We start from the raw sequence: 56,703 nt of genomic DNA on the forward strand, positions 1-56,703 counted from the left end.
GCCCGTGGTGGCGCGCAATGATCGCTCGACGGTATGGGTGGGGGGCTCGTACGGCATGGCGCCAGCAAGGTTACGCCTATTCGGCGCGGCCGTCCGCACCGGATCCGCACCGCGTACCAAAAGCCGCCGGCGACCGCGTGCGCAACGCCGGCCGGCGGGGCTACCGGAAGGTAGCCGGACGGGTGCGCGGCTGCAGCGACAGCGCGGCGGGCAGCGTGGCGCGCGCCGCGCCGGCACGGCATTACACGGATGAAGTCGGCGTTTGACGCTGCCCGTTGGGGCGGGCGGCGCGGTCAGTCGGTGAGGACCGGGGCCCAGGACGGGAGGGGCTCGGTGCCGTCCAGCCAGGCCCGGGGCGGGGCGCCGTCGGTGCTCGATGCGACGATGCCGCCGACGATGGCGCATGTGGTGTCCACATCGCCGCCGGCCTGCGCGGTCGTCCAGAACGCGTTCTCGTAGTCGCCGAGATGGCGTGCCGCGGCCCAGAGCGTGAAGGGGACGGTGTCGTGGGCGCTGGTGCGCCGTCCGCAGCCGAGGACGGCGGCGACGGTGCCGGAGTCGGCGTAGTCGAGCATGTCCCTGGCCCGGCGCAGACCGGCCTGTACGGCGCTGCGCGGGATCAGGGCCAGCACGCCGTCGAGCAGCTCGGTGGGGCCGATACGGCGTGCCGGGTCGGCCGCCAGGGCGGCCGCGGCGGCGACGGCCATGGCGCCGACGACGGCCTCACGGTGCTGGTGGGTGGTGTAGGCGGAGATCTCCGCCTGGTGCGTGGCCTGCTCGGGGTCGTCGGCGTACCAGGCGCCCAGCGGGGCGATGCGCATGGCGGCGCCGTTGCCCCACGAGCCCTGGCCGTTGAAGAGTCCGGACGCCAGCTCGCGCCAGTCGCCGCCCTCGCGGATCAGCCGGAGCATGCGGTTGACGGCCGGGCCGTAGCCGCGGTCGAAGTCGTGGTGGTCGGCGAAGGAGTGGGCGAGTGCGTCCTGGTCGATCCGGGCGTGGGCGGTGAGCACGGAGAGGACGGAGCAGGCCATCTCGGTGTCGTCGGTCCACTGCCAGGGAGTGGGGGGCAGCTCGCGGCGCTTGAGGGCGGGGTAGTGGGTCGGGACGAAGAACTGGGATCCGAGGGCATCGCCCACGGCGAGTCCGCGCAGGCTGGCCAGGGCCCGCTCATAGCGGTCTGCGTCACGGTGGTCGGGCGTCATCGGTGTGCACTCTAACCGGTGATGCCATAAGGCTCGGGTTTACACCAGTGCTCAAACGGCCGATCGAGCGAGTAGCGCCCGTCCGGGCCGAGGAGCAGGGTGCGCCACTCCGCGTTGCCGGGGTTGGACAGTGACTCGAATTCGGCCACCGACCAGTGGAACCACCGCATACAGAACAGACGCATGGTGAGTCCGTGCGTGACGATCAGGACGTTCGGCGGGTGGTCCGGGGCCTCGAAGCTGCGCCACAGGCTCTCCAGGAACGCCCCGACCCGGTCGTAGACGTCCGCCCCGGACTCGCCCTGGGCGAAGCGGTAGAAGAAGTGGCCGTAGGCATCGCGGTAGGCCTTCTGCAGGCGTACGTCGTCGCGGTCCTGCCAGTTTCCCCAGTCCTGCTCGCGCAGCCGGGGCTCCTCGCGGACCCGGACCCGGTCCGGGTCCAGGGCGAGCGCGCGGAACGTCTGATGGGTGCGGCGGTACGGCGACACGTAGGCGGAGACGCTTTCGTCGCCGAATATCTCCCGCAGGGTGTGGCCGGCCTCCTCAGCCTGCCGCAGCCCGGTCTTCGTGAGGCTGAGCGCATGGTCGGGCTCCCGCTCGTACACGGTGTCGTCGACATTCCCCTCCGACTCTCCGTGGCGGATGAGGACGATGCGTCGGGGCCGGGCCATGCCGCCACCCTAAAACGCCTGCCCTGTACATGCCGCCCGCTGCTACGGTCGCGGCCGTGACCGCGCTGCATGTTCCTCCGTTCTTCGCCCGCCTGCGGTCCGCGCGTCGGGTGCTCGTCGCGGGCGCGGGCGGTGGCTTCGACATCTACGCGGGGCTGCCGCTCGCGCTGTCCCTGATGGACCAGGGCAAGGACGTGCATCTCGCCAATCTCTCCTTCAGCCACCTCCATGGGTTGGATCCTGGGGTCTGGGTCGCCGAGGACGTCGCCGCTCTCACGCCCCGGACCGTCGGGCACGATCCGTACGCTCCCGAGCTGACCCTGGCCCGCTGGCTCGACGGACAGGGGTTGCCGTCGACGGTCCATGCCTTCCCGTTGACCGGGGTACGGCCGCTGCGCGCGGCGTATCGCGCCCTGATCGAGCACCTCGGCGGGGTGGACGCCGTGGTGCTGGTGGACGGCGGGACCGACATCCTGCTGCGCGGTGACGAATCGGGGCTGGGCACGCCCGAGGAGGACATGGCCTCCCTGGCGGCCGTGTCCGGTCTCGAGGTGCCGGTCAGGCTTGTCGCGTCGATCGGCTTCGGGGTGGACGCCCACCACGGCGTACGGCACGCGCATGTGCTGGAGAACATGGCCGCGCTGGAGGCGGACGGGGCCGCCCTCGGCTGTTTCTCGGTGCCGCGTACGAGCCGGGAGGGCGAACTGTTCCTGGATGCCGTGGCGCACGCCCAGGCGGCGACCCCGGCCCGGCCCAGCATCGTCAACGGCTCGATCGCCGCCGCCATGCGCGGGGAGTTCGGCGACGTCCACTTCACGGAGCGGACGCGGGACAGTGAACTGTTCATCAACCCCCTGATGTCGGTGTACTTCGCCTTCGAGCTGGACGGCCTGGTGCGCCGCTCGCTCTATCTGGACCAGATCGAGGACACCTACCTGATGCGGCAGATCAGCAGCCGGATCGAGGAGTTCCGCGAGCGGCTGCCCCGGCAGCGGCCGCCCCGCTCGATTCCGCACTGAGCCGGTCCGTTGCCCGGCGGCCGTTCAGCGGTCTGCGGGGACCGGGCGGCCGTCGCGTATCTCGTACGGGCGGCCGCCGAAGCGCCGTCGCAGCAGGCGGTCGTGGGAGACGATGACCAGGGCGCCGGGCCAGGCCGCCAGTGCCTCCTCCAGGTCTTCGACCAGGCCGAGGGCCAGATGGTTGGTCGGCTCGTCGAGCAGCAGCAGGTCCGCGGGGCGGGCCAGCAGACGGGCCAGCGCCAGCCGGCGCCGCTGACCGGCCGACAACGAGCCGACCGGCACCCGCAGATCGCGCTCCCGGAACAGCCCGAAGGACATCAGAAGGGCGGACAGCTCTTCCGGGTCCCCGGTCAGGCCCCGGCAGAACGCGGCCAGCAGGGGCTCGGCGGGCCGGGAGACCGGTATTTCCTGGGCGAGGAAGCCGGTGCGCCCGATGCGGCCGACCGTGCCGGCGTCGGGCTCGGTGACGCCCGCCAGGACCCGCAGCAGGGTGCTCTTGCCGGCGCCGTTGGGGCCGTGGACGAGGAGTCGTTCACCGGCGGCGATGGTGAGGGAGTCCACGGCCAGGCGGTCGCCGACCCGCACCCCGTCGAGCCGGACGAGGGTGCCCTCGGCGTCGCCCATGCCCGGGGCCACCCGGAACCGCAGCGGGTCCGGCGGCTTCGGGACCGGCTCGGCCCGCAGTCTGCGCAGCCGCTCCTGGGCATTGCGCACCCTGCTGGACACGGATGCCTGGACGCGGCCCCGGTCCCGGTCGTACGCCATCTTGTTGCCGTCCTTCATCGGCCGGCCCCGGGCGACGCCGTGTGCCGTGCTCGACGCGAAGTCGGTGAGCTGCGCTATCTGCTCGCACCACTGGTGGTGGTCCTGCTCCCAGCGCCGACGGGCGGCGGCCTTGGCGGCCACGAAGGTGCCGTAACCGCCGCCGTAGCGCACAACGGCCCGGCGGTCGGCGTCGACCTCGACCAGCGCGGTGGCGATCCGCTGCAGGAAGAGCCTGTCGTGGGAGACCGCGAGGACCGTGCCGCGGTGGGCGATCAGGGCGTCTTCCAGCCAGTCGAGGGCGGCGGCGTCGAGATGGTTGGTCGGCTCGTCGAGCAGCATCACCTCGGGCGAGGCGGCGATCAGGCAGGCGAGCCCCAGCCTGGCCTGTTCGCCTCCGGAGAGGCTGCCGAGCGGGCGGTCGCGGCCGATCCGCTCCAGGCCCAGGGAGTGCAGTGCCTTGTCGACTCGCGCATCGGCCTCATAGCCGCCGCGCAGCTCGAAGAGGGTGAGCAGCTCGCCGTACTCGTCCAACTCCCGGGCCGTGGCGCGGTCCAGACCGGCCTCCAGCGATCTCAGTCGGCGTTGCATGTCTCTGAGATCCGCCAGGGCGGCGTCGATCGCGTCCTGGACCGTGTGGTCCGGGGGAAGGTCGGGGGTCTGGCCCAGATAGCCGATGCCGCCGTCGGCGCGGAGCACCACGTCGCCTTCGTCGGGCCGCTCGGCGCCCGCTATGAGGCGCAGCAGCGTCGACTTCCCGGCGCCGTTCTCCCCCACGATCCCGATGCGGTCACCGGGGCGTATCGACAGTGAGACGCCGTCGAGCAGTGGTCGGTCGGGGTGGGACTTGGTGACATCGCGCAACGAGATCTGGGTGGGCAATCATTCCTCCGGTCCGGTCGCGGGCAAGCGACCTCTCAGCGAGCAAACGCTACTGAAGTTGCATTACGATGATGGCACACCGAAACCCGCTAACGCAACAGGAGTTGCAATTGTCTGGTGAATCCGCCTCCGCTCGGGAGAACGAGGCCCGCGCCGCCGCCACACCCGGCACCCGGCGCCCCGGCGGGCGCACCGCCCGTACGCGGGCGGCCGTCCGCGACGCCGTGCTGACCGGCCTGACCGAGCACGGCTATCCAGGCCTGACCGTCGAATACGTCGCCGAGCATTCCGGCGTCCACAAGACGACGCTCTACCGCCGCTGGGGAGACGTCGAGGGCCTGGTGGCCGACGCGCTGGATCTGGCGGGCGAGGACAGCTGGGTCCCGCCGGACACCGGCTCCCTGGAGGGTGATCTGCGGGCGCTCGCCCGGGAGGTCGTCGGATCCTTCACCGACCCGGCGGTGGCCAGTTCGGTCTCCGCGATGATCGCGGCCGCCTTCCAGTCCGAGCGGGCCGCCACCGCCCTGCGCGCCTATTACACCGAGCGGTTCACGCGCTGCGAGGCGATCGTGGAGCGCGCCGTCGGGCGCGGAGAGTTGCCGGCCGGCGCAGCTGTGACGGCCACCGCGGACGACGCGGACCGGACCGACGGAGCGGACGGCGCGGACAGCGCCACGCACGTCATGGGCGTCATGGGCGCCATCGACGCCGGGGCGCTCGTCCGGTCGGTGTCCGCGCCACTCTTCTTCCGTCTGTTCATCACCCGGGAGCCGGTCGACGACGCACTCGCCGACCAGGCGGCGGCGGCAGCGCTGGCCGCCGTCCACGCCGGGGCGTTCACCACCGGTCGCGCAGGCGCGGCGCCCGCTTCCGGCACCGCCACCTGATCCCGCCGCTCACACCGTCCACGACGGTTCGAGCTGCACCACATCCCCCGCGATCGCCCGTACATCCGCCGCTATCTGGGCCCGCAGCGCCAGCCGCTCCACCCGCTCCGGCCGGTACTTCCCCCGCTCGGCCGCCGACTGCCACAACGACAACACCAGGAACTCCTCCCCCGGTGCTCGCCCGAGCATCCCCCGCAGCATGCCCGGCGACCCCGCCATCGCCGGGTTCCAGACCTTCTCCTGCATCAGCATGAAGTGATCCACCCGGTCCTGCTGCACCTGGCAGTGCGCCAGCCGCAGCACATCCGCGTCACTGAAGACCGGCCGGAATCCGACCTTCACGTCGAATTCATGCTCAAAAAGCCGTACTTGCTGGTCCTTGTAGGTGCCGACCTGGGCGGCCCCCAGCCGGTCGTGCGAGCGGGCCATGAAGGAGTCGTAGAACGCCCGGCTCTCCCAGAAGCCCACCAGATGCGCGACCCCCGGACGGGTCCGGCTCCACCCGCCGCACTGCCCCCGAAACCCCGGCTCACCCAGCAGCCCCGCCCATTTCCGCTGCCCCCGCTCGAAACCCCGACGGTCCACAACGGTGAGGCGAATCCACTTGACCAGCACCGCGCCATCGTACGGCCCCAGGGCGCCAGGGCGTTACTGCGCGTCACACCGCACCCGCCCCGAACTCCCTTACGGGCGGGGGCCGGTACCTGTTACCGGCGGGTCGGCACGACCTTACGCACGAGGGTCGATGGGCGTGAGCACCCCGAGTCGCCGCTCCACCGCTTCCGCCGCCTCCAGACACAGGTCCTCCCGATAGGAGCGCCCGATCAGCTGCACGCCATACGGGAGCCCGTCCACCACCCCGGTGGGCACGGCGACCGAGGGCACTCCCACGAAGCTTGTCGCGGTGCACAGCCGCATCGCCGTCTGCACCCGCTGATGGCTGTTCGCGTCGCGCGCCTCCTCCCCCGGAGGGAACGGCGGCTCGGTGAACACCGGCCCCAGGACCAGCGGGTACTCGTCCAGGAAAGCCGCCCAATCACGGCGGATGCCCAGTCGTACGCCGGTCAGCCGCAGATACTCCGCCAGCTCCACGGGACCGCGCTTCGCCATCCCCAGTTCGATATAGCGATGGCCGCCCTCTCCCAGCAGCGGCTTGACCAGCGGCCAGGAAGCGGCGAATTCCGTCTGCGTCATCCGCCCGTAGACCTCAAGGGCGTCATCCAGCCGCGGCACGTCGGCCACTTCGCACACCTCGTATCCGGCGTCCCGCAGCGCGTCCGCGGCGCTCTCGACGGCTTTGCGCACTGCCGGGTGCACGCCCTGACCACCCGGGTCGGTGACCATCGCCACCTTGAGGGGACGCGCGAGCGGCTCGCCATACGGGGGCACCGGCACCGCCCTCGGGTCGCGCGGATCGGCCCCGGCGAGCACCTCGTAGGCGAGCCGGAGATCGTCGACCGTTCGCGCCAGAGGCCCGTCGACCACCAGCACCTGGGCGGCGAGGGCGGGGTCATCCGGTCCCAGGCGGTGGTCCGCCGCGAACCGCCCGTAGGTCGGCTTCACTCCCGCGACGCCACAGAAGGAAGCGGGAATGCGCACCGATCCCCCGGAGTCGTTGCCGAGCCCGAGGGGTGCCATACCGCTCGCCACGGCCGCGCCGTCCCCGCCGCTGGTGCCGCCAGGGGTGACGGCACGGCTCCACGGGTTGGCCGTGTCGCCGAACAGCTCGCTGCGTGTGTGGATACCGGCGAGGATCAGCGTCGGCATGTTGGAATGCCCGATCGGGATGCCGCCGGCCGCGCGTAGCCGCGAAACCGGGGGCGCATCGGTGCGCGCCACACTGCCGCGAAAGCGCTCCGCGCCGTACGTCGTCGGGACGCCCTCGATGGCGGTGCTCTCCTTGACGGTGAACGGGACGCCCGCCAGCGGGCCCAGTTCCCGGCCCGCGGCACGCCGCCGGTCGATCCGTGCCGCGTCCTCGCGCGCCCGGTCGGCGAGCAGCTGGGTCACGGCATTGACCGCCGGATTGACCTGGGCGATGCGCTCCACATGGGCGTCGACCAGCTCGACCGCCGTCACCTCACCGTCCCGTACCGCCGCCGCTTGGGCGCGGGCCGACATCTTCCACAGTGCGTCCTGCATGACCTGACCTCACCATCGTGTGTGCCACTCAATTGCGATCCCACGCGCGGGTTACTCGCTTGCGGGCCTGCTTTTGGGCCTCGTCCGCGGGTCCCGCTCGCGGGTTCTCGCCTGTTGCTCCCGCGCGCCGTGGTTGGCGGCATGCGAGCCCCGCGATGTGTCCGGAGGCGCGCAGCGCACTGAGGCGCGCACGTTCCGATACGCTCGCATCGCTTCGGGCATCGTAGCCTTGCCATCGATACGTACGCATCGAATAAACCGGAGGGCGCGGCATGCCCAAGCAGGTGGACCACGAGAGCCGGCGCCGGCAGATCGCCGAGGCCGTGTGCCGGCTCGCCGACGAGAGCGGTCTGGAGGGCGTCACGCTGCGGGATGTGGCGGCCCGCGCGGAGGTGTCCATGGGGGCGGTACAGCGCTGCTTCCGCACCAAGGAGGAGATGCTGGTCTTCGCCCTCACGTACATCGGCGAACGGATCGCGGCGCGGGTGACGACGCGGCTCGTCGAATCACCGGCCCAGTCGGCCCGTACGGCGCTGGGGCACGCCACGACCGAGATCGCGCTCCTCAGGGAGGAACATCGCGCCGAGGCGCGCGTCTGGCTGGCGTTCCTGGCCCAGGCCGCGGTCAGTCCGCCACTGGCCGAAATCCTCAGGTCGAATTACGCCAGTCTGCAGACGGTGTTCACCCGGCTCATCGCAGAAGCCGGCGGGGACACCGGCGGCACCGAGGGGGCCGACGGCACCGGAGCCGCTCGCGGCAAGGGATCCCACGACCCGGAGTGCGCGGCCCGCACCCTCCTCGCCCTTGCCGACGGGCTGACCGCGCACGTACTCATCGGGCATCTCTCACCCGACACGGCGCTGGCCGTCCTCGACGCCCATCTCGGCGGCCTCTGGGGCGAGTAGCCGGCCTGAGCGGGCAGGGCGAACGACCACCTGGGCGGCCCGGCGGATCGAGTCGGGTCGGTGGCTGCGGGTACGGGGCGCGGGGCGCGGGTGCAGGCTTCCGGAACCAGCCCCGGACCGCCGCAACAGCCGCCGCCCAACAGGACGGATGGGCGTGTTCCAGCCACCGGCCCGCACCAACCCGGCTTCCCATAACCGCACTTCACCCCACCCCGCCAAGCCCCCGGCGTGGCACGATGGTCAACCAACGGGGTGTTCTGGGGGTTGTCCGCGTGCCCACATGGGCGAGCCGCGTTTCCCCGGGAGCTCGGCGGCTGCCTGCCGGCCATCGGGAGCGTATGTCCCGCCCTCGGCAGCAGGCGTGACCGGCAGCGGACCAAACGCGGAGCCGCTGCGCACGCCCCGGTTCGACGCATTCGAAGGAAGGGAAGCCCGGTGAGCACGTTCAGCAAAGGGATCGGGAAGGTCGAGGTCACGCTCAAGTGGGACCCCAGCCCCATGGGCGAGCCGGATCATGACCTCGACATCATCGCGGCGACATACACGGTGGACGCGCCGCACGGCGATCCGTCCTACCTGGTGCACTTCGACAGCCGGTCACCCGACGGCACCATCATCCTCAACCGGGACAGCCGGACCGGCCAGGGATTCGGCCCGGACGAGATCATGACGCTGGAGCTGGAGCGGCTGTCCGAGACGTACTCGCGCGTCGTCGTCGGGGTCGCCATTCAGCAGGGCGAGGGCAGGAAGACCTTCGGCGACATAGAGAACACCGAGGTCCAGATCCGCGAGGGGTACACCGACCTGGCGGAGAACGACTTCGCCGAGGTCGCGGGCGCCACCGCAGCGACCGTCGCCGAGTTCGCCCGGGACGCGTCGGGCGAATGGCGGTTCCGTGCAATGGTCCGTGGCTTCGACGCCGACCCGGACGCGTTCACCAGGCTGATGGGTCAGTGAAAGGCTGCTGACGGCTGCGCATGGTGCCTGCCGACTGAACGGCTGCGCATCATGCCTGCCGAAGCCGACCGAGGGGCCATTGACGGTCCACGGGCCGGTCGCTGACGGACAGACGGCCAGACGGACGGACAGACGGCCAGACCGACGGACGGCGTGGCGGGGAGGTGGCTGACCGCCGCCTCCCCGGAACCGTCGCGGCTACCCGCTCGCCCGCTTGCGGCGGCGATGGGCCGCCACCCGCTCCCGTGAGGCGCAGGCGGCCGAGCAGTAACGGCGGGCGCTGCCGGGACCGGTGCCGAGGTAGAGCGTGGCGCAGCCGGCGGCGGCACATTCGCCCCAGGGGACGCGCCCGTATTCGGTGAGGATCTGCGCCAGCGCCAGGGCACTGGACGCGAGGAACCAGTCGGCCCAGCTCGCGTCTTCGCCCCGGTCGACATGCAGATGCCAGGCATGGCCACCGTGGCGGGACAGATGCGGGCGGGCACCGCATTCGGCCAGCAGCGCGTTGATGGCGTGCGCGGCCCGGTCGGTGTCGGCCTCGGCGAGGATGCCGGTGACGCGGCGGACGGCGTCCCGCAGGCCGTCCGCATCGCCCTCCGAGAACGCACGCCCGGTCAGATCATCCGGGCTCTCCCCGTGGCGCGCGAGCAGTTCGGCCAGCGCGGCCCTCGGCAGTTCGGGAGACGCCAGGACCGCGTTCGCGAGATCGATCAGGCGCTCGGCGGGCCGGAAGCCCCGTTGGATCGCTACGTCACCACTCACGACGGGCCCCGCTCCTCTCCTGGCCGGCGACAGGTCGAATCCTCCCGGCCTTGCTCACCCACTCCGCTCCACCTCACCCTGTAACGACTTAGTCGAAGAAGACGTTACTTAGGAGCCCCTATGCGCGTGAGGCCCCCCACAGCACCCTTACGGCTCTATCTGGCGACCGCGTTCCTGGCCCGCCTGGCGGAGGAGGGCATGGCCGTGGCGGTGGTGATGCTCGCGCTGCATCGCACCGGCGGCGCGGCCGGGGGCGCCTTCGTCCTCACCGCCTGGATGGCGCCGCATGTGCTCGCCGCGCCCCTGGTGGGCGCCTTGGCGGCGCGGGTGCAGCGCCCCCGGCTCTTCTATCTCTGCGCGCTGGGCGGGTTCGCCGCGGCCATCGCGGCGCTGGCAGGGCTCATCGGCCGGGCTCCCGCGCCGGTGGCGCTGGCCGTCGCCCTGGCCGGCGGCAGTTGCGGTCCGGCGGTCTACGGCGGCCTGTCCAGCCTGATAGCCGGGCTGGTCCCGGAGGGCGCGCCGCGGGACCGTGCCTACGCGCTGGACGCGGCGGTCTACAGCGCCGCGTCGGTGGCCGGACCCGCCGCCGTCAGCATCGTCGCGGGCGTGGCGTCGCCCGGTCCGGCGATGGCACTCCTCGGCGTGGCGGCGGCCGGTGCGGCGGCGCTGGCCACCGGACTGCGCTACGGGGTGTCCGGACGGGCGTCCAAGGGCACCGCATCCTCGTCCAAGGGAGCCGGATCATCATCCAAGAGCGCCGCACCGTCACCCAAAGGCGCCGGACCGTCGTACGCAACCCGTCCCGGCCGGCCGGCATCCGAGCCGGCCACGCTGCGCGCCGACCTGGTGGCCGGGCTGACGGCCATCCGGCGCATCCGCGAACTGCGTGCGATCACCGCCGCGACCTGCCTGGCGTACTGCGGAATCGGCGGCCTGGCCACCACCACGGTGCTGCTCGCCGACCAACGGGGCGGCCCGGGATACGCGGGCATCCTGATGACGGCCTTCGCCGTCGGGACGCTCGCCGGCTCGCTGGCCGTGGCGCGGTGGCACCCCCCGGTCACGGCCCAACTTCTCGCGGCCGGCACCCTGTTCGGCACCGGCGCCGCGTTGGCCGCGGCCGCGCTGATCCCCTCGACGGCCGCCGGCCTGGCGCTGTTCGCCCTCGCGGGGCTGTGCGAAGGGCCTCTGCTGACCGCCACCCTGCGCATACGGGCCGACCATGCGCCGCCGCGCGCACGGGCCCAGGTCTTCACCCTCGGGGCCGGGCTGAAGATCTCGGCGGCGGCCTGCGGAGCCGCCCTGGTCGGGGCGGCCGCGGCGCTGCCGCCACCGCTGTTGCTGCTCGGGATCGCGGCCCTCCAGCTCATCGCCGGGCTTCTCTACACGCTGACCCGGCCCCGCACGGACCGCGCCGTCCCCGCCCGACAAGCGGCGGACCGCACTCCGGAAACGCACCGTCCGACGAAACTCTGACCCCTGCCGCCACAACAGAGCGCGTAACAACAGTCAGCATCAGACCTCAGCATCAGACGTCAACAACTGGCCTGCATCAGCCCACAATCCAGCCGCCCCGACCCAGTGCACCCGATCCAGCCGTCCCGCCCCGGCCACCCCAGCCCCCGCACGTCACACCGCCACCCCGACCGCCGTCAACGTCCCCTTGGTCACCAGCAGGACCTCCCCCGCCCCCAGATCACGCAGCCCGTCGATCCTGCGGGCCTGCGAGGACCTCCCGACGACCCGCCCGTCGGCACCCAAGCGGTAGAGCAGTCCGTCCCCGCTCGCGACCGCGAAACCCTCGCCCGCCCGCGCCACGCCCTCGACGAGCGGCTGTCCGACGTCCACCGTCCAGAGCTTCGATCCGTCGGCGGGGTCGACGGCATGGGAGCCGGCACGCCGGTCCCGCAACCACACCGCACCGCCGGTGAATTCGGCAGCCGTGGGCGAGAGATCGCTGTCATGGGTGGCGAACCGGTCGACGGCCCCGGACGACCGGCGGAGGACCACCAGGGACCGTGGCCCGCAGCGCGCGAGGCAGTGGTCGGGGCCGATCGCGGTGAACACCGGGCGGTGATCGGCGTCCGCAAGGGGCTCGGGCAGCCGCCAGTGAGCCAGTTCGCCGCCGTCGCGCGGATCGATCAGCCGCGCGTCCTGGCCGCTGCCCAGGAGGACGGCCCCGGCCCAGGGCAGCGGCCGCACCGTGTGCGCCGGCGCGTCCGTCCGCCAGAGGGCACGGCCGTCCCGCAGATCGAACGCCGCCAACGGCCTGTAGCCGCGCCAGCCGCCGACAAGAACGGTGTCCGTAGTAGCCACGACATGCCCCGACAGGCTGTCCAGTGCGGCGCACCACACCACGGATCCCGTCGCCAGGTCGATGCAGGACAGCCGGTCGGTGTTCTGCGGCAGGACCAGACAGCGGTCCCCCGCGATGACGACGCCGCGCGGCCACTTTCCGGTGGCGATGTCCCAGCGGACCGAACCGTCCCGGCGGTCCAGGCAGACCAGGCGGGTGTACCGCTCGTGTACGACGATGTGGTCCCCCGCCACCGCCAGCGCCGAAGCCCGCCCCCGCTGATGAAGCCGCCGCTCCCAACGCCGTTCCCACAACGTCCTGCCGATCATCCGCAGACTCCATCAGGCCGGGGCCGATACGGCAACACCGATACGGCAACACCGATACGGCAACACCGATACGGCAACGCCGATACGGCGGCGCGGGGCCACACACGCCGAAGCGGGGACCGGCATACCGCCGATCCCCGCTTCACCTGGCCTCTCAGCCAGGCACGGCGCTTACGCGCTTACCTCAGCTGCAGCCGCTGGTCGAGCCGCAGCCCTCGCACAGGTAGCAGCTGCCGGCCCGCTGCATCTTCGTGCCGCAGGAGAAGCAGAGCGGCGCGTCGGCGTTGATGCCCAGCTGCATCTCGACCAGTTCGGCGTTGGTGTGCGCCTGCTTCGGGGCCGGAGCGGCGGTCTCCTCGACCACCTTGGCCGCCGGAGCGGACTTCGGCGCCTCCAGCTGGCGCGGCGCCGACTGGGCCAGGCCCTCCACGTCGACCTCGTCGTCGGTCGGCTCGTACGAACCGGTCTCCAGGTGGCGCTGGCGCTCCTCGACGGAGTGGATGCCGAGCGCGGAGCGGGTCTCGAAGGGCAGGAAGTCCAGCGCCAGGCGACGGAAGATGTAGTCGACGATCGACTGCGCCATCCGCACGTCGGGGTCGTCCGTCATACCCGCCGGCTCGAAGCGCATGTTGGTGAACTTCGAGACGTAGGTCTCCAGCGGCACGCCGTACTGGAGGCCCACCGACACCGCGATGGAGAAGGCGTCCATCATGCCCGCGAGGGTCGAGCCCTGCTTGGACATCTTGAGGAAGACCTCACCGAGACCGTCGTCCGGGTAGGAGTTGGCGGTCATGTAGCCCTCGGCGCCGCCGACCGTGAAGGAGGTGGTGATGCCGGGACGGCCCTTGGGGAGGCGCTTGCGCACCGGGCGGTACTCGACGACCTTCTCGACCGGCGCCTCGACCTCGACCTTCTCCTCCTCCTTCTTCTTGGCGGAGAGGGGCTGGCCGACCTTGCAGTTGTCGCGGTAGATCGCGAGCGCCTTCAGGCCGAGCTTCCAGCCCTGGAAGTAGACGTCCTCGATCTCCTCGACGGTGGCCGTCTCCGGGACGTTGACCGTCTTGGAGATCGCACCGGAGAGGAAGGGCTGCGCCGCGGCCATCATGCGGACGTGGCCCATCGGGGAGATGGAGCGCTCGCCCATGGCGCAGTCGAAGACCTCGTAGTGCGCCGGCTTGAGGCCGGGGGCGTCGACGACGTTGCCGTGGTCGGCGATGTGGGCGACGATCGCCTCGACCTGCTCGGGCTGGTAGCCGAGCCGCTTGAGCGCCTTGGGGACCGTGTTGTTCACGATCTGCATGGAGCCGCCGCCGACGAGCTTCTTGAACTTGACCAGGGCCAGGTCCGGCTCGACGCCCGTGGTGTCGCAGTCCATCATCAGGCCGATGGTGCCGGTGGGGGCCAGCACCGACGCCTGGGCGTTGCGGAACCCGTTCTTCTCGCCGAGGCGGATGACGTCCTGCCACGCCTCCGTCGCCGCGGCCCAGACCGGGGTGTCCAGGTCGTCCATGCGCTTGGCGGTGCCGTTGGCGTCGGCGTGCTGCTTCATGACGCGCTTGTGGGCGTCCGCGTTACGGGCGTAGCCGTCGTACGGGCCGACGACCGCGGCCAGTTCGGCGGAGCGCTTGTACGAGGTGCCGGTCATCAGGGAGGTGATGGCACCGGCCAGCGCGCGGCCGCCGTCGGAGTCGTAGGCGTGCCCGGTGGCCATCAGCAGGGCGCCGAGGTTGGCGTAGCCGATGCCCAGCTGGCGGAAGGCGCGGGTGGTCTCGCCGATCTTCTCGGTGGGGAAGTCGGCGAAGCAGATGGAGATGTCCATCGCGGTGATGACCAGCTCGACGACCTTGGCGAAGCGCGCCGCGTCGAACGACTGGTTGCCCTGGTCGTCGTCGCGCAGGAACTTCAGGAGGTTGAGCGAGGCGAGGTTGCACGAGGAGTTGTCCAGGTGCATGTACTCGCTGCAGGGGTTGGACGCGGTGATCCGGCCCGACTCCGGCGAGGTGTGCCAGTGGTTGATGGTGTCGTCGTACTGGATGCCGGGGTCGGCGCACGCCCACGCGGCCTCCGCCATCTTGCGGAACAGCCCCTTGGCGTCGACCTCCTCGATGACCTCACCGGTCATCCGGCCGCGCAGCCCGAACTTCGAGCCGGCCTCGACGGCCTTCATGAACTCGTCGTTGACCCGGACCGAGTTGTTGGCGTTCTGGTACTGGACGGACGTGATGTCGTCGCCGCCCAGGTCCATGTCGAAGCCCGCGTCACGCAGCGCGCGGATCTTCTCCTCCTCCTTCACCTTGGTCTCGATGAAGGCCTCGACGTCCGGGTGGTCGACGTCCAGGACGACCATCTTGGCCGCGCGGCGGGTGGCGCCGCCCGACTTGATGGTGCCGGCCGACGCGTCGGCGCCGCGCATGAAGGAGACCGGTCCCGAGGCGTTGCCGCCGGAGGAGAGCAGTTCCTTGGAGGAGCGGATACGGGAGAGGTTCAGGCCGGCGCCGGAGCCGCCCTTGAAGATCATCCCCTCTTCCTTGTACCAGTCCAGGATCGACTCCATCGAGTCGTCCACGGAGAGGATGAAGCAGGCGCTGACCTGCTGCGGCTGCGCGGTCCCGACGTTGAACCACACCGGGGAGTTGAAGCTGAAGACCTGGTGCAGCAGCGCGTACGCCAGCTCGTGCTCGAAGATCTCGGCGTCCGCCGGGGAGGCGAAGTACGCGTGGTCCTCGCCGGCCTTGCGGTACGTCTTGACCACACGATCGATGAGCTGCTTGAGGCTCGCCTCACGGGTCGGCGAACCCACCGCGCCGCGGAAGTACTTGCTCGTGACGATGTTGACCGCGTTCACCGACCAGAAGTCGGGGAACTCGACGCCACGCTGCTCGAAGTTGACCGAGCCGTCGCGCCAGTTGGTCATGACGACGTCACGGCGCGCCCACTCCACCTCGTCGTACGGGTGCACGCCGGGGGTGGTGTGGATGCGCTCGATACGCAGACCCTTGCTCGCCTTGCTGCCCTTGGCGCGGGAGCCTCGTGCCGGGCCGCTCGTCGTCTCTGTCATTCCGCCTCCCTGTATACGGGCAAACGCCCATATGTGCGCACGCATTCCGTGGCACGGTGTATGTCTTTCTGAAGCCGGGGCGCCTGCTCTAGCCCCGGCCAGGTCCTGGACGCGCGCCGACTCAGTCGGCGGCCGTGGCGGGCACGGGGACGGGGGCGGCCGGACCGCCGGCTTCCCCCTCGGTGCCGCTGCCCTGCGCGGACTGCCCTTGCTCGCGCCGGCCCCGCTCACGCTGCTCCCGCAGCTCGGCGATGGCCGCCTCGAAGTCCTCGAGCGAGTCGAAGGCCCGGTACACGGACGCGAAACGCAGGTACGCGACGAGGTCGAGCTCCTGCAGCGGGCCCAGTATGGCGAGCCCGACGTCATGGGTGGACAACTCGGCGCTGCCGGTGGCGCGCACCGCCTCCTCGACCCGCTGGCCGAGCTTGGCGAGGGCGTCCTCGGTGACCGGGCGGCCCTGGCACGCCTTGCGCACTCCGGCGATGACCTTGTTGCGGCTGAAGGGCTCGGTGACCCCGCTCCGCTTGATCACCATCAGCGACGCCGTCTCGATGGTCGTGAAACGGCGGGCGCAGTCGGGACACTGGCGGCGCCGGCGGATCGCCGTCCCGTCGTCGGTCGTACGGCTGTCGACGACCCGGCTGTCTGGGTGCCTGCAGAAGGGGCAGTGCATGGCTCCACCCTCCTCACCCTCGCTATACGGACGTACGTACGCCACCGTTCCCGGCGTACGACGAATAACCTCCGCCGGTCCGTATGGGCCCTTCGGAGCAGCCACAAGCATAGGCGATCCCGGGGGCCTTGAAGGACCAGGCACCACAACTTGTAGGTGGCCGAACGCATCTAAGCACTAGATATGGTGTCGGGCCGCTTACATCCGCCTACCGCGTGTCGCGGCGGAGGCGGGCCGGGAGGTCGCCCAAGAGAGTACGGGACGCCACCCGGGCGGCCGGGCGCAGGGGCGGTGATGACAGAATCGACCACGGTGCGGCGACCGGCCACCGTGACCGGTTCCCATCGGGCGGCGCGGTCGACGATCCGGCCGGCGCTCCGGCGGGGAAACGCGGCGGGAAACGCGGCGGGAAGCGCTGCGGGCGACACTGCGGGGAGAACTCGGGCGAAAGCGTACCGCGAAGCTCGAATGGCCATTCGCTATACACCCACCCACTTGATCGGGTCAGCCAATCAGCGAATTTTTCACTCGAACGTGTGTTTGGCGCAACCTTTCGAAAGCAACTACCGTTGGCTAACTAGGGAGAACATTTCGAGAGGGGCCGACGTGACCACCACCGCAGACAGCGCGACCATCACCGCACAAAGCCACTCCCCGAGCCGATTCGAGCAACCTCAAACGGCACGGAGCACGCCGATGGACGATGCCACGTTGGACTCCGAAGAGCAGAAGCCCGCACGCGCCCTGCCAGGCCGGCCGCCAGGAATCCGGGCCGACAGCTCGGGGCTCACCGACCGCCAGCGCAGGGTGATCGAAGTGATCCGGGATTCGGTCCAGCGGCGTGGCTACCCGCCGTCGATGCGGGAGATCGGCCAGGCCGTCGGGCTGTCCAGCACCTCCTCCGTCGCCCACCAGCTCATGGCTCTGGAACGCAAGGGCTTCCTGCGGCGCGACCCGCACCGCCCCCGCGCCTACGAGGTCCGCGGCTCCGACCAGACCAGCAGCGTGACCACGGAGACCGCCGGCAAGCCCGCCGCCTCCTACGTCCCGCTCGTCGGCCGGATCGCCGCCGGCGGCCCGATCCTCGCCGAGGAATCCGTCGAGGACGTCTTCCCGCTCCCCCGCCAGCTCGTCGGCGACGGTGAGCTGTTCGTGCTGAAGGTCGTCGGCGACTCCATGATCGAAGCCGCGATCTGCGACGGCGACTGGGTCACCGTCCGCCGCCAGCCCGTCGCCGAGAACGGCGACATCGTCGCCGCCATGCTCGACGGCGAGGCCACCGTCAAGCGCTTCAAGCGCGAGGACGGCCATGTGTGGCTGCTGCCGCACAACGCGTCGTACCAGCCGATCCCCGGCGACGAGGCGACCATCCTCGGCAAGGTGGTCGCGGTACTGCGCAGGGTCTGAACCGGCCCGCAAAGACCGAGCCCCGGAACCACTGCGCCGGTTCCGGGGCTCTGTGCTGTGCGACGAAGCCGCACGGCACAGAGCCCCCGCCTATGCCTCAGCCGCTTTCGCTGCCGCGTCGATCGCTGCCAGCGACTTGCGGACCTGGTTGCGGTCCGTCGTGTACCAGAAGTCCGGCATCGACTTGCGCAGGAAAGAGCCGTAGCGGGCGCGCTCCACCCTCGGGTCCAGGACCGCGACCACGCCGCGGTCACCGGTGGCACGCACCAGACGGCCCGCCCCCTGGGCCATCAGCAGGGCCGCATGCGTCGCGGCGACCGCCATGAAGCCATTGCCGCCGGCCTCCTCCACGGCCTTCTGCCGGGCGCTCATCAGTGGATCGTCCGGACGCGGGAACGGCACCCGGTCCATCACCACCAGCTGGCAGTTCACGCCCGGGACATCGACGCCCTGCCAGAGCGACAGGGTGCCGAAGAGGCATGTCCGGGCGTCCTCCGCGAAAGTGCGGATCAGCTCGCCCAGCGTCTCCTCGCCCTGGAGGAGGATCGGCATGTCCAGGCGGCCGCGCAGCTGCTCGGCGGCGGCCTGGGCGGCGCGCATGGAGGAGAACAGGCCGAGGGTGCGGCCGCCCGCCGCCTCGATCAGCTCGGCGAGTTCGTCGAGCATGTCGGTACGGCTGCCCTCACGCCCCGGCTGCGCGAGGTGCTTGGCGACGTAGAGGATCCCCTGCTTCGAGTAGTCGAAGGGCGAGCCGACATCGAGGCCCTTCCAAGGGGGACTCGTGACCCCACCGGCCTCGCTTTCGGTGCCCTCGGGAGCCAGACCCAGCGAAGCCCCCACGCCGTTGAAGTCGCCGCCGAGCTTGAGGGTGGCGGAGGTGAGGACCACGGAGCGGTCCTCGAACAGCTTCTCCCGGAGGAGGCCGGAGACCGAGAGCGGGGCCACCCGGAGCGAGGCGCCGAAGCGGTCGTGCCGCTCGTACCAGACCACGTCGAACTCGGAGCCGTTGGCGATGCGCTCGGCGACGGCATGGACGTTCTCCACCGAGGCGAGGGCCTGCTTGCGGACGGCGTCCTCGTCCTGGACGGACTTGTCGCGGGTCGAGCCGAGCGCGGAGATGACCGTACGGGCCGCGTCGCGCAGCGCCATCAGGCAGTAGCCGAGGTCCTCGGGGATCTCTTCCAGGCGGCCCGGCAGCGCCAGCTCCATCAGTCGCTCGAAGGTCTCGGCGGCGGTCTGGAGCTGGTCAGCGGCCTTTTCGTTGACGAGCTTGGCGGCCCGGCGCACGGCACGGTTGACCTGGCCGGGGGTGAGCTCACCCGTGGCGACGCCGGTGACCCGGGAGACCAGCTCATGGGCCTCGTCGATGATCAGGACCTCATGCTGCGGCAGCACCGGTGCGCCCTCGATGGCGTCGATCGCCAGCAGCGCGTGGTTGGTGACGACGACATCGGCGAGTTTGGCGCGCTCCCTGGCGGCCTCGGCGAAGCACTCCGCCCCGTAGGCGCACTTCGACGCGCCCAGGCACTCCCGCGAGGAGACCGAGACCTGGCCCCAGGCGCGGTCGGAGACACCGGGGGTGAGCGCGTCACGGTCGCCGGTCTCCGTCTCGTCCGCCCAGTCGCGCAGCCGCAGCAGGTCCTTGCCGAGCTTGCTGGTGGGCGTCGCCTGCTCGAACGGGTCGAAGAGCCCGTCCTCCTCTTCCTGCGGGACGCCTTCGTGCAGGCGGTGCAGGCAGAGGTAATTGGAGCGGCCCTTGAGCATGGCGAACTCGGGGCGGCGGCGCAGCAGCGGGTGCAGCGCCTCGACCGTGCGGGGCAGGTCGCGCTCGACGAGCTGGCGCTGCAGCGCCAGGGTGGCCGTGGCGACGACGACTCTCTCGCCGTGGGCCAGCGCGGGCACCAGATAGCCGAGGGACTTTCCGGTGCCGGTGCCGGCCTGCACGAGCAGATGGGACTGGTCGTCCACGGCCTCGGCGACGGCCTCGGCCATCGCCACCTGGCCGGGGCGCTCGGTGCCGCCGACGGCGGTGACGGCGGCATGGAGCAGATCGGGGAGGGAGGGCTTTGTCATAGCGCTGCAAGCCTACGCGGGACCACTGACAGCCGGGCCGGATCACAGGGCGTGCAGCGGATTGGCCACGGTGCCGTGCACCGCCGCGTGCGGGCGGTCGCGGCGGTCCCGGTAGCCGTCGACATGCAGACGGTTACGGTTCAGACACAGCCGCTCGATACGCGGGGTGAGCAGGTCGAAGGTCTCGTGGCGTTCCTTGAGGCCCGGGAAGCGCTCGTGGTTGCGCACGATCTCCGCGCGGACGAGTGACCAGAACTCGCTCTCGGGAATGCCGAGTTGGTCCTCGCACAGCGGCGCGAGATAGCGGAAGACGCCGACGAACAGCCCGGAGTGGATGAACTGGGTGAGGAACGCGGGCGGTTCGGTCAGCAGCACCGCCCGGACGTCGTCCGGCATGGAGTCGTGTTCCGGCAGCGGCTGCGAGGTGGTGTTGACGTCGTCGACGAAGTCCTTGACCGCGAGGCGGGTGGGGATGTCGTGCTCGTCGAAGACGACGATGGCGTTCTCGCCGTGCGGGGAGAAGACCGTGCCGTACTGGTAGAGGAAGTGCAGCAGGGGCGGAAGCAGGGCGGCGAAGAGACGGCGGAGCCAGGCCTGGGGCGCCAGGCCGGAGCGGTGCACCAGCTCCGCGGTGAGGGCGCGGCCGTGGGGGTCGGTCTGGAGCAGCGAGGCGAGGGTGCGGGCGCGTTCGCCGGGGTCCAGATGGCGGCTGACCGGCTCCCGCCAGATGCAGCCGAGGAGTTCCTTGAACTGGTACGGGACGCCGGGCAGCCGGTCGTAGAGGGGGTGCTCGACGGTGACGGAGGCGGTCTCGCCGAGCAGGATCACCCGGGTCTCGTCGCGCAGAAACGTGTCGTCGTCGCGTAGGCCGTGCACCCAGCGGGTGACAGCGGGGGCGGCGAGGGTGCGCTCGGTGGGCAGGCCGCGCCAGACCAGGGTGTTGAGGATGGACAGCGGCAGCTTGACCGTACGGGCCTGCGGGCGGCTGATGTTGAGGAAGGTGCGGATCGACTGCTGCGGCAGCCTGAGGTCGTTGTCAGTGGGCAGCGCGATGATGGATCTGTCGGCGAGCTGCGGCGCGAAGAGCGGGGCGATGGTCTCGTCCCACTGCCAGGGGTGCACGGGGAGGTAGAGGTAGTCGGCGGGGTCGCGGCCCTCGTCGGAGATGGCGCGGTCGAAGGCGGCGCGGGTGGCGGGGGTGAGTTCCTCGCCGTAGAGGCGATCGGGGGTGGCGAGGCTGGGGACGCCGCGATAGTGGGCGAGCGCGTGGTGTGCGGCGAGCCAGGGCAGCCGCTGGGGTGTGCGGGCTTCCGGGGCCCAGTGCGCCGCGTCGGTGGCGGAGAAGCCGAGCCGGCCCTTGTTCGCGACGAGCCAGGGGTGGCCGGTCTGGTGGCCTTCCAGGTCGGCGTAGTCCAGGTCGGCGAGGTCGGCCGCGCTGACGGCGGTGGCGTCGAGGCGGGTGTCGGCGGCGAGGGTGGCGGTCAGCTCGCGGATGAGGTGTCCGGTGGTGTCGCCCGACAGGCCCAGCACGGTGTCGTGGGCATGGGTGAGGAAGCGCAGGGGGTCGCTGTCGGGGGTGATGGACTCGGGGTCGACACGCCAGTGCCCGTAGGCGCCTCGGCGGGCGTGGAAGCGGTAGACGAGGGCGTCGCCGACGGGCAGGCGGTAGCGCGGGGTGCCGTCGGGGGCGGTGCCATCGGGCTCGGGGGTGAGGATTTCCTCGTACGCGAACTCCGCCAGGGTCTTGGCGAACAGTCGGCGCGCGGCGTGCTGCCAGGCGCTGTGCGGGAGCTGGGGCGCTGGAGACAAGGCGGGACTCCTCGGAGCGGACGGGCCCGGCACATGCGGGGGACAACCGGGACGACGGGATGGGTGGTTTGTCGGGGGTGGGGCGGGGGTGGGGGCGGAGGCCCCGGGGGGGGAAGCACTGGGGATGCGGGCCACAACGCCGCCGGGGCCGTCGTCGGACGGCCCCGGGGTCAGAGCAGGTGGCGGTGCGCGCGGTCGCGGATCATCAGGGCCGCGCGTTTGTCCGGCAGCTCGATCTCGTCGGCGTAGCGGAACCCCGCGCCCAGGAACGCGGCGACGGAGGGGGTGTTGCGCAGATCGGGCTCGGCGACGACGCGTCCGCAGCCGGGCCGGTGGTCCAGCACGAGATCGGCGGTGGCGCGCAGCAGCGCCGTGCCCAGGCCGCGCCCGCGGTCGCCGGCGCCGCCGATCAGGAGGTGCACACCGGTGTCCTGGGGCCGCGCCCTGTAGTAAGAGCCCACGGGGTCCAGGTCGGCGCGGTAGATCTCCCAGTAGCTCATCGGGACGCCGGCCAGCACCCCGAGGCAGGGCACGCTGCGCCCGTCACCGTCGAGCTGGGTGCGCAGATGGGCGGCGGTGGTCTCGGGCGGCCCCGCCAGCTCCCAGAAGGCCGCGACCGCCGGATCGTTCATCCAGCGGGCGATTCGCGCCAGATCGCGGTCCAGCCGGACGGGCACGAGCGCGAACGGCCCGGCGGAGGTGTCGGCGGGCGGCCAGTCCGCCGGGTCGCCGAGCAGCGGGCCCTCGGCCGGAGCGCGATCGGGCCACGGAGCGCGATCGGGCCCCGAGGCGCGGTCGGGTGCCGGGGCCTGCCCCGTCTCCCGACCCTCCCCGGCGGACAACATCGCTGATTCCCAAGGGAGTTGCCGTTCGAGGGTGGATTCCGAGCTGGGGCCGAGGTCGGAGTCGGTGGATGGCACGGCGACGCTCTCCTCTCGTGGCCGCATGACGCGTGGCCTTGTGGGTCGCGGGGCTGCGGGGTCGGGAGCCGGCTGGGGGTGAGGGCGGATGCGGGGCGGGAACCGGGGCGGCGAACGGCGCCCGCCGCCCCGGTCCGGACGGGCCTACGTGGCGAGCGGATTGGCCACGGTGACGTACACGGACTGGGTGTCGACCGGGCCGACGAGTTCGTCGAGGCCGTGCAGCCGGGTCGCGAGATTGGCCTTGCAGCGCAGCGTGCGGGCGGCCAGCAGCTGCTCCGGCAGGTTCGAGCGATGGGCGGCGGGGGCGGTGGCGGCGTCGGCCAGGAAGCGCCGGAAGGCGGCGAGCAGGATCTCCTCGCGGACCAGCCGCTGCGCGCCGAAGGCACCGATCAGGCCGAGGACGTTGTTGATACCCAGGTAGTACGCCAGCCGCTCGTCGGTGACGTCGTCGGCGACGAAGGTGTCGCTGGTCGCGCCGATGCCGGGCAGCCGCCGCTCCAGTTCGGCGCGCCGGGACGCGCGGAAGTAGTAGCCCTGGTTGTCGCGGTAGCGGCCGCCGGCCGGCCAGCCGTCCAGGTCCAGCAGCACGAGGGTGTTCTGCTGGTGGGCTTCCAGGGCGACGCCCGCGGTGCCGTCCAGCCAGAGGACGGGCCGTACGACGGCTTCGAGATAGCGCAGGAACCACTCGGTGGCGACGGCACCGGCCGAGCGCCCCGTACGGGCGCTGAGCGCGGCGACGAGCCGGGCGAGCCGGGAGCTCATCCCCGTCTGGCCGGGCCAGGGCCGTGGCGAGGTCAGCCCGGCGATGCAGACGGCGTCGTCGGCGGGCCCGAAGGGGTTGTGGCGGATGACGACGTCGAGCCCCTGGACGGGCGCGCCGTCGGCGTCGTCGACGGCGAGATAGGCCGGGTCGCGGACGATGTCGAAGCCCGGCTGCCCCGGGAAGGCGGCCTGCCACTGCTCGGCGAGGCCGGTGCGCAGCAGCCGGTGGACCTCGACGCCGCGCTCCAGTTCCTTGCGGAGGTTCTCCCGGCGGGAGTTGGTGATGCGCAGGCCGAGGGAGAGTTTGAGCATGGCTTCCGCGTCGGGGCGGTAGACCGTGCGGACGGAGGAGGTGGGGTGCCACAGGGGGCCGCGGGGGCCGAGGTCGTGCAGCAGACCGGCGTCGCGGAGCGCGGCGACGTCCGGGCGGTCGGCGAGTTCCCTGGCCTGCCAGGGGTGCAGCGGCAACGGCACGGTCTCGTCGGGGAGTCGGAGGGTGCCCCCGGCGAGTTCGGCGGCGAGCTGCTCGGCGGGAACGGGCTTGCCGCGTTCGGTCCAGGCGGAGTCGGTGGCGAGGGCGGAGCGGTGCACGGCCATCCAGTGGAGCGGGAAGGCGCCGCGCAGTTCGGGCGAGTAGGCGTGGGTCTCGGCGTCGGTGAGGCCCTGGCGGCTCTTGGGGGTGGGGTGCAGGGGGTGGCCCAGGAGGAGGGACTGTTCGGCTTCGAGGAAAAGCGCGCCCTGGTTGTCGGCGGGGTGGGCGCGCCGGTCGGCGATGAAGAGGGAGGTGCTGCGGACGGAGTCGGCGACCCGGCCGACCATCCAGGCTCCGTCGGCGTCCGATGCCGGACGGGGCGTGTCCTGCGGTGCCCGGCGCTCGGCTCCGTGTGCGGCCTCCCGGCGCAGCAGCGCGGCCAGGGTGACGGCGTCCAGCGGGGCGGCGCCCACCGGGGTGCCCTCCAGGGTGGGGGCGCCGAAGCGGTGCCAGCCGGTGGGCGACCAGTAGCGGACGGGGATGTGCAGGGCGCTCGCGCTGGCGTGGAGCGGGATGCGCAGCCGGCCGCCGGCCGGGCGGTGGGTGCCGCTTTCGCGGATCCAGCAGCGCAGCAGGTTCTCGACGCCCGCGGCGTCGGCGGCGGCCGCCGGATCCGGGTGGTCCAGGGGGTCGCCGTCGTCGGGTTGGGGGCGGTCGAACGGGGCGGGCGCGGCCGGGGCCGTGGCCGCCGGGGGCTGGCGCCTGTCGTCGGGGGCGCGCCGCTGCTGGCGCGGTACGGCTGGCTCGATCGTCTCCGCGCCCTGGTGGGCGGGGAGTCGCTCGGCGGCCTGGGTCCCGTCGGAGCCGGGGCGTTCGTTCATGGGGAGGTGCCTCGCATGGTCGTTGGGGACGAGCCCGTCGGGCCGGGGGTGGTGCGGACCGCCGCGGCGATGGCGTCGGCAAGGCGGTCGAGGACCGCGTCCGCCTGTTCGTCGGTGATGGTCAGGGGTGGCAGCAGGCGGACGACGGCGGCGTGCCGGCCACCAAGTTCGACGATCAGTCCGCGGTCCAGGCAGGCGCGCTGGACGGCGGCGGCGAGTGCGGGGGCGGCGGGCCGGGCGCCGGTGGCGTCGGCGTCGGCCTCCGGGTCGACCAGTTCGAGCCCGAGCATCAGTCCGCGGCCCCGGACGTCGCCGATGCAGTCGTGGGCGGTGGCGAGTCCGCTGAGCCGGGCGAGCATCCGGGCGCCGAGCTCCCCGGCCCGCTGCGCCAGCCCGTTCTCCCGTACGTAGGCGAGGGTGGCCCGGCCGGCGGCCATGGCGAGCTGGTTGCCGCGGAAGGTGCCGGCGTGCGCGCCGGGCCGCCAGGCGTCCAGCTCCTCGTGGTAGACGATCACCGCGAGCGGCAGGCTGCCGCCGATCGCCTTCGACAGCACGATGACATCGGGCACGATCCCGCTGTGCTCGACCGCCCAGAAGGTGCCGGTGCGGCCGACGCCGGTCTGCACCTCGTCCACGATCAGCGGGATCCGCCGGGCGGCGGTGATCTCCCGCATGCGCCGCAGCCAGTCGTCCGGGGCGGGGATCACGCCGCCCTCCCCCTGGACCGGTTCGAGAATCATCCCGGCGGGCCGCGGCACCCCGCTCTTCTCGTCGTCGAGCAGGTTCTCCGTCCAGCGGGCGGCGAGTTCGGCACCGCGCTCGCCGCCGGTCCCGAACGGGCAGCGGTAGTCGTACGGGTAGGGCAGCCGGGTCACACCGCTGTGCCGGGCTCCTCCGGATGCGGCGAGCGCGTCCGCCGTCATGCCGTGGTACGCGCCGGAGAAGGCCATCAGGCCGTCCCGTCCGGTCGCGGTGCGGACGAGTTTGAACGCGGCCTCGACCGCGTCCGTGCCGGCCGGTCCGCAGAACTGGACGCGCGCGTTTTCCGCCAACTTTCCGGGCAGTGTGGCGAAGAGCTCGGTGGTGAAGGCGTCCTTGACGGGCGTCGCGAGGTCGAGGATGTGCAGTGGCGCGCCGGAGTCCAGGACGGTCCGGATCGCTTCGAGCACCACGGGGTGGTTGTGCCCGAGCGCCAACGTGCCCGCGCCGGAAAGGCAGTCGAGATAGCGCCGGCCGTCGGCGCCCTCGATGGTCAGCCCGCGGGCGCGCACCGGGACGATGGGCAGCGAGCGCGCGTACGTACGGGCGGCGGACTCACGCAGGGACTGCCGCCGCAGGATCCCCTCGTGGGCCGACGGCACGGCCGCCGGCACGGTATCGGTCAACGCCACGGCAGTTGTGTCCTCCTGCTGGTGTGAATACCGGGCCGGCCGCTGCGGCGGGCCGGCTGTCCCCCGTACGTACCAACGACGCCGCCGACGGAGGATCACGGTTGCCGGCAAGATCCCTGCGGGCGTGGGAACCGGGGACCCGAGTACCGCCGTCCCCACCGGCACCGGCATAGTGGGGTCTTGCGCTTCGGATCTTGGCGTTCATGACAAGTGTCAGAGCGCGCAGGTACGCCCGAGCCACACAAGCTCAGATCGAATTAACCAGGGGGAGCTCACCCATGCGATCCATACGTCGGCCAGTCGTGGCCGCGGCCGCCCTCACCGCGGTGCTGTCGCTGACACTCACCGCGTGCGGGCCGGACAGCGGCGACGCGGACGCCAAGCCGACCCAGGCGGCCGACACCACGGGCGGGGGTGACATCCAGATCCCCAAGGACATCCAGGACAAGCTCAAGGAACACGGCTTCGACCTGGACAAGTGGAAGAACGGCGAGTGGAAGAACTGGTCCAAGGACAAGTGGCTCCGCGAGGCCGGGGAGTTCATCAACCCGATCATCAAGGACTTCTGGAACCCGGACAAGATCGACAAGATCAAGCCGCCGAAGGACCCCAGCAAGCCTGAGGACATCTCCCAGGACCAGGGCAAGACCGACCCGGAGCCCGCGGCCGTCGCGGCCCAGCCGGTCAAGACGCCCTACACCTCGACCGCTCCCGGCGTCGGGCTGCTGGCGTTCAGCACCCCCGAGGGCGAATCGCGCTGTTCCGCCACGGTCGTCAAGGACCCGGCGCACCCCGGCAAGTCCAACCTCGTGTGGACCGCCGCGCACTGTGTGCACGCCGGCAAGAACGGCGGCTGGTACCGCAACATGATGTTCGTGCCGAACTTCAACCGGACCGGTCAGCCCGCCAGCAAGATGAAGACCACGCCGTTCGAGGACCGGGTGCCGTCCGGCAAGTGGTGGGCGGACGACATGGCCACCTCCAGCGAGTGGATCAAGGACGGCGGCGCCGTTCCCGGCGTGCCGATGGCTCCGTACGACTTCGCGCTGATGCACGTCAAGCCGGAGACGGACAACGGCGGTAAGTCGCTGGAGGAGATCGCCGGCGGTGCGTACGAGGTCGAGTTCAACGCTCCGGCGATGAACAAGATCCCGAGCCTGACCGCTCAGGGCTACCCGGCGGAGGCGCCGTTCGACGGTGCCATCCAGAACCAGTGCACCGACAAGCCGACCCGTCTGACGACGAACGCCAAGATGCCGACCATGTACCGGATCGGCTGCACCATGACCGGTGGCTCCTCCGGTGGCCCCTGGTTCGCCAAGGGCGAGGACGGCAAGCCGGTGCTGGTCTCGAACATGTCGATGGGGCCGCGTCCGGCCAAGTGGGCGGCCGGCCCGCACCTGGGCGCCGAGGCCAAGTCGATCTTCGACAACATGAGCAAGAAGTGGGCGGCCAAGGGCTGACGCCGCGCCGCGGGCGGTGCCGTACGCCGGTGCCGCTCGCATCGCCCACCTGCGCGATATGACGCGCAAGACATGACGTGGGCCCGCCCCCGGGAGACCGGGAGCGGGCCCACGTCTTTGCCTGGAACCGCAACCATCAATCGAGCAACCCCCGCGGCGGACAACCCCGTCCGCGAGAGCGGCGCCGGTTCAGGCGCAAAGATGCGCCTGGAACTCGGCGGCCAGCTCGGCGTGCACCCGCGCCTTGAGGACCGTGCCGTCCGCGGTGTGCTCCTCGGAGATGACCTCGCCCTCGGCATGCGCCCGCGAGACCAGGGCGCCCTGGGTGTAGGGCACCAGTGCCTCGATCTCCACCTGGGGGCGCGGCAGTTCCGCGTCGAGCAGTTCGAGCAGCTCCGCCATGCCCTGCCCGGTACGGGCCGAGACGGCGAGGGCGTGCTTCTCCTGGCGCAGCAGGCGCTGGAGCACCAGCGGATCGGCGGCGTCGGCCTTGTTGACGACCACGATCTCGGGCACGTCCGTCGCGCCCACGTCGCGGATCACCTCGCGCACCGCGGCCAACTGCTCCTCCGGCACCGGATGCGAGCCGTCGACCACATGCAGGATGAGATCGGAGTCGCCGACCTCCTCCATCGTGGAGCGGAACGCCTCGACGAGGTGGTGCGGCAGATGCCGGACGAATCCGACGGTGTCGGCGAGGGTGTAGAGCCGCCCGCTGGGCGTCTCGGCCCGCCGGACGGTCGGGTCCAGGGTGGCGAACAGGGCGTTCTCCACCAGGACACCGGCTCCGGTGAGCCGGTTGAGCAGGGAGGACTTGCCGGCGTTGGTGTAGCCGGCGATGGCGACCGAGGGGACCTTGTTGCGCCGGCGTTCCTGGCGCTTGATGTCCCGGCCGGTTTTCATCTCCGCGATCTCCCGGCGCATCTTCGCCATCTTCTCGCGGATCCGCCGCCGGTCCGTCTCGATCTTGGTCTCACCGGGGCCACGGGTGGCCATACCGCCGCCCGCGGAGCCGGAGCCACCGCCACCCATCTGCCGGGACAGCGACTGGCCCCAGCCTCGGAGCCTGGGCAGCATGTACTGCATCTGCGCCAGGGAGACCTGCGCCTTGCCCTCCCGGGACTTGGCGTGCTGGGCGAAGATGTCGAGGATCAGAGCGGTCCGGTCGACCACCTTGACCTTGACGACGTCCTCCAGGTGGATCAGCTGGCCCGGGGAGAGCTCACCGTCGCACACCACGGTGTCCGCCCCGGACTCCAGCACGACGTCGCGCAGCTCCAGGGCCTTGCCGGAGCCGATGTAGGTGGCCGGGTCGGGCTTGTCGCGGCGCTGGATGACGCCGTCGAGCACCATGGCGCCGGCGGTCTCGGCCAGCGCGGCGAGCTCGGCGAGGGAGTTCTCCGCGTCGAGCACCGTCCCGGTGGTCCAGACGCCGACGAGCACCACCCGCTCCAGGCGGAGCTGCCGGTACTCGACCTCGGTGACGTCTTCGAGCTCGGTGGACAGGCCCGCGACACGGCGCAGCGCCGCCCGCTCCGAGCGGTCGTACTGGTCGCCGTCACGCTCCCCGTCGATCTCGTGGCTCCAGGCGACGTCCTCTTCCATCAGGGCGTTGGCCCGAAAGCCTTCGGGGAGGCGCTGCCGGTCCTGCGAAAGGGAACGGTCCTGCGGAAGGGAAGAAGAGGAGGTCATTTGATCCTTTGTCTCGTCGGGAAGTCCGCGGGGCCGAGGGCCCCGCCGGGACTGTCGGTGGTGCCGCGGCTTTCGGTGATGTCAACGTCCGAGCCGCGCCGGAGATTCCCGGGGCGTCCGTCGGCGTCGACCTGTCGATGGTCGCACGGCCCGTCAACGGGCGTCACGCGGGTTTTCCTGGGGCTGCGGCTCGGCGCCCCCCTTGGGCTCGGCGCTCCCCTTGGGCTTCCCGCCGCCCTTCGGCTTCGCCTCTCCCTTCGGCTTCGCCCCCTCCTTGGACTTTCCGCCCTCCTTCGGCTTCGCTTCCCCCTTCGGCTTCGCTTCCCCCTTCGGTGTAGCGGCTCCCTTCGGTGTACCGGCTCCCTTGGCCTTCCATTCGGGGTGGCCCGGCATCGGCGGGGTCTTCGCCCCGTACAGCCAGCCGTGCAGGAAGCCGGACAGGTCCTGGTCGGCTTCCTGCGAGGCCATCGCGATGAAGTCGCGGGTGCCGGCCACACCGTCGCGGTGCCGGGTCACCCAGGCCCGTTCCAGTCGGTCGAAGGCGCCCTTGCCGATCTTCTGCCGCAGGGCGTACAGGACCAGCGCGCCGCCGTCGTAGACGATCGGCCGGAAGATGCTGATCTTCTTGCCGGGGCTGGGCTGCTGGGGCGTCGCGGGCGGGCCGCCGTCCGCGCGCCAGCGGTCCGACGACTCGTACGCCTGGCGCAGCCGCGCCTCCAGGCTGGTCTGGCCGCCGCTCTTCTCCTGGGAGTAGAGGGCCTCGTACCAGGTGGCGTGGGCCTCGTTCAGCCAGAGGTCGGACCAGCGGCGCGGGCTGACGCTGTCGCCGAACCACTGGTGGGCCAGTTCGTGCACCATCACGGACTCGATGTACCAGGAGGGCAGCCGGTTGGTGGTGAACAGGCCCTTCTCGAAGAGCGAGAGGGTCTGTGTCTCCAGCTCGAAGCCGGTGTTGGCGTCCGCGATCAGCGCCCCGTACGTCTCGAAGGGGAAGCGGCCGATCTTGCGCTCCAGCCAGGCCATCTGGCCCGGCGTCTTGGCGAGCCAGGGCTCCAGGACCTTGCGGTCGGCGGTCGGGACGACGTCGCGCAGCGGCAGCCCGTGCGGCCCGCGGCGGCGCACCACACTGGACTTCCCGATGGACACCTGCGCCAGCTCGGTGGCCATGGGGTGCGCGGTCCGGTACGTCCAGACGCGCCGCGCGCCCTCCTCGCGGCGCCCCACGAGCATGCCGTTGGCGACCGCCGTCAGTGCCCGGGGCGCGCTGACACGGAAGGTGAAGAACGCCTTGTCGGAGGGGTGGTCGCTACAGGGGAAGACGCGGTGCGCGGCATCGGCCTGGTTGGCCATCGCCAGCCCGTCGACGGTACGGATCCAGCCGCCGTCGCCCTTGGCGTCCGGGTCGCTGGTGTGCCGGATGACGATCTGGAGCTGCTGCCCCGCCAGGATCGGGAGCATCGGGGTGACCACCAGGTCCTCGCCGTGCTGGGCGTGCTCGGCCGGCAGGCCGCCGACCTCCACGGACTGGACGGTGCCGCGGGCGAAGTCGAGGTTGAGGTGGTCGAGGAGGCTGGTGGCCTCGGCGTTGATCTCGGTGACGGCGCTCATCGGCCGGTCGTTGCGGCCGCCGTAGTCCAGGGACACGTCGTAGGACAGGACGTCGTAGCCGGGGTTGCCGAGGGCCGGGAAGAGGCGGTCGCCGATGCCGAGCGGCCCCGGGGACGGAGGCGCGGCCGCGCCGAGCGTGGTGAGGGCCGCGAGCCCCAGGGCGACGGCGCGGCGGGCTGCCCGCGACGGGGTCCGGCGGGGTGGGTCGCCGGGCAGGGCGCGGGTGGCGCGGTCGGGTTCGCGGGACGGGCGGCGCAAGGGAAGCGACATGGGTTACCGCTATCAGCGCGGCCCGCTCCCCCGCGGGTGGCGCGGCATTACGGCACTCGAACGGGCGGTGGTTCGTACGTCCGGCTTACAGGCCGGGGACCAGCGCCCGCGCCGTCCTCCCAGGGCCCGTCCGACGGGTCGGGGCGCGGGTCCGGCCATGCCCCTTGGGACAGGCCCTAGGGGCGCAGCGCCGCGGCCTGTCTCGCCCGGCCGGCCCGCAACACGTCGAAGACGCCCGGAACTTGGCGCATCGCGCGCATCAAGGACGGCAGCCCGCCGGCATCGGGCAGTTGCAGCGTGTAGGTGTGCCGCACCCGCTGCTCGTGCGGGGGCTCGACGGCGGCCGACACCACGGCGGCGCCCTGGGTGGCGATCACCTCGGTGAGGTCGGCCAGCAGATGGGGCCTGCTGAAGGCCTCGGCGAGCAGCGTCACCCGGCAGCCGTGGCCGCTTCTGCCGGTGCCCCGCCAGCGCACCCCGACCGGCTGCCGGCCGGTCGCCGCCATCCGCGCGACCACGGGGCACAGGGCGCGGTGCACGGTGACCGTGCCGCCCCTCACGGCGAAGCCGGTGACGCTGTCCGGCGGCACCGGAGTGCAGCAGCCCGCCAGCCGGACCGCGGCGCCCGGCAGATCCGCCACCGCGAGGACGGAGGCCGGGGTGACCTGCGGCGGGTCGGGCTCGGTCGCGGCGGCGGGCGGTCCGGCCGGTGCCTCCCCGTGCCCGGCGGGCGGACCGCCGGCCGCCGGCTGCTCCGAGAGCCGACGGGAGATGGCGAGCCGGGCGGCCGGCGTGCGGGCGTGGTCGAGCCACTCCGGGGAGGGCCCGGTCGCCGGGTCCGGGGACATCAGCAGATGCAGGCTGTCACCGTCGTGCAGGACGGTGGAGAGCGTCGCGAGGCGGCCGTTGACCCGGGCGCCGATGCAGCAGTGCGCCGCCTCGCCGTGCCGCGCGTACGCGGCGTCCACACAACTCGCCCCTTCCGGCAGCCCGATGGTGCCCCCGGTGGCGCCGGCCGAGCCGCCGGTGACGGCTCCGGACCGGCCGTCGGGACCGTCCGGCAGCCCGTCGGCACAGAACACGGTGATCTCCCGGTCCTGCGCGAGATCGTCCCGCAGCGACGTCCAGAACGTGTCCGGATCGGGGGTCGTCCGCTGCCACTCCAGCAGCCGCGAGAGCCATCCGGGACGGGTCGGGTCGGCCCGCTCCCCTTCGGGTGCGTCGGATTCTTGGGGGCTCGACGCCCCGGTGCACGGTGCGTACGGATTGCCCAGCGCGATCACCCCGGCCTCCGCGACCCGGTGCATCTGGTGCGTACGGATCAGCGTCTCGGCGATCTCCCCGGACTCGCCGGTGACCGCGGTGTGCAGCGACTGGTACAGGTTGAACTTGGGCGACGCGATGAAGTCCTTGAACTCGGAGATCACCGGGGTGAAGCAGGTGTGCAGCTCGCCGAGGACCGCGTAGCAGTCGGCGTCCTCCGCGACGAGGATCAGCAGCCGCCCCAGGTCCGCGCCGGTCACCTCACCGCGCCCCAGCAGGACCCGGTGCACGGACACCAAGTGCCGTGGGACGACCCGCACTTCGGCGTCGATGCCGGCTTCGTGGAGGGTGCCGCGCACCCGGTCGGCGATGGCCGCCAGCGGATCGGGCTGCGGCCTGCCGGTGCCGGCGTGCTCCCGTACGAGGCGGCTGGTGGTGGCGTACTCGTCCGGGTGCAGGATCGCGAAGACCAGGTCCTCCAGTTCGCTCTTCAGCGCCTGGACGCCGAGGCGTTCGGCGAGCGGGATCAGCACGTCCCGGGTCACCTTGGCGATCCGGGCCTGTTTCTCGGGGCGCATCACGCCCAGGGTGCGCATGTTGTGCAGCCGGTCGGCGAGCTTGATGGACATCACCCGGACGTCGTTGCCGGTGGCGACCAGCATCTTGCGGAAGGTCTCCGGCTCGGCGGCCGCGCCGTAGTCGACCTTCTCCAGCTTCGTCACGCCGTCGACGAGATAGCAGACCTCGGCGCCGAACTCGGCCCGGACCTGATCGAGCGTCACCTCCGTGTCCTCGACCGTGTCGTGCAGCAGGGAGGCGGTCAACGTCGTGGTCTCCGCGCCCAGTTCGGCGAGGATCAGGGTCACCGCGAGCGGATGCGTGATGTACGGCTCGCCGCTCTTGCGCATCTGGCCGCGGTGCGAGGACTCCGCCAGGACGTAGGCCTTGCTCAGGATGTCCAGATCGGCGTCGGGATGGTGGCCGCGATGCACCTTGGCGACGTGTTCCAGGGCGTCCGGGAGGCCGTCGCGGGGGGCCGGGCCGAGCAGCGCGGCGCGCCCGATCCGACGCAGCCCCCGGAGCTCCAGTCGGGGGCGGCCGCGCTTGCGGCCCGCTGCTTCAGGGTTACCAGGGTTTGTGGCCTCTGCGCTCATGGGCACCTCCGGCAGCGTCGACCGGCGGTGGGACGCCGTCAGTCGGACGTCCCGGCCGGTGCTTGATGCTATCGAGCCCATCACGCAGCGCTGTCCTGCTCTCGCCCAGCGTGAAACGGATCACCCATTCGAGCGAATCTCGGGGTTGGACCCGTTTCCCGTGGCGGTGTACCTGTCAGGCGAGCGCCGCCGTCAGCCATTCGGGGTCGAAGGTGCCCTCGGCGACGATCACGGCAGGACCGGTCATCTCCACCGTCCCGTCGGGCAGCTCGGTGATCGACAGGCTGCCGCCGAGCACATCGACGGTGTAGGTCACCGGGGTGCCGGTGACGGCCGGGTCAGCGCCGTCCCGGCGCGCGGTGGCCACGGCGACCGCGCAGGCGCCGGTGCCGCAGGACCGGGTCTCGCCGGAGCCCCGCTCGTGCACCCGCATCGCCACATGGCGCGGGCCGCGGTCGGCGACGAACTCGATGTTGACGCCCGCCGGATAGACCTCCGCCGGGCTGAACGGCGGCACGGTGCGCAGCTCGCCGGCGTGGTCCAGATCCTCGACGAACGCGACGGCGTGCGGATTGCCCATGTTCACGTTGCGGGCCGGCCAGCTGCGCCCGCCGACGGTGACGACGACGCTCTCCTCGGGGAGTTCGGCGCGCCCCATCGAGACGGTGACATGCCCGGTCTTGGCGACGTGGACCCGCCGTACGCCGGCGCGGGTGGCGATGGTGACCTCGCCCGCCTCGACCAGCCCGGCGTGCAGCAGATAGCGGGCGAAGACCCGTACGCCGTTGCCGCACATCTCGGCGATCGAACCGTCGCCGTTGCGGTAGTCCATGAACCACTCGGCCTCGTCGGCCATCGCCCGCGCCTCGGGATGCGCCGCGGACCGTACGACACGCAGCACCCCGTCACCGCCGAGCCCGGCCCGCCGGTCGCAGATGCGGGCGACGGCGGCCGCGGGCAGCTCCAGGCGTCCGTCCGGGTCGGGGACGATCACGAAGTCGTTCTCGGTGCCGTGGCCCTTGAGGAAGGCGATGCGCTGCGTGCTGGTCATCCTTGAATCCTACGGGGACGACGGCCGGATCAGCGCAGACGGGCCACCCGCCAGATGGCGAGGGCAGCGGGGACCGCCACCAGCGCGGCGTAGATCAGGACCACCCGCCAGCTCGCGCGCCGCCCGGAGCCGCGCACCGGCAGCCCCGGCCAGGTGGTGCCGACGCGGCGGGCGGCCATCATGCCCCAGCCCGCCGCGCAGCAGCACAGCAGCAGACCGAGCATGGCGATCACCGCGCCGCCGTCGCCGCCGAACTCGAAGGCGAGGGGAAAGGCGAACATCAGCGACCCGACGGCGGCGAGCACCACGATCGGGGCGAGCTGCCACAGCCGCAGCCGGCGCGGCGGCCGGAGCTCCCGGAAGGACTCACCGCCCTCGGCGGGCCGGCCGGGGTCCGCGTCGGGGCCGTCCGAGTCGTCCAGGCCGGCGTCGAGGGCGGCCGGCGCGGCGAGCGCGGGGATCCCGTCGGCAGCGGCGGTCAGGGCGTCCGGCGTGTCCGGACCGTCCTGGGCCAGCGGTGCCGTGTCGGCTGCGTTCCGGTCCGGTTGCTGCGCTCTGTTGCGAGGGCCGGCCTCCATTGCCACGCGCCCTCCCCACTGCAGATTGCACGCCTCGATCGAAGGTCGATGATGACATGCCCTCAGGGGCCCGGATGACGGCCGGAGCGTCCCGATGCCATGACGTGATCAGGCTGTGACCGGTCGTTCGAGCAACGCCAGCGCGAGCCGTGGGAGTTCCGCCCGGCGGTCGGCGGCGCCGCTGAGCCAGTGGACCCGGGGGTCCCGGCGGAACCAGGAATCCTGACGGCGCGCGAAGCGCTTGGTGGCGCGCACCGTCTCGTCGCGCGCCTCCTGTTCGGTGCACTCCCCCGCCAGCTGGGCGAGCACCTGCTGGTAGCCGAGCGCCCGGGAGGCGGTACGTCCCTCGCGCAGCCCCTCGGCCTCCAGGCGGCGCACCTCGTCGACGAGCCCGGCGTCCCACATCCGGTCCACGCGCCGCGCGATCCGCTCGTCGAGTTCGGGGCGCTCGACGTCGACGCCGATCTGCAGGGTGTCGTAGACCGCTTCGTGGCCGGGCAGGTTGGCGGTGAAGGGCCGCCCGGTGATCTCGATGACCTCCAGGGCACGCACGATGCGCCGGCCGTTGCTGGGCAGGATGGCGCGCCCGGCCTCGGGATCGGCGGCGGCAAGCCGGGCGTGCAGTGCGCCGCTGCCCTGTTCGGCCAGCTCGGCCTCCAGGCGGGCGCGGACGTCCGGGTCGGTGCCGGGGAATTCGAGGGCGTCGATGGCGCCGCGTACGTACAGCCCGGAGCCGCCGACGAGGACGGGGGTGCGGCCCTCGGCGAGCAGCCGGTCGATCTCGGCGCGGGCCAGCGTCTGGTACTCGGCGACGCTCGCCGCCCGCGTGACGTCCCAGATGTCCAGCAGTCGGTGCGGGACGCCGTGCCGCTCCTCGGGGGTGAGTTTGGCGGTGCCGATGTCCATGCCTCTGTAGAGCTGCATGGAGTCGGCGTTGATGACCTCGCCGCCCAGGTGCTGGGCGAGGGCGACGCCCAGGTCTGACTTTCCGGCCGCGGTGGGGCCGACGACGGCGATGACCCGCGGAGCGGGAACGGCGATGTTCACCCCGTCAGTCTCGCAAACATCACGCCCCCATCTCGAACGAGCGACGTGACGGGCTACGGGTGAGGTCGTTGCCTGTTGCGAGATCCCGGGAGCCGGTGCAGGACCGGCGCCCGCGGGCGGCGCAATGGGACGCTCCGGGCGGCACGGGATTTCGCCCGGATGAGTAGCGTAGGAGAAGTTATGGGCGTGTTTTCGCGGTTTCGCCGTCGCAAGGACGAGGCGTCGACGGAAGAGGCCGCTGCCGCGACGGTGACGGCCGACTCGGAGGCCTCCGCGGCCGACGAGGACGCGGGGGAGAAGGCCGAGGCCTCGGAGGAGGCGGCCGGGGAGTCCGGGGCTGCGGAGCAGGACGAGGCCGCCGCTGAGGACGAGCCGTCGGCCGAGGCGGCCGCCGAGGGCCTCGAGATCCCCCGCCAGAAGTCCTCCGGGGCGGCGACCGGCAGTGAGGCGGGCGAGGGCGCCCGCAAGTAGTTCCACGGCCGATCCGCGAGCGGACGGCGGCACCGGCGGTGCCGGCCCGTTCCCTGCGGGTCGTGGCATACGGCGGCGGCCGCGCGGTGGATGACCGCGCGGCCGCCGCCGTAGCTTTGGCGCCCCTCAGGCCGCGTCGCCACGGCCCGGGACCACCTAGGGCAGGCGCTGGCCCCTACGACCAGGTGGCCACGAAGTAGCCGACGCCGTACGGCGCCTCGTCGCGGAGGAGTTCGCCGCGCAGGCCCGCGCCCTGGGCCGCGCCGGCCAGGACCTGCCAGCAGGCCCGTCCGGACGCCTGGAGGTCGGCGGCCAGTTCCTCGTCGAGGGCGGTCAGTGCGGCGATGTCCGCGGCGCCGAGGGCGCGGGCCGCCTCGGCGTCGAACGCCTCGGCTCGCTCGTCGAAGTAGCCCGGCGCCTTCACCGACCGGCAGGCGCTGCCGTCGCCCATCACCAGAAGCGCCACCCGGGGCGCCGACGTGGCGATCTCCCGGCCCACCGGCAGGCACCGGTCACGGGGCAGCGGCTCGCCGACGCCCAGGCCCTCCACGGGGGCGTCGGCCCAGTCCGCCCGGGACAGCAGCCAGGCGCCGACGGACAGCGACGGCGGGAGTTCCCGCTCGGACGAGGTCTCCGCGGCGCCCAGGGTCACCTCGACGTCCACCCCGAAGCCGCGGAAGGAGCCGACGGCGCCCTGGGGGTGCGGGCCCCGGCCGGCCTGTTCGGCCGGGCCGAGGACGAGCAGCCGGTCCGGGCGGGCGGCGGCCAGGACGCCGACCGCGTCCAGGGAGGCGGCGCGCAGCGCGTCCAGTTCGGGCGCGGCACCGGCCGCGACCTCCGGGACCAGCAGCGGCGGGCAGGGGCAGATGGCGGCGGCTACGAGCATGCCACGCAGCGTAACGTCAGGCCGCCGCTGCACCACCGCTGCGCCGCGGCCGCTCAGTCGCAGCCGCAGCCCGCCGCGGGGGCCGGGCTCGGGGCCGGTGCCCCGATGGTGGGCAGCCCCAGCAGGACGCCCCCTGAGGCCTTCTCCGCCGGGGCGGCGTTGCGCTTCTCCCAGGCGTCGCCCGCGCGGGTACGGCGGATGCCGCGCACCGCGCCCTCGGCCAGGAGGTGGTGCGGAGCGGCGTAGGTGATGTCGACGGTCACCATGTCGCCGGGGCGGATCGGTTCTTCGGGCCCGGTGCTGTGCTCGTCGTTCACTCCTCGCAAGCTCCGATTGAAGTGCACCAGGCGGCTGTCGGGCGCGCGGCCGGACAGCCGGTGGGTGGCGTCGTCCTTGCGGCCCTCGCCCTCGGCGACCATGACCTCCAGGGTGCGGCCGACCTGCTTCTTGTTCTCCTCCCAGGAGATCTCCTCCTGGAGGGCGACCAGCCGCTCGTAGCGCTCCTGGACGACGGCCTTGGGGATCTGCCCGTCCATGTCGGCCGCCGGGGTGCCGGGCCGCTTGGAGTACTGGAAGGTGAAGGCCTGCGCGAAGCGGGACTCGCGGACGGTGTGCAGCGTCTGCTCGAAGTCCTCCTCGGTCTCGCCGGGGAAGCCGACGATGATGTCCGTGGAGATCGCGGCGTCCGGCATGGCCGCACGGACCTTCTCGATGATCCCGAGGAAGCGCTCCTGGCGGTAGGAGCGGCGCATCGCCTTGAGCACGCGGTCCGAGCCGGACTGCAGCGGCATGTGCAGCTGGTGCATCACGTTCGGCGTCTCGGCCATGGCGGCGATGACGTCGTCGGTGAAGTCGCGGGGGTGCGGGGAGGTGAAGCGGACCCGCTCCAGGCCCTCGATCGTGCCGCAGGCCCGCAGCAGCTTGGAGAACGCCTCGCGGTCGCCGATGTCGGAGCCGTACGCGTTGACGTTCTGGCCGAGCAAAGTGATCTCGCTGACGCCCTCGGCGACCAGCGCCTCGACCTCGGCGAGGATGTCGCCCGGCCGGCGGTCCTTCTCCTTGCCGCGCAGCGCCGGGACGATGCAGAAGGTGCAGGTGTTGTTGCAGCCGACGGAGATGGAGACCCAGGCCGCGTACGAGCTCTCGCGCCGGGTGGGCAGGGTCGAGGGGAACGCCTCCAGCGATTCGGCGATCTCGACCTGCGCCTCCTCCTGGACACGGGCACGCTCCAGCAGCACCGGCAGCTTGCCGATGTTGTGCGTCCCGAAGACCACGTCGACCCAGGGGGCCCTCTTGACGATGGTGTCGCGGTCCTTCTGGGCGAGGCAGCCGCCGACGGCGATCTGCATGCCGGGCCGCGCGGCCTTCTTCGGGGCGAGCTGCCCGAGGTTCCCGTAGAGCCGGTTGTCGGCGTTCTCCCGCACCGCGCAGGTGTTGAAGACGACGACATCGGCGCCATCGGAGTCCTTGGGCGCGGGCACATAGCCGGCGTCCTCCAGCAGGCCCGACAGCCGCTCGGAGTCGTGGACGTTCATCTGGCACCCGTAGGTGCGCACCTCGTATGTCTTCGCACTCATCTCAATCGACCAGGGTACGTGCTCGCAGCGGACCCCCGCCCCTCCCTTTCCCGGTCCGGGCCTGGCAGGATCCCGCCCATGGGCACAGCACTCCCCCACATAGCCGGCCGCCGGGCGATCCAGGCGGCCATCGCGGCGCTGGCCGGGCTCGGGCTGCTGCTGTGGTGGCTGCTGTCGATGGGCGGCCCGCCCTCGCCCGGCGGGAAGGTGACCCTGGCCACGGGGGTGCCGACCGGGGTGTACGCGCGCTACGGGGAGCTGCTGAAGCAGGATCTGGCCCGTGATCTTCCCGAGGTGGATCTGCGGCTGACGCGCAGCGAGGGGTCGATCGACAATCTGCGGCAGCTGGTGGCCGGGCGCGCGAAGTTCACCATCGCCACGGCGGACGCGGTGGCGACGTACCAGCGCAGGGGCGAGCCGGGCGCGGACCGGCTGCGGGCGTGTGCCCGGCTGTACGACGACTACATGCACCTGGTGGTGCCGAAGAACTCCGCGGTGCGCTCGACGAAGGACCTGCGGCGGCTGCGGGTGGGTGTCGGGGCGGACGGCTCCGGCGTACAGCTGATCACCAAGCAGCTGCTGGAGGCCGCGGGACTGGACTTCGACAAGGACATCGAGCCGGTACGGGTCGGCATCGACGAGATGCCCGCGCTGCTGGAGCGCGGCAAGCTGGACGCGTTCTTCTGGTCGGGCGGGCTGCCGACCGCGGCGCTTCAGCATCTGGTGGACCGGTACCCGGTGCGGCTGGTCCAGCTCGGCGATCTGAGTCCGGCGCTGCACCGGCAGGGTGAGCGGACCCGCTACTACCGGGCGGCGGTGATGCCCGCCGACGCGTACCCGAAGGCCCAGGACGGGCAGGCGGTGAAGACGATCGCGGTGGCGAATCTGCTGGTGACGACCGACCGGGAGGACGCCGCGCTGACGGAGGGCATCACCCGGACCGTCATCAAGAGCCGGGACTGGATCGGGCGCCAGGTGCACGCCGCGCAGAAGGTGGACCTGCGGACGGCGGTGTTCACCGATCCGCTGGCCCTGCACCGGGGGGCGCGGCGCTATTACGTGTCGGTCAAGCCCTGAGCGAGGGCGCGCCACGGAAACGGGACGGGGCCCGCACCGGTGTGACCGGTGCGGGCCCCGTCCGCGGGACGCATGGTGCGTCAGGCGGTGACGATGTTCTCCGCCTGCGGGCCCTTGGGGCCCTGGGTCACGTCGAAGGTGACCTTCTGGCCCTCGAGGAGCTCACGGAAGCCCTGGGCGGCGATGTTCGAGTAGTGGGCGAAGACGTCGGGGCCGCCGCCGTCCTGCTCGATGAAGCCGAAGCCCTTTTCCGAGTTGAACCACTTCACGGTGCCGGAAGCCATAGTTTTCTCCTTCTTGGAAACCGGAGACCGCACTTCACGGCCTCCTTGTCGCGGAGATGATCGCCCGACACCGGAACAGGTCCGGAAAAACAAGGAACGCCCGGGGCTACAAGCCTCCAGGCGCCAAATTCATGGGTACCACAACTGCAACGTCGTCGACCGTAGCACAGGTGCCGGCCGGGCAGAGGATCTTCCCGCTGCTCAGGGGGCCGAGCGGGGCACGGTGACGGTGACCTGGAGGCCGTGCGGCGGGTGCGGTGCGTAGGCGATGGTGGCGCCCCCCGCGGCGAGCAGGGCGCGGGTGATCGACAGGCCGAGGCCGGAGCCGGAGATGTTCTGGTGGCGGCTGCTGCGCCAGAAGCGGTCGCCGACCCGGGCGAGCTCGTCGTCGGTCAGGCCGGGGCCGCGGTCGGCGACGGTGATACGGACCCGCTCGCCGTCCGGCGCGACGTCCACGGTGACCGGCTCGCCGGCCGGGGTGAACTTCAGGGCGTTGTCGACGACCGCGTCCAGGGCGCTGGAGAGGGCGACCGGGTCGGCCCAGCCGGTGACCGCGGTGTGGCCCTCATAGGTGAGGCGGACGCCCTTGTCGTCGGCGAGCGGGCGCCAGGAGTCGACGCGTTCCACGGCGAGCGCCGCGACATCGGTGAGCTGGAGGTCGGCGGGGGCGTGCTCGGCGAGCGCCAGGTCGAGAAGGTCGTCCAGGACGCTGGCCAGGCGTTTGCCCTCGGTGCGTACCGACGCGATCTCCTCGTTGCCTTCGGGGAGTTCGAGGGCCAGCAGCTCGATGCGCAGCAGGAGCGCGGCGAGCGGGTTGCGCAGCTGGTGGGAGGCGTCGGCGACGAAGGCGCGCTGCTGTTCCAGGACTTCTTCGACGTTGTCGGCCATCTCGTTGAACGAGCGGGCCAGCCGGCGGAGTTCGGGCGGTCCCGCGGTGGCGGCGACGCGGGATTTCATCCGGCCGGTGGCGATGTCGTGGCTGGCCACGTCCAGCACCCGTACGGGGCGCAGCACCCAGCCGGTGAGACGGAAGGCGGCGGCGACGGCGACGAGCATGGCCGCGCACTCGCCGGCCGCGATCAGCAGCCAGCCGTGCAGGATGCGGGAGCGCAGCTGTCCGGTGGGCGAGTCGGTGACGACGACGGCGACCACGTCCCCGTCGCGGATGACGGGTGAGGCGACGGGGATGCGGCCGTCGGTGTCCCAGGGCCAGATCTGCCGGGGGTCGTGGCTGCGGCGGCCGGCCAGTGCCTCGCTGAAGGCCTGTGCGCCCTCGCCCTCGTCGGGCACCGGCAGCGCCTGCGGTGCCCTCGCCATCGGGGTGTGGTCACGGTAGAAGACGCCGGCGCGGATGCCGTAGAGGTCGTAGTAGCGCGCCAGCTCGGCGCCGAGGGTGGCGCACCGCTCGTCCTCGTCGGGGCTCTTGGTGGCGGCGTCGGCATCGGGGCGGGCGGTGACGAACTGGGCGAGGGAGGCGAACCGGGCGGCGTCGTCGATCCGGTCGACGACGACCCGCTGCTGTTCCACCCCGGCCGTGATGACGCCGAGCGGGATGCCGAGCGCGAGCAGCACACCGGCCATGAGGACGATGAGGAGCGGGAGGAGTCGGGTGCGCACGTGCTCGCGGCGGCCGTCAGGAGGCGGGGGGCTCGGGAGCGGCCGGCTGCCCGGAGGCGGGCACGACGAGGCGGTAGCCGACGCCGCGGACCGTCTCGATCAGGGCCGGCATGCGCAGTTTGGCGCGGAGTGAGGCGATATGCACCTCCAGGGTCCGGCCGGTGCCCTCCCAACTCGTCCGCCACACCTCGCTGATGATCTGCTCCCGGCGGAACACCACGCCGGGACGCTGTGCCAGCAGCGCGAGCAGATCGAACTCCTTGCGGGTGAGCGGAACCGTGGTGCCGTCCACGGACACCTGGCGGGTGGGGAGTTCGACGGTGACCGCACCGAGCCGCAGCGGCTCCTCGACGGCGCCGTCCTCGGGCGGCTGGTCGCCGCCGCCCGCACCCCGCCGGCTCACCGCGTGGATCCTGGCCAGCAGCTCCCCGGTGTCGTACGGCTTGACGACATAGTCGTCGGCGCCGAGGTTGAGGCCGTGGATGCGCGAACGGACGTCGGACCGCGCGGTGACCATGATCACCGGGGTGGCGCAGATCTTGCGGATCCGGCCGCACACCTCGAAGCCGTCCTGATCGGGCAGGCCCAGGTCGAGCAGCACCACCGCGAACGGCTCGGCGGCGTCCGGCAGCAGCGCCCGCAGCGCCTCCTCGCCGTTACGCGCGTGCACGACGGACAGGCCGTGCTTGGCCAGCACCGCGGACAGGGCCGCGGCCACGTGATCGTCGTCTTCGACCAGCAGCAGTCTCATCGGCCCCCTCCTCTGTGTGCGATCGGACATGCGCGGTCGCGCGCATGCATTTAGGCCAAAGGGCATCTACGGCGATGAACGGCACCCACGTCAAGAGGGGGCCACCTCCGCGCCGCCATCCGTTACCCAGCCGGTACGGCCCCGCACACCCACCCCACATCTCTGTGGCGTTCCCTCTTCACGCGGAGTGTCCCGCCGCAGCCGGATCGTTATGCTCAATTCTCCCTCAGATGTAATGACGCTGGTCGAAAGCCCTCACTAGGGTCCTCCCAACCGAGGAGGACGGAGCTACACGCCGATGAGCGAAGTATCGGTGACCAAGAACGCCGAGGGTCCCGCGCCCGCGGGGGATCAGCTGGTCGTGCTGGACAACGTGAACAAGCACTTCGGCGCGCTGCACGTGCTCCAGGACATCGACCTGACGATCAAGCGCGGCGAGGTCGTCGTCGTGATCGGGCCCTCGGGGTCCGGCAAGTCGACGCTCTGCCGCACGATCAACCGCCTGGAGACGATAGACAGCGGCAGCATCACCATCGACGGCAAGCCGTTGCCGCAGGAGGGGCGGGAGTTGGCGCGGCTGCGCGCCGACGTGGGCATGGTCTTCCAGTCCTTCAACCTCTTCGCACACAAGACGGTGCTGGAGAACGTGATGCTGGGCCAGACCAAGGTCCGCAAAACGGACAAGGCGGCCGCCGCGAAGAAGGCCCGTGGGCTGCTGGACCGGGTCGGTGTCGGCACCCAGGCGGACAAGTACCCCGCGCAGCTGTCCGGTGGTCAGCAGCAGCGAGTGGCGATCGCCCGTGCGCTGGCGATGGACCCGAAGGTGATGCTGTTCGACGAGCCGACGTCGGCGCTCGACCCGGAAATGATCAACGAGGTGCTGGACGTGATGCAGCAGCTCGCCCGGGAGGGCATGACGATGGTCGTCGTCACCCATGAGATGGGCTTCGCGCGCTCCGCGGCGAACCGTGTCGTCTTCATGGCGGACGGCCGCATCATCGAAGAGGCGGAGCCGAACCAGTTCTTCAACAACCCGCGCAGCGACCGCGCGAAGGACTTCCTGTCGAAGATCCTTCACCACTGACCTTCACTGAGGCCGCGGTTGGGCCACGATGATTGCCAACACCTGTTGAACCAAAGGATGTTCACCATGAGGATTCGTAAGACGGCTGCGGCGGGTGCGGTGGTGCTCGCGCTGGCGATGACGGCGACCGCGTGCGGCGGCGAGTCGGGCACCGCGGGCGACAAGCCCGCCGGCGGCGACGTTTTCAGCGGCAACTACAAGGCCGCCAAGGACGTCAAGGTCGACTCGGCGGTGCTGAAGAAGGCGCAGAAGGCCAAGAAGATCACCATTGGTGTCAAGGCCGACCAGCCTTTCCTGGGCTTCCAGGACCCGTCGACGAAGAAGTACTCCGGCTTCGACATCGAGATCGCCAAGATGGTCGCCGCCGACCTGGGCTTCTCGTCGGACCAGATCGAATTCAAGACGATCAACTCCAACAGCCGTGAGACCACGATCTCCAAGGGCGCCATCGACTACTACGTCGGCACCTACACGATCAACGACGAGCGCAAGCAGCAGGTCGGCTTCGCGGGCCCGTACTACACCGCGGGCGCGGACCTCCTGGTGGCCAAGAGCGACAAGTCCATCAAGGGCGCGGACTCCCTCAAGGGCAAGAAGGTCTGCTCGATCGTCGGCTCGACTCCTCTCCAGGAGATCAAGAAGGCGAAGTACGGCGCCGACACCATCGAGGACGCGACGTACTCGGACTGCGTGAAGAAGCTGATCGACGGCCAGGTCCAGGCGGTGACCACGGACGACGCGATCCTCAAGGGCTACGCCGCCCAGCGTCCCGAGAAGCTCAGGGTCGTCGGCAAGCCGTTCACCAAGGAGCCCTACGGCGTCGGCATGATCAAGGACGACAAGGCCCTGCGCGACGCGATCACCACCGCGCTGGAGAAGCACATCAAGAACGGTGACTACCAGAGGGCTTACGAGGGCACGCTCGGCAAGTCCGGCTCGGAGTACGTCGCCCCCGAGACGCCGCTGCCGCGGTACTGAGGCGCTCCGCGCACTCATCTGACTGCGCCGCCCCGTACGCCCGCCGCGGCGGGTGTACGGGGCGCGCCGTTTAACCGCCCGCCCCAGGCTCCCTGTCCGCTCTTGCCCGCCGTCGACCCGACCGCTACCGCGGAGACCCCATGAACGTACTCCTCGATTATCTGCCCGAGTTCCGTGACGGGTTCCTCGGAACCCTGGCGATCACCGGGTCCAGCGCGCTGCTCGCCCTGGTACTCGGCGTACTCATAGCCGGCTTCCGGGTCTCTCCGATTCCGCCGCTGCGCGCTTTCGGGACGGCCTGGGTCACCCTGCTGCGCAACACCCCGCTGACGCTGCTGTTCCTCGTCGCCGTCTTCGTCGTGCCGCAGATCCTCGTCCCCGGCGCGAGCCCGTTCGTGCTGGCCACGCTGGCCCTCGGCTTCTACACCTCGTCCTTCGTGTGCGAGGCGGTGCGGTCCGGCATCAACACCGTGCCGCTCGGCCAGGCGGAGGCCGCGCGCAGCATCGGCATGACGTTCTCCCAGACGCTGCGGCTGGTCGTTCTCCCGCAGGCCACGCGCACCGTGCTGCCCCCGATGAGCAGCATCTTCATCGCGCTGACGAAGAACTCCGCGATCGCCGGCGCCTTCAGCGTCACCGATCTGTTCGGCCACTCCAAGCTGCTGAGCGACAAGGGGTACGCGATCGGCTGGATCTTCCTGTGGATCGCACTCGCCTACCTCGTCATCACCTTCTCCATCAGCGCTCTCTTCCGGGTGCTGGAGCGCCGAATGGGAGTCGCCCGATGAACGGACGCGGCAGGCGGGACAGCATGACGTGGGTGCCACGCGCGGGCGCGGCGGAACGAAGCGAGGTCAGGGCATGAGCGGGGCAAGCGTTCTCTACGACGTACCGGGGCCGAAGGCCAAGGTGCGCAACCGGGTCTACACGGTCGTCGGCTCGCTGGCCGTGCTGGCCGTGCTCGCGTTCATCGTGATGCGGCTCGGCGACAAGGGCCAGTTCGACCCCGAGAAGTGGAACATCTTCAACTACGCGGGTGTGCGTACCGGCATCCGCGACGGGGTGCTGGCCACGCTCAAGGTCTTCGCGATCGCCGCGGTGCTGTCCCTGGTGCTGGGTGTGCTGCTGGCCGTTGCGCGGCTGTCCGACCACAAGGCCGTCCGCTGGCTGGCGACCGGTTTCATCGAGCTCTTCCGCGCCGTCCCGCTGCTGATCACGGTCTACGCGCTGTGGGTGATCCTGCTCAGCAACCGGGACGATCTCAGCCTCACCGGCAGCCAGCCGCAGTTCTGGGCGCTGGTCCTCGGACTGACGGTCTACAACGGTTCGGTGCAGGCGGAGGTGCTGCGGGCCGGCATCAACTCCGTGCCGAAGGGGCAGAGCGAAGCCGCGTACGCGCTGGGCCTGAGCAAGACGCAGGTCATGACGACGGTGCTGATCCCGCAGGCCGTCCGGGCCATGATGCCGACGATCATCAGCCAGCTCGTGGTGACCCTGAAGGACACGTCCCTCGGCTTCATCATCACCTACGAGGAACTGCTCTACTCGGCCCGCCAGATGAGCACCAACATCATCGTCAACGGCGAGGACGTCTACGTCCCGGTCATCATCGTGACCGGCAGCATCTACGTCGCGATGTGCCTGGCCCTGTCCGCGCTCGCCAACTGGATCGAGCGGCGCGGCCGGCGGGCCAAGACCGGTATCGGCGTGGCCGAGGCCGGTGAGCCCGTGGCGGCCACCGACGCGCTGGAAGTCAGCGACGCGGTCCCCGCCGCACCGGCCGGCAAGGACAACTGACAGTACGGCGGACCCGCCACACACTGTCCGGAGGCGGCGGCGCCCATGCCGCCGCCTCCGTCACTTGACGCGGGCCGCCGCAATGGGTTGCATACGCTGTGTGATCACGCACCGGGCTCCAACTGCCAGTTCCCGCACCGCCGCTCAGCACCACCGGGCCCAGGGAGCCGCGTCATGGACCCGGTGATCGTCGTGGGAGCCGGCCCCGTCGGCCTGTCCCTCGCCCTCGCGCTGGCCCGCCTCGACGTGCCCTCCGTCGTCCTCGACGAGACCACCGGGCAGGAGGACACCCGGCCCGCCCGCACCGCCGTACTCCGCCAGGACACCGCGGCGTTCGCCGCCCGGCTCGGCTGCGCCGACGCCCTGGAGACCGCCGGCACCCGATGGACGGCCTGGCGCACGATGCGGCGCCGGCGCCTGCTGGAGCGCGTCGAGTTCGCCCCGCACACCCCGGCCGCCAGCCAGTCACCGGTTCACCTCCCCCAGCACGCCCTGACCCGCGCCCTGCGCACCGCGCTGGCCGCCGAGCCGCTCGCCGAGATCGTCACCAGCAGCAGGCTGGTCGAGCTGGAACAGGACGAGCACGGCGTCGGCGCGCACACCCGCGGCCCCAACGGCACGTGGTGGCGCGGGAGTTACCTGGTCGGGTGCGACGGGACGCGCTCGACCGTCCGCAAGCTGCTGGACATCCGCTTCCCGGGCCGTACGGCCGTCGAACGGCATGCGGTCGCGGCGCTGCGCACCGAACTCCCCTGGCCCGGCGAGGCGCTGCTGCACCGCTCGCCGCCCCGGCACGGCGGCGGCGGTCCGGGCGGCGAGGTCTCCGCCCGTCCGCTGGCCGACGGGGTGTGGCGGCTGGACTGGCTGCTGCCGCCGGGCCGCGACCTGGTCACGCCGGACGCCCTGGTCGCCCGGATCCGCGACTCCCTGGCCGGCTGGACCACGGAGGCGGCGGAGCCGGGGGACGAGAGCGGCGCGGCGTTCGGGCGCGGCCACGGCGGGCAGGTCCCGCCGTACGAACTCCTCGACACCGGGGTGCACACCGTCCACCACCGGCTGGCCCGGTCCTGGCGCCAGGGGCGCGCCTTCCTCGCCGGGGACGCCGCGCACCTCCTGGGCGCGCTCGGCACCCAGGGGCTGGACGAGGGGCTGCGGGACGCCGAGAACCTCGCCTGGAAGCTGGGCCTGGCCTGGCACCACGGCGCCTCCGAGCTGCTGCTGGACAGCTACCAGGCGGAACGCCGGGGCTCGGTCGCGGCCCGGCTGCGCGCCGCGGACCAGGCGCTGCCGCTGCTGCGGGACGGCGGTGCGACCCGCTGGCGGACCGTGCTGCCGGGCGCCGCGCGCGGACGCAGCACGCTGCTGACGGACGGGCACCTGGGCCGTGGCCCGCTGGGCGCACCGCCGGTGTACGCCCGCTCCCCGCTGGCGCCGCCGTCCGAGCAGATCGTGGGAGCACCCGTGGGGACGCTCCCCGGTGCGCCGGTCACCGATGTGGCGGTCACCGCGGCCGACGGTTCCGTGGTGCGGCTGCGGGACCGTCTGGGGCGCGGGCTCCTGGTGGTGCTGGTGGCGCCCGGTACCGGCGTCTGGGACCGGCGGCACTGGCAGTCGGCGGGTCTGATGCCGCAGCTGACCGACGCGGCCGCGGCACTGCCGATGAGCTCCGAGGTCCTGGTCACGGAGGCCTATCCGGGCGCGGCCGCGCACACCGTGCTGCTCGTCCGCCCCGACGGACATCTGGTCACGGCGCTGCCCGGCGTCCGCCCGGCCGAGCTGTACGCGTGCGCGGACGCGGTGCGGGGTGGGGCGGAGGGGGCGCGGGGGTCGCAGGAGTCACCGGGTGCGCCGGGGGCTGCCTCTTCCGGGGGTGAGGGTGGCGGTCAGTCGGTTGACCCTGTGGGATCCTCCATGCTTCACTCCGAGGGTGACTGATCACGGCTCGCGATTCTGGCGGAGGGTCCATCTGGACCTGGTCCGCTACGCGGGCTGCATGTGTCGTCCGTCCCGCTGATCCGCATCTTCTTCCCCGCGCGGGTGCCACCCGCTCTCACTGAGTCCTGGCAGCCGCGCCCCTTCGCGATCACCCAGGACGGTTTCCGTGCCCGATGTACGTACCCCTGCGCGCCCGCACGCCGCGGGCGACGACGGCTCCGGAGCCAAGCGCTCCGCGACCGGTCCCAGCGCGTCCGAACTCCTCGACTTCGCCCGCCGCACCGCGGCCGACACCGCACTCATCGCCTCCCTGCCGCTCGACCCCGAAGGCCGTACCTGGATCCGGCTGGACGGGCCGGGCGGCAGCGAGGCATGGCTGATCGGCTGGCCGCCCGGGACCGGCACGGGCTGGCACGACCACGGCGGTTCACGCGGTGCCTTCGCGACGGCCGCCGGCGAACTGACGGAACAGTCGCTCGCCGTCCAACTCCCCACCGAGGGCTGGAAGTCGCTGGAACTCACCGACGGTCTGGACCGGCAGCGCAAGCTCAGCGACGGGCGCGGCCGGGCGTTCGGACCGCACCACGTCCACCAGGTGCTCAATCTGTCCGACGACACCCACGCGGTGTCGGTGCACGCCTACTACCCGCCGCTGCCGCTGATGCGGCGCTACAGCCGGACCGGTCCCGTGCTGCGGCTCGAAGAGGTCGAGAACCCGGAGGAATGGCTGTGAGCGGAGCGGAAGCGGGAGTGGGAGCGGGAGTGGGAGTGGGAGCGGGAGTGGGAGCGGGAGTGGTCGTGGGCGAAGGGATCGGGGACGGCGTGGCCGGGGACGGAGTGGGCGAAGCGGCCGGGGGTGCGGTGAGCGCCGTCGACGCATTGCTGGCGCGGGCCCGGAGCGAGCTCGTACGCCTGGATCCTCGGGAGGCCGCCGAGCTCCAGAAGGCGGGCGGGCTCCTGGTGGACATCCGGTACGCGGAACTGCGGGAGCGCGACGGCACGATCCCGGGCGCGCTGATCGTGGAGCGCAACGAGCTGGAATGGCGCCTCGACCCGACGGGCGAACACCGCGCCCCGGAGGCCACACATCACGATCTGCCGGTCGTCGTGATCTGCAACGAAGGCTACGCATCGAGTCTCGCGGCGGTCTCGCTACGCCAGTTGGGTCTGCACCGCGCCACCGACCTGACCGGCGGCTTCCAGGCCTGGCGAGCAGCGGCGCTGCCGGTGGAGACGGGCGCCGAGTGACGGAACGGAGCGGCCGCACGGGGCTGCCACACGGGGCTGAGTGAGGAGCTGGGTGAGGAGCTGTGGAGCGTGGGGCAGCCCGGGTGAGGGGAACGCCCACCGACGCCCCTCACCCGTCCGGCAGATGCCGCTCCAGCAGTTCCGGGTCCTCGCCTTCCTCCTCCAGGGCCTGTCTGACCACCCGTAGGGCGAGGCCCTCCGGGTAGCCCTTGCGGGCCAGCATCCCGGCCAGGCGGCGTAGCCGCTTTTCGCGGTCCAGGCCCCTGGTCGTACGCAGTTTGCGATCGACCAGCTCACGGGCGGTGGTCTCCTCCTGAGCGGAGTCGAGACGGCCGACGGCCTCCTCGATCACGGTGGAGTCCACGCCCTTGGTGCGCAGCTCGCGGGCGAGGGCGCGGCGGGCCAGCCCCCGCCCGTGGTGGCGGGATTCCACCCAGGCGTCGGCGAAGGCGGCGTCGTCGATCAGCCCGACGTCCTCGAAGCGGGACAGCACCTCCTCAGCGGCCTCCTCGGGGATGCCCCGCTCGCGCAGGGCGTCCCCGAGCTGTCTTCGCGTCCGCGGACTCCCGGTGAGCAGACGCAGGCAGATGGCCCGCGCCTGCTCCTCGGGCGTACGCGGTGGTCCCGTCTCGGCCCTCGACGAGGAGGGACCACCGCCGTTCTTACGGCCCTTGCGGCCGCTACGGTTCTCGGCGTCCCCGGCAGCGCTGGTTTCGTAGGCGCTGCCGGACCAGTCCGTTCGCCGTGTCATGGCGGGCTAGCTCTTGGCCGCGGCGGCCTTGGAACCCTTGGCGCCCTTGGCCGCCGGTGCCGGAGCCGCGGTGGCCGGGCCGCTCGCCGCGCCCGCGGCGTCCGCGCCGGGCTCCGCCGCCGGGTCCTGCGGCTTCACGCCGATACCGAGCTTCTCCTTGATCTTCTTCTCGATCTCGTTGGCGAGGTCCGGGTTGTCCTTGAGGAAGTTACGGGCATTCTCCTTGCCCTGCCCGAGCTGGTCGCCCTCGTACGTGTACCAGGCACCGGACTTGCGGATGAAGCCGTGCTCCACACCCATGTCGATCAGGCCGCCCTCGCGGCTGATGCCCTGGCCGTAGAGGATGTCGAACTCGGCCTGCTTGAAGGGCGGCGAGACCTTGTTCTTGACGACCTTGACGCGGGTGCGGTTGCCGACGGCCTCGGTGCCGTCCTTGAGGGTTTCGATGCGGCGGATGTCGAGCCGCACCGAGGCGTAGAACTTCAGCGCCCGGCCACCGGTCGTGGTCTCCGGCGAGCCGAACATCACGCCGATCTTCTCGCGGAGCTGGTTGATGAAGATCGCGGTGGTCTTGGACTGGTTGAGCGCGCTGGTGATCTTGCGCAGGGCCTGGCTCATCAGCCGGGCCTGGAGGCCGACGTGGGAGTCGCCCATCTCGCCCTCGATCTCGGCCCGCGGCACCAGGGCGGCCACGGAGTCGATGACGATGAGGTCGAGCGCACCGGAGCGGACCAGCATGTCCGTGATCTCCAGCGCCTGCTCACCGTTGTCCGGCTGGGACAGGATCAGGGCGTCCGTGTCCACGCCGAGCTTCTTGGCGTACTCGGGGTCGAGCGCGTGCTCGGCGTCGATGAACGCGACGGAGCCGCCGGCCTTCTGGGCGTTCGCGACGGCGTGCAGGGTCAGGGTCGTCTTGCCGGAGGACTCCGGGCCGTAGACCTCGACGACGCGGCCACGCGGGATGCCGCCGACGCCGAGCGCGACGTCGAGCGCGGTCGACCCGGTGGGGATGACCTCGATGGGTTCGTTCGGGCGCTCCCCCATACGCATCACGGCGCCCTTGCCGAATTGCCGTTCAATCTGTGCGAGCGCGGCGTCGAGCGCCTTCTCGCGGTCAGTGCCTGCCATGGGTTCCACCCGATTTGCTTGAGTCGATCGCTTCACGTCCATGACGCTAACGCCTGCCACTGACAATGCGCCCGGACCCGGCTCCAGCCTGTGGATAACTCCGCGGAAAGCCCCGGGAACACAGGCCGGTTCCCCAATAAGAATGGATGTTCGATTTTGGTGTCAAGCGCATCGCGCGCCCACCGACAGCGGCACGATGCGGGAGAACGCGGCCCCTGGCTCAGCGCCCGCCCTTCCCCTCTCCCCCCTGGCTCCCCTGGTCCCCCTCGTCCTTCGAAGGAGCCGACGGCCGTTCGCCGTGGCGGATGCGGCGGATCCGGGCGAGGAACCGTGCGAGGAAACGGGCTCCGCGCCGGCGGCGGCCCCTGCCGTTGACCCGCAGGTCGTCGGTGACCTCGTACCGCTTGACGTACGCGGCCAGGAACGCCTGAAGCGTCGCGGTCGCCGGAATCGCGATCAGCGCGCCGACCACGCCCATCAGGGCCGTGCCGGCGACGACCGAGCCGAAGGCGACGGCCGGGTGGATGTCCACCGTCTTGGCGGTGATCCGCGGCTGGAGAACGTAGTTCTCGAACTGCTGGTAGACCACGACGAAGCCGAACACCCACACCGCGTACCAGGGATTGACGGTGAACGCGAGCAGGATGGGCAGCGCGCCCGCCAGATACGTGCCGATGGTCGGGATGAACTGCGAGACCAGGCCGACCCACATGCCCAGCGCCGGGGCGTACGGCACGCCCAGGATCTCCAGCAGGACGTAGTGCGCGACACCGGAGATCAGCGCCATCAGGCCGCGGGAGTAGAGATAGCCACCGGTCTTGGCGACCGCGATCTCCCAGGCACGCAGCACCTCCGTCTGCCGCCGGGGCGGGAGCACGGAGCACAGTGCGCGGCGCAGCCGGGGGCCGTCGGCCGCGAAGTAGAACGAGAACAGCGCCACCGTCAGAAGGTTGAACAGGCTGCCCAGCACCGTGGCGGAGACGGCGAGGACGTTGTTGGCGCTGTCCTGGACGTACTTCTGCAGCCAGTCGGACCTGAGGAGGTTGTTCTGCACCTCGACCCGTGAGAGGTGGGTGTGGAAGGTGCTGTTCATCCACTTGATGACGGAGTCCAGGTACTGCGGGAACTCCTCGACCATCCGGATGATCTGGCCGGCGAGCATGGACCCGAGGAGTGCGAAGAATCCGGCCGTGACGACGAGAGTGCCCAGGAACACCGCTCCGGTGGCCAGCCCGCGCCGTATGCCCCGGGCCGCCATCCAGTCGACGGCCGGTTCGACGGCCAGCGCCAGGAAGAACGCGATCAGGATGTTCAGCAACAGCGTGATCAGCTGGTGGAAACCCCAGCTGGCGAGCTGGAAGCAGGCCACCAGGGCGAGCGCGAGCACCATGGCGCGCGGCAGCCAGCGCGGCATCCGCGCGTCCGAGTGGCCCTGGGGGCGTGGTTCGTCGTCGTTGCCGTTGTTCTCATCTGTCGCGCGCACGGCCCAAGTGTCGCGCACCGCTCGGACACTTCCCGTCCGGCCCTGTCCATCCGGGGCGTAGGCCGCCCACAGGACCGTGCTCGGCCCCTCGCCCGGCCGTCGCCGGGGCCGCCTCAGCGCTTGTCGTCCGGCACGTCCATCGTCGAGCAGACCACCCGCCACACCTCTTTGGCGCTCCATCCGGCCTCCAGCGCCTCATGGACGGTCCGCCCGCCGAGCCCGGACATCACATGATCGCGCGCGAAGGAGTCGGCGTACGCGGCACCGAAGTGATCCGCCATCCGCTGCCAGAAAACCGTCAACCGCATGAAATCCGCTCCGTACCAGCTCTGACCTGCTTATCCCGGATCAAAAGAAGGCCGTGGCCCATGCCCCGCCCGCCCTCGATGCGGGGCGGCGATTCGGGACGGACGACCATGGCGCCCAGGACATATGGGCATGTGAGTCTCTCACCCACGGCGCGCTTGCAGGGCATGCCGTAGGGACAGAGGCGACGGGAGATGACAAGTGCGGTGCCGGCACTGGCCGATGGAGCTGTTGATCACCGTCGACGCGTTGAAGCGGGCCGGTGCCCGCCGCATCACCGTGGTGGTGCCGTGCTCTCCGTACGCCCGGCAGGACGGTGGTCCGTCAACCGCGTGCCTTCCGTATCCCGCCCTGGGAGGGCAGCCGGGCGCCTGCCCGTGCCGCCGGGGGGTTTCGGCCCTACCGTCGGGCCATGGCCGAAAACGCAAGCTCACGACCGACCCCTCTGGCGCGTGCCGAGCGCTTCGTCTGGCTGACCGCCCGGGTGCTCGAACAGCGGCTCTTCGAGTACCACTTCCTCGGTGCCGGTGCGGACCCGGTCGAGACCGCGCTCACCGCCTACCGCAATGAAGACGACGGCTACGGCCACGCGCTGGAGCCGGATCTGCGCGGCCCGGTCAGCCAGCCGCTGCACACCGCGCACGCGCTGAAGGTGCTGGATGTCATCGGGCGGTGCGACGGCCTCAGGGTGGAGCGGATCTGCCGCTATCTGACGCGGGTCTCGACCCCGGAGGGCGCGCTGCCCGCGCTGCACCCGTCGCAGCGCGGATATCCGGCCGCGCCCTGGATCCCCGTGGTCGACGATCCGCCGAGCGCGCTGCTGGCCACCGGTCCCGTGGTGGGTGTGCTGCACCGTAACGAGGTGTGGCACGCCTGGTTGTTCCGGGCCACGGACTACTGCTGGGCCGCGGTGGAGTCGCTCGAGGAGACCCACCCCTACGAGGTCGAGGCGGCGGTGGCCTTCCTGGACGGCGCCCCGGACCGGCCCCGCGCGGCCGCCGCGGCACAGCGCCTGGGCAAGCTGGTACGGGAGCAGGGGCTGGTGCTGCTGGACCCGGACCGCGCCGCGGACGTCCCGGTGGCGCCCGGGTACGCGCCCGGGGAGCACCACTTCGCCTACGACTTCGCGCCTGCGCCCGGCTCGCTGGCCCGCCGCTGGTTCAGCGACCAGGAGCTGGACCGGGCACTGGACCACCTCCTGGCGCGTCAGGAGGAGGACGGCGGCTGGCCCGTCGACTGGCGGGTGTGGGCCCCCGGGACGGCGGTGGAGTGCCGCCCCATGGTGACGCTGAAGGCGCTGCTCACCTTGCGGGCGTACGGGCGGCACATCGGGTGATGCGGGCCGTGCGGGCCGGTGCGCAGAAGGGAGGCCGGTGCGGCGTCACCCTCCCAGGGCCCGCACCCCCGCGGTCACGACCACCGCGACTCCGATGACCAGGAGGAACGGCGCCCGCAGGACCAGCGCGACGGCCGCGGCGGCCACGCCGGCGGCCTTGGCGTCGAGCAGCAGGTGCTGCCCGTCGCTGAACGTCTGCTGGGCGGTGAGGGCGGCCAGCAGTGCCACCGGGAGCAGCGCGGCCAGCCGCTTGACGAGCGGACGCTCCAGGAGGCCGGCGGGCGCCGACAGACCGAGGTACTTGACCAGGTAGCAGCCGACGGCGGTGACGCCGATCGCGATCCAGACACTCATGCCGACACCTCGTTCCGCGCGGCCCCGTATGCGCGGGGCACGCACCTCTCGACGACTCGCTCGCTGCGCCCCTCGACGACTCGTTCACGCCGCTCGCTCATGCCGGGTCCCCCTCGGCGGCATCGCGGGTCCCCTTGGCGCGCTGCCGGCGCCCCTCGGCGAAGAGGACGGCGGGCGCGGCCAGCGCCGCCAGCAGCACCGGCACGCCCGTCGGGAGCAACGGCAGCGTCACCATGACCAGCACGACCGCGAGGCCGGCAGCCACCCGCTCCACGGTGGTCGTGAGCATCGGGGCGAGCAGTGCCAGGAAGACGGCGGGGCCGGCCGCGTCCAGGCCCCAGGCGTCGGTGTCGCCGAGCGCCTCGGCCCCCAGTGCGCCGGCGAGCGTGGTGAGGTTCCACAGGGCGTAGAGGGACAGCCCGGTGACGGTGAAGCCCAGCCGGGCGCTGTGCCGGCCTGGCTGGGCCAGCGCGACGGCGGAGGTCTCGTCGATGACCCAGTGGGCGGCGAACGGTTTGACGGCCGCCCGGTAGCCGAGGAGCGAGGACAGCCGCAGCCCGTAGAAGGCGTTGCGGACGCCGAGGAAGAACGCTCCGGCGGCGGCCGTGAGCGGGTTGCCGCCCGCGGCGAGCGCGCCGACGAGGGCGAACTGCGAGGCCCCGGTGAAGACCAGCAGGCTCAGCGCGCAGGTCTGCAGCAGGCTGAGGCCGGCGCCGGCCGAGGTCACGCCGAAGGCGAAGCCGGAGAGGCCGACGGCGATGCCGACGCCGAGGGCGTCCCGGATGACCGCGGAGTCGGGTTTCGCGGGCTCCGGGGGGAGCGGCGGTCCTGGTGGTCCGGCGCGCTCCGTGGTGCGTATCTCTGTCTGTTCTGCCGTCTGTTCTGCCACGTCCCGGACCTTAGGAAGGGGCGTGCCCTGCGGTCTTGTACGTTATTGCGCCGCGTGACCGAGCGCCGCGTGACCGAGCGCCGCGTGACCGAGCGCCGCGTGACCGAGCGCCCCGCCCCGCCTCATGGCACGGCTCAGCCGCGCGCCGCGCCGGGCTGCGCCGCGCGCTCCCTGCGGTACGCGCCCGGTGGCACGCCGACGATCCGGGTGAAGTGGCGGTTCAGATGCGGCTGGTCGGAGAACCCGACGGCGACCGCCGTGTCCGCGGGCGTGCTGCCCGCTTCCAGGAGGCGGCGGGCACGGCGTACCCGGGCATCGGTGAGCCAGGTGTGCGGCGGCATCCCGTACGCGTCCTTGAAGGC

General features: G+C 71.7%; 52 protein-coding genes (2 of these 52 running past the window's edge). 19 read left to right on the forward strand and 33 right to left on the reverse strand.

The window, feature by feature from the left end; translation table 11 throughout:
• The 3 genes from FCH28_RS36495 to FCH28_RS36505 form a co-directional block, all read right to left on the reverse strand.
• Nucleotides 1–57: the 5' portion of a ribonuclease HII gene (locus FCH28_RS36495; RefSeq protein ID WP_136744726.1), read on the reverse strand. It extends 645 nt beyond the left edge of the window; only the first 57 of its 702 coding nucleotides appear in the window; it begins with the start codon at nt 55–57; its stop codon lies off the left edge, out of view.
• Nucleotides 58–293: 236 nt separating this feature from the next.
• On the reverse strand, nt 294–1,202 hold the full coding sequence (locus FCH28_RS36500; protein WP_136744727.1) for an ADP-ribosylglycohydrolase family protein: 909 nt from the start codon (nt 1,200–1,202) through the stop codon (nt 294–296).
• Nucleotides 1,203–1,213: 11 nt separating this feature from the next.
• Nucleotides 1,214–1,873: a histidine phosphatase family protein gene (locus FCH28_RS36505; protein WP_136744728.1), complete on the reverse strand. Its 660-nt coding sequence runs from the start codon at nt 1,871–1,873 to the stop codon at nt 1,214–1,216.
• Nucleotides 1,874–1,902: 29 nt separating this feature from the next.
• Here FCH28_RS36505 and FCH28_RS36510 point away from each other — a divergent pair, with 29 nt between their 5' ends.
• A complete protein-coding gene (locus FCH28_RS36510) occupies nt 1,903–2,892 on the forward strand; it encodes a DUF1152 domain-containing protein (RefSeq protein ID WP_425472072.1) in 990 nt (329 codons plus the stop codon).
• A gap of 24 nt (nt 2,893–2,916) precedes the next feature.
• On the opposite strand, the gene FCH28_RS36515 is transcribed toward FCH28_RS36510, so the two are convergent.
• Nucleotides 2,917–4,536, reverse strand: a complete 1,620-nt coding sequence (locus FCH28_RS36515; RefSeq protein WP_136744730.1) for an ABC-F family ATP-binding cassette domain-containing protein — start codon at nt 4,534–4,536, stop codon at nt 2,917–2,919.
• Between the two features lie 110 nt (nt 4,537–4,646).
• Here FCH28_RS36515 and FCH28_RS36520 point away from each other — a divergent pair, with 110 nt between their 5' ends.
• Nucleotides 4,647–5,423 carry a TetR/AcrR family transcriptional regulator gene (locus FCH28_RS36520; protein ID WP_246103494.1) on the forward strand — a complete coding sequence of 259 codons (777 nt, stop codon included), beginning with the start codon at nt 4,647–4,649 and terminating at the stop codon, nt 5,421–5,423.
• A 9-nt stretch (nt 5,424–5,432) separates the two neighbouring features.
• Here FCH28_RS36520 and FCH28_RS36525 read toward each other — a convergent pair whose 3' ends face one another.
• Both FCH28_RS36525 and FCH28_RS36530 read right to left on the reverse strand, forming a co-directional pair.
• Nucleotides 5,433–6,038 carry a YdbC family protein gene (locus FCH28_RS36525; protein WP_136744732.1) on the reverse strand — a complete coding sequence of 202 codons (606 nt, stop codon included), beginning with the start codon at nt 6,036–6,038 and terminating at the stop codon, nt 5,433–5,435.
• A 114-nt stretch (nt 6,039–6,152) separates the two neighbouring features.
• Nucleotides 6,153–7,565 (reverse strand): amidase, encoded by a 1,413-nt coding sequence (locus FCH28_RS36530; protein ID WP_136744733.1) that lies wholly within the window; start codon nt 7,563–7,565, stop codon nt 6,153–6,155.
• A 272-nt stretch (nt 7,566–7,837) separates the two neighbouring features.
• On the opposite strand from FCH28_RS36530, the gene FCH28_RS36535 reads away from it, so the two are divergent.
• Nucleotides 7,838–8,470, forward strand: a complete 633-nt coding sequence (locus FCH28_RS36535) for a TetR/AcrR family transcriptional regulator (RefSeq protein ID WP_136744734.1) — start codon at nt 7,838–7,840, stop codon at nt 8,468–8,470.
• Nucleotides 8,471–8,905: 435 nt separating this feature from the next.
• A complete protein-coding gene (locus tag FCH28_RS36540) occupies nt 8,906–9,427 on the forward strand; it encodes a TerD family protein (RefSeq protein ID WP_136744735.1) in 522 nt (173 codons plus the stop codon).
• A gap of 198 nt (nt 9,428–9,625) precedes the next feature.
• On the opposite strand, the gene FCH28_RS36545 is transcribed toward FCH28_RS36540, so the two are convergent.
• Nucleotides 9,626–10,189: a CGNR zinc finger domain-containing protein gene (locus tag FCH28_RS36545; RefSeq protein WP_246103495.1), complete on the reverse strand. Its 564-nt coding sequence runs from the start codon at nt 10,187–10,189 to the stop codon at nt 9,626–9,628.
• A gap of 120 nt (nt 10,190–10,309) precedes the next feature.
• Between FCH28_RS36545 and FCH28_RS36550 the strand changes: the two genes are divergently transcribed.
• Nucleotides 10,310–11,665, forward strand: a complete 1,356-nt coding sequence (locus tag FCH28_RS36550; RefSeq protein ID WP_136744736.1) for an MFS transporter — start codon at nt 10,310–10,312, stop codon at nt 11,663–11,665.
• Nucleotides 11,666–11,818: 153 nt separating this feature from the next.
• On the opposite strand, the gene FCH28_RS36555 is transcribed toward FCH28_RS36550, so the two are convergent.
• From FCH28_RS36555 to nrdR, 3 genes are all read right to left on the reverse strand, one after another.
• Nucleotides 11,819–12,814: an outer membrane protein assembly factor BamB family protein gene (locus FCH28_RS36555; protein ID WP_136744737.1), complete on the reverse strand. Its 996-nt coding sequence runs from the start codon at nt 12,812–12,814 to the stop codon at nt 11,819–11,821.
• Between the two features lie 184 nt (nt 12,815–12,998).
• The gene (locus tag FCH28_RS36560) at nt 12,999–15,872 is read right to left on the reverse strand and encodes a vitamin B12-dependent ribonucleotide reductase (RefSeq protein ID WP_136744738.1); all 2,874 of its coding nucleotides are present in this window, start codon (nt 15,870–15,872) and stop codon (nt 12,999–13,001) included.
• Nucleotides 15,873–15,993: 121 nt separating this feature from the next.
• Nucleotides 15,994–16,545 (reverse strand): transcriptional regulator NrdR, encoded by a 552-nt coding sequence (nrdR, locus tag FCH28_RS36565; protein ID WP_136744739.1) that lies wholly within the window; start codon nt 16,543–16,545, stop codon nt 15,994–15,996.
• Between the two features lie 606 nt (nt 16,546–17,151).
• Here nrdR and lexA point away from each other — a divergent pair.
• Nucleotides 17,152–17,952, forward strand: a complete 801-nt coding sequence (gene lexA / locus FCH28_RS36570; RefSeq protein ID WP_136744740.1) for a transcriptional repressor LexA — start codon at nt 17,152–17,154, stop codon at nt 17,950–17,952.
• Nucleotides 17,953–18,042: 90 nt separating this feature from the next.
• Here lexA and FCH28_RS36575 read toward each other — a convergent pair whose 3' ends face one another.
• The 5 genes from FCH28_RS36575 to FCH28_RS36595 all read right to left on the reverse strand — a co-directional run bounded on the left by FCH28_RS36575 (nt 18,043) and on the right by FCH28_RS36595 (nt 26,263).
• Nucleotides 18,043–20,025, reverse strand: coding sequence for an ATP-dependent DNA helicase (locus tag FCH28_RS36575; RefSeq protein ID WP_136744741.1), 1,983 nt, complete (start codon nt 20,023–20,025; stop codon nt 18,043–18,045).
• 42 nt (nt 20,026–20,067) lie between these two features.
• Nucleotides 20,068–21,834, reverse strand: coding sequence for an IucA/IucC family protein (locus tag FCH28_RS36580; RefSeq protein WP_136744742.1), 1,767 nt, complete (start codon nt 21,832–21,834; stop codon nt 20,068–20,070).
• A gap of 170 nt (nt 21,835–22,004) precedes the next feature.
• Entirely contained in the window at nt 22,005–22,781 is a 777-nt protein-coding gene (locus FCH28_RS36585; RefSeq protein ID WP_246103496.1) for a GNAT family N-acetyltransferase, read from the reverse strand.
• 117 nt (nt 22,782–22,898) lie between these two features.
• A complete protein-coding gene (locus FCH28_RS36590; RefSeq protein ID WP_136744743.1) occupies nt 22,899–24,872 on the reverse strand; it encodes an IucA/IucC family protein in 1,974 nt (657 codons plus the stop codon).
• Nucleotides 24,869–26,263 carry a diaminobutyrate--2-oxoglutarate transaminase family protein gene (locus tag FCH28_RS36595; protein WP_136744744.1) on the reverse strand — a complete coding sequence of 465 codons (1,395 nt, stop codon included), beginning with the start codon at nt 26,261–26,263 and terminating at the stop codon, nt 24,869–24,871. The genes FCH28_RS36590 and FCH28_RS36595 overlap by 4 nt, the downstream gene beginning before the upstream one ends.
• A 278-nt stretch (nt 26,264–26,541) precedes the next feature.
• Between FCH28_RS36595 and FCH28_RS36600 the strand changes: the two genes are divergently transcribed.
• A complete protein-coding gene (locus FCH28_RS36600) occupies nt 26,542–27,726 on the forward strand; it encodes a trypsin-like serine peptidase (protein WP_136744745.1) in 1,185 nt (394 codons plus the stop codon).
• 189 nt (nt 27,727–27,915) lie between these two features.
• Here the strand turns inward: FCH28_RS36600 and hflX are convergent, their stop codons facing one another.
• From hflX to miaA, 6 genes are all read right to left on the reverse strand, one after another.
• Nucleotides 27,916–29,418, reverse strand: a complete 1,503-nt coding sequence (gene hflX, locus FCH28_RS36605) for a GTPase HflX (protein WP_136744746.1) — start codon at nt 29,416–29,418, stop codon at nt 27,916–27,918.
• Between the two features lie 153 nt (nt 29,419–29,571).
• On the reverse strand, nt 29,572–31,296 hold the full coding sequence (locus FCH28_RS36610) for a M1 family metallopeptidase (RefSeq protein ID WP_136744747.1): 1,725 nt from the start codon (nt 31,294–31,296) through the stop codon (nt 29,572–29,574).
• 176 nt (nt 31,297–31,472) lie between these two features.
• Nucleotides 31,473–33,713: a RelA/SpoT family protein gene (locus FCH28_RS36615; protein ID WP_136744748.1), complete on the reverse strand. Its 2,241-nt coding sequence runs from the start codon at nt 33,711–33,713 to the stop codon at nt 31,473–31,475.
• A 175-nt stretch (nt 33,714–33,888) separates the two neighbouring features.
• Nucleotides 33,889–34,764, reverse strand: coding sequence for a diaminopimelate epimerase (gene dapF, locus FCH28_RS36620; protein ID WP_136744749.1), 876 nt, complete (start codon nt 34,762–34,764; stop codon nt 33,889–33,891).
• A 29-nt stretch (nt 34,765–34,793) separates the two neighbouring features.
• Complete coding sequence (locus FCH28_RS36625) at nt 34,794–35,342, reverse strand: hypothetical protein (protein WP_136744792.1); 549 nt, start codon at nt 35,340–35,342, stop codon at nt 34,794–34,796.
• A 108-nt stretch (nt 35,343–35,450) separates the two neighbouring features.
• Nucleotides 35,451–36,389, reverse strand: coding sequence for a tRNA (adenosine(37)-N6)-dimethylallyltransferase MiaA (gene miaA, locus FCH28_RS36630; RefSeq protein WP_136744750.1), 939 nt, complete (start codon nt 36,387–36,389; stop codon nt 35,451–35,453).
• A gap of 186 nt (nt 36,390–36,575) precedes the next feature.
• Here miaA and FCH28_RS36635 point away from each other — a divergent pair, with 186 nt between their 5' ends.
• Nucleotides 36,576–36,860 (forward strand): hypothetical protein, encoded by a 285-nt coding sequence (locus tag FCH28_RS36635; protein WP_425472073.1) that lies wholly within the window; start codon nt 36,576–36,578, stop codon nt 36,858–36,860.
• 175 nt (nt 36,861–37,035) lie between these two features.
• Here FCH28_RS36635 and FCH28_RS36640 read toward each other — a convergent pair whose 3' ends face one another.
• A complete protein-coding gene (locus FCH28_RS36640; RefSeq protein ID WP_136744752.1) occupies nt 37,036–37,746 on the reverse strand; it encodes a class III extradiol dioxygenase subunit B-like domain-containing protein in 711 nt (236 codons plus the stop codon).
• A gap of 53 nt (nt 37,747–37,799) precedes the next feature.
• Nucleotides 37,800–39,323 (reverse strand): tRNA (N6-isopentenyl adenosine(37)-C2)-methylthiotransferase MiaB, encoded by a 1,524-nt coding sequence (gene miaB / locus FCH28_RS36645; protein WP_136744753.1) that lies wholly within the window; start codon nt 39,321–39,323, stop codon nt 37,800–37,802.
• Between the two features lie 78 nt (nt 39,324–39,401).
• Between miaB and FCH28_RS36650 the strand changes: the two genes are divergently transcribed.
• The gene (locus FCH28_RS36650) at nt 39,402–40,400 is read left to right on the forward strand and encodes a TAXI family TRAP transporter solute-binding subunit (protein WP_136744754.1); all 999 of its coding nucleotides are present in this window, start codon (nt 39,402–39,404) and stop codon (nt 40,398–40,400) included.
• An 80-nt stretch (nt 40,401–40,480) separates the two neighbouring features.
• Here the strand turns inward: FCH28_RS36650 and FCH28_RS36655 are convergent, their stop codons facing one another.
• The 3 genes from FCH28_RS36655 to FCH28_RS36665 form a co-directional block, all read right to left on the reverse strand.
• The gene (locus tag FCH28_RS36655) at nt 40,481–40,684 is read right to left on the reverse strand and encodes a cold-shock protein (protein ID WP_136744755.1); all 204 of its coding nucleotides are present in this window, start codon (nt 40,682–40,684) and stop codon (nt 40,481–40,483) included.
• A 201-nt stretch (nt 40,685–40,885) separates the two neighbouring features.
• On the reverse strand, nt 40,886–42,301 hold the full coding sequence (locus FCH28_RS36660; RefSeq protein WP_136744756.1) for a sensor histidine kinase: 1,416 nt from the start codon (nt 42,299–42,301) through the stop codon (nt 40,886–40,888).
• Nucleotides 42,302–42,317: 16 nt separating this feature from the next.
• Nucleotides 42,318–43,052, reverse strand: coding sequence for a response regulator transcription factor (locus FCH28_RS36665; RefSeq protein WP_136744757.1), 735 nt, complete (start codon nt 43,050–43,052; stop codon nt 42,318–42,320).
• 298 nt (nt 43,053–43,350) lie between these two features.
• Between FCH28_RS36665 and FCH28_RS36670 the strand changes: the two genes are divergently transcribed.
• From FCH28_RS36670 to FCH28_RS36700, 8 genes are all read left to right on the forward strand, one after another.
• Entirely contained in the window at nt 43,351–44,136 is a 786-nt protein-coding gene (locus FCH28_RS36670) for an amino acid ABC transporter ATP-binding protein (protein WP_136744758.1), read from the forward strand.
• A gap of 66 nt (nt 44,137–44,202) precedes the next feature.
• Nucleotides 44,203–45,114: a glutamate ABC transporter substrate-binding protein gene (locus FCH28_RS36675; RefSeq protein ID WP_136744759.1), complete on the forward strand. Its 912-nt coding sequence runs from the start codon at nt 44,203–44,205 to the stop codon at nt 45,112–45,114.
• A 140-nt stretch (nt 45,115–45,254) separates the two neighbouring features.
• Nucleotides 45,255–45,902: an amino acid ABC transporter permease gene (locus FCH28_RS36680; protein WP_136744760.1), complete on the forward strand. Its 648-nt coding sequence runs from the start codon at nt 45,255–45,257 to the stop codon at nt 45,900–45,902.
• Nucleotides 45,903–45,975: 73 nt separating this feature from the next.
• Entirely contained in the window at nt 45,976–46,911 is a 936-nt protein-coding gene (locus tag FCH28_RS36685; protein WP_136744761.1) for an amino acid ABC transporter permease, read from the forward strand.
• A 174-nt stretch (nt 46,912–47,085) separates the two neighbouring features.
• A complete protein-coding gene (locus tag FCH28_RS36690; RefSeq protein WP_136744762.1) occupies nt 47,086–48,846 on the forward strand; it encodes an FAD-dependent monooxygenase in 1,761 nt (586 codons plus the stop codon).
• On the forward strand, nt 48,839–48,925 hold the full coding sequence (locus tag FCH28_RS39960; protein ID WP_342781687.1) for a putative leader peptide: 87 nt from the start codon (nt 48,839–48,841) through the stop codon (nt 48,923–48,925). Before FCH28_RS36690 ends, FCH28_RS39960 begins: the two co-directional genes overlap by 8 nt.
• 87 nt (nt 48,926–49,012) lie before the next feature.
• Nucleotides 49,013–49,579, forward strand: coding sequence for a cupin domain-containing protein (locus FCH28_RS36695; RefSeq protein ID WP_136744763.1), 567 nt, complete (start codon nt 49,013–49,015; stop codon nt 49,577–49,579).
• A gap of 128 nt (nt 49,580–49,707) precedes the next feature.
• Nucleotides 49,708–50,094 carry a rhodanese-like domain-containing protein gene (locus FCH28_RS36700; protein WP_246103499.1) on the forward strand — a complete coding sequence of 129 codons (387 nt, stop codon included), beginning with the start codon at nt 49,708–49,710 and terminating at the stop codon, nt 50,092–50,094.
• A gap of 109 nt (nt 50,095–50,203) precedes the next feature.
• On the opposite strand, the gene recX is transcribed toward FCH28_RS36700, so the two are convergent.
• The 4 genes from recX to FCH28_RS36720 form a co-directional block, all read right to left on the reverse strand.
• On the reverse strand, nt 50,204–50,845 hold the full coding sequence (recX, locus tag FCH28_RS36705) for a recombination regulator RecX (protein ID WP_136744765.1): 642 nt from the start codon (nt 50,843–50,845) through the stop codon (nt 50,204–50,206).
• 6 nt (nt 50,846–50,851) lie between these two features.
• A complete protein-coding gene (gene recA / locus FCH28_RS36710) occupies nt 50,852–51,973 on the reverse strand; it encodes a recombinase RecA (protein WP_136744766.1) in 1,122 nt (373 codons plus the stop codon).
• Between the two features lie 220 nt (nt 51,974–52,193).
• Nucleotides 52,194–53,387 carry an AI-2E family transporter gene (locus FCH28_RS36715; protein ID WP_136744793.1) on the reverse strand — a complete coding sequence of 398 codons (1,194 nt, stop codon included), beginning with the start codon at nt 53,385–53,387 and terminating at the stop codon, nt 52,194–52,196.
• 182 nt (nt 53,388–53,569) lie between these two features.
• A complete protein-coding gene (locus FCH28_RS36720; RefSeq protein ID WP_136744767.1) occupies nt 53,570–53,764 on the reverse strand; it encodes a DUF3046 domain-containing protein in 195 nt (64 codons plus the stop codon).
• Nucleotides 53,765–53,984: 220 nt separating this feature from the next.
• On the opposite strand from FCH28_RS36720, the gene FCH28_RS40185 reads away from it, so the two are divergent.
• Both FCH28_RS40185 and FCH28_RS36730 read left to right on the forward strand, forming a co-directional pair.
• A complete protein-coding gene (locus tag FCH28_RS40185) occupies nt 53,985–54,332 on the forward strand; it encodes a ribose-phosphate pyrophosphokinase-like domain-containing protein (RefSeq protein ID WP_425472074.1) in 348 nt (115 codons plus the stop codon).
• Complete coding sequence (locus tag FCH28_RS36730) at nt 54,247–55,098, forward strand: hypothetical protein (protein WP_425472075.1); 852 nt, start codon at nt 54,247–54,249, stop codon at nt 55,096–55,098. Before FCH28_RS40185 ends, FCH28_RS36730 begins: the two co-directional genes overlap by 86 nt.
• A 45-nt stretch (nt 55,099–55,143) precedes the next feature.
• Here FCH28_RS36730 and FCH28_RS36735 read toward each other — a convergent pair whose 3' ends face one another.
• The 3 genes from FCH28_RS36735 to FCH28_RS36745 all read right to left on the reverse strand — a co-directional run.
• Nucleotides 55,144–55,452: an AzlD domain-containing protein gene (locus FCH28_RS36735; protein WP_136744769.1), complete on the reverse strand. Its 309-nt coding sequence runs from the start codon at nt 55,450–55,452 to the stop codon at nt 55,144–55,146.
• 97 nt (nt 55,453–55,549) lie between these two features.
• Nucleotides 55,550–56,341, reverse strand: coding sequence for an AzlC family ABC transporter permease (locus tag FCH28_RS36740; RefSeq protein WP_136744770.1), 792 nt, complete (start codon nt 56,339–56,341; stop codon nt 55,550–55,552).
• A gap of 134 nt (nt 56,342–56,475) precedes the next feature.
• On the reverse strand, nt 56,476–56,703 hold the 3' portion of the coding sequence (locus tag FCH28_RS36745) for an AraC family transcriptional regulator (protein ID WP_136744771.1). It continues 681 nt past the right edge of the window; the window shows 228 of its 909 coding nt (coding positions 682–909); the start codon falls outside the window, past its right edge; its stop codon occupies nt 56,476–56,478.

The sequence above is a fragment of the Streptomyces piniterrae genome (assembly GCF_005048155.1).
GTDB lineage: Bacteria > Actinomycetota > Actinomycetes > Streptomycetales > Streptomycetaceae > Streptomyces > Streptomyces piniterrae.

Excerpts from the sequence above, each read along its gene's own strand:
- FCH28_RS36500 (WP_136744727.1), bottom strand. The coding sequence starts at position 1,202 with ATGACGCCCGACCACCGTGACGCAGACCGCTATGAGCGGGCCCTGGCC.
- FCH28_RS36505 (WP_136744728.1), bottom strand. The coding sequence starts at position 1,873 with ATGGCCCGGCCCCGACGCATCGTCCTCATCCGCCACGGAGAGTCGGAG.
- FCH28_RS36510 (WP_425472072.1), top strand. The coding sequence starts at position 1,903 with ATGCCGCCCGCTGCTACGGTCGCGGCCGTGACCGCGCTGCATGTTCCT.
- FCH28_RS36530 (WP_136744733.1), bottom strand. The coding sequence starts at position 7,565 with ATGCAGGACGCACTGTGGAAGATGTCGGCCCGCGCCCAAGCGGCGGCG.
- FCH28_RS36535 (WP_136744734.1), top strand. The coding sequence starts at position 7,838 with ATGCCCAAGCAGGTGGACCACGAGAGCCGGCGCCGGCAGATCGCCGAG.
- FCH28_RS36550 (WP_136744736.1), top strand. The coding sequence starts at position 10,310 with ATGCGCGTGAGGCCCCCCACAGCACCCTTACGGCTCTATCTGGCGACC.
- FCH28_RS36555 (WP_136744737.1), bottom strand. The coding sequence starts at position 12,814 with ATGATCGGCAGGACGTTGTGGGAACGGCGTTGGGAGCGGCGGCTTCAT.
- FCH28_RS36560 (WP_136744738.1), bottom strand. The coding sequence starts at position 15,872 with ATGACAGAGACGACGAGCGGCCCGGCACGAGGCTCCCGCGCCAAGGGC.
- nrdR (WP_136744739.1), bottom strand. The coding sequence starts at position 16,545 with ATGCACTGCCCCTTCTGCAGGCACCCAGACAGCCGGGTCGTCGACAGC.
- FCH28_RS36575 (WP_136744741.1), bottom strand. The coding sequence starts at position 20,025 with ATGACAAAGCCCTCCCTCCCCGATCTGCTCCATGCCGCCGTCACCGCC.
- FCH28_RS36585 (WP_246103496.1), bottom strand. The coding sequence starts at position 22,781 with ATGCGGCCACGAGAGGAGAGCGTCGCCGTGCCATCCACCGACTCCGAC.
- FCH28_RS36590 (WP_136744743.1), bottom strand. The coding sequence starts at position 24,872 with ATGAACGAACGCCCCGGCTCCGACGGGACCCAGGCCGCCGAGCGACTC.
- FCH28_RS36600 (WP_136744745.1), top strand. The coding sequence starts at position 26,542 with ATGCGATCCATACGTCGGCCAGTCGTGGCCGCGGCCGCCCTCACCGCG.
- hflX (WP_136744746.1), bottom strand. The coding sequence starts at position 29,418 with ATGACCTCCTCTTCTTCCCTTCCGCAGGACCGTTCCCTTTCGCAGGAC.
- FCH28_RS36610 (WP_136744747.1), bottom strand. The coding sequence starts at position 31,296 with ATGTCGCTTCCCTTGCGCCGCCCGTCCCGCGAACCCGACCGCGCCACC.
- FCH28_RS36615 (WP_136744748.1), bottom strand. The coding sequence starts at position 33,713 with ATGAGCGCAGAGGCCACAAACCCTGGTAACCCTGAAGCAGCGGGCCGC.
- dapF (WP_136744749.1), bottom strand. The coding sequence starts at position 34,764 with ATGACCAGCACGCAGCGCATCGCCTTCCTCAAGGGCCACGGCACCGAG.
- FCH28_RS36625 (WP_136744792.1), bottom strand. The coding sequence starts at position 35,342 with ATGGAGGCCGGCCCTCGCAACAGAGCGCAGCAACCGGACCGGAACGCA.
- FCH28_RS36640 (WP_136744752.1), bottom strand. The coding sequence starts at position 37,746 with ATGCTCGTAGCCGCCGCCATCTGCCCCTGCCCGCCGCTGCTGGTCCCG.
- miaB (WP_136744753.1), bottom strand. The coding sequence starts at position 39,323 with ATGAGTGCGAAGACATACGAGGTGCGCACCTACGGGTGCCAGATGAAC.
- FCH28_RS36650 (WP_136744754.1), top strand. The coding sequence starts at position 39,402 with ATGGGCACAGCACTCCCCCACATAGCCGGCCGCCGGGCGATCCAGGCG.
- FCH28_RS36655 (WP_136744755.1), bottom strand. The coding sequence starts at position 40,684 with ATGGCTTCCGGCACCGTGAAGTGGTTCAACTCGGAAAAGGGCTTCGGC.
- FCH28_RS36665 (WP_136744757.1), bottom strand. The coding sequence starts at position 43,052 with ATGAGACTGCTGCTGGTCGAAGACGACGATCACGTGGCCGCGGCCCTG.
- FCH28_RS36670 (WP_136744758.1), top strand. The coding sequence starts at position 43,351 with ATGAGCGAAGTATCGGTGACCAAGAACGCCGAGGGTCCCGCGCCCGCG.
- FCH28_RS36675 (WP_136744759.1), top strand. The coding sequence starts at position 44,203 with ATGAGGATTCGTAAGACGGCTGCGGCGGGTGCGGTGGTGCTCGCGCTG.
- FCH28_RS36680 (WP_136744760.1), top strand. The coding sequence starts at position 45,255 with ATGAACGTACTCCTCGATTATCTGCCCGAGTTCCGTGACGGGTTCCTC.
- FCH28_RS36685 (WP_136744761.1), top strand. The coding sequence starts at position 45,976 with ATGAGCGGGGCAAGCGTTCTCTACGACGTACCGGGGCCGAAGGCCAAG.
- FCH28_RS36690 (WP_136744762.1), top strand. The coding sequence starts at position 47,086 with ATGGACCCGGTGATCGTCGTGGGAGCCGGCCCCGTCGGCCTGTCCCTC.
- recX (WP_136744765.1), bottom strand. The coding sequence starts at position 50,845 with ATGACACGGCGAACGGACTGGTCCGGCAGCGCCTACGAAACCAGCGCT.
- recA (WP_136744766.1), bottom strand. The coding sequence starts at position 51,973 with ATGGCAGGCACTGACCGCGAGAAGGCGCTCGACGCCGCGCTCGCACAG.
- FCH28_RS36715 (WP_136744793.1), bottom strand. The coding sequence starts at position 53,387 with ATGCCGCGCTGGCTGCCGCGCGCCATGGTGCTCGCGCTCGCCCTGGTG.
- FCH28_RS36720 (WP_136744767.1), bottom strand. The coding sequence starts at position 53,764 with ATGCGGTTGACGGTTTTCTGGCAGCGGATGGCGGATCACTTCGGTGCC.
- FCH28_RS40185 (WP_425472074.1), top strand. The coding sequence starts at position 53,985 with ATGGAGCTGTTGATCACCGTCGACGCGTTGAAGCGGGCCGGTGCCCGC.
- FCH28_RS36735 (WP_136744769.1), bottom strand. The coding sequence starts at position 55,452 with ATGAGTGTCTGGATCGCGATCGGCGTCACCGCCGTCGGCTGCTACCTG.